We start from the raw sequence: 57,671 nt of genomic DNA, 5'->3' as shown, positions 1-57,671 counted from the left end.
TCAGCAGGGCGCCCACTTCGATGCTCAGCTCGGGGATCGGGGAGTAGGACACGCCGAAGGCCAGCATGTCAGGCAGGGTCACAGAGCCCTTCACGTCGCAGTCCTGATAGACAGCGACCACCCCGGGAATGCCGGTCAGCGCGGACCCGATGGTGAAGTTGTTGTCGCCCCGGGCTTCCTGCTCGATCTGGCTCTTGTAGCTCACGCCTGCGGCCCACTGGTCGTTGAACTGGTAGTGCAGGCCGGCGGTGAGACCCCAGCCGTAGCTATCGGCCTCAAGATTCGAATCAACCTCGGCGGCAGAAGGGGTCATGGGATTATTGACGCCAGTGGGGTCGCTCTTCTTGTCCATGTTCAGCTTCAGGGTCATGAACTCGACCCCCACGGCGGCGGAAAGCTTGTCGGTGATCTTGAACGCCAGATTGGGATTGTAGGAAACGGTCTGTATCTCGGCGTTGTAGATATTGTATCGACCAGCCCAATGTTCGTCGTCGTACTCGGTGCCCAGACCGAAGCGGGTGTAGATGCCCATGCCCAGCCACAGGTTGTCCTTGAGCTGGGTGGTCAGGTAGCCATGCGGGGGCAGCCACACGTTGTCGGCACCTTCGCCGGTGTAGGTCTGGCCGCCGTACTTCACGTCCACCTTGGCGCTGGGGATGATGGCGCTCACGCCAGCCATCACATGGGTGCCTTCCAGCTGGGTCATCAGGGCCGGGTTGTAGGCCACGGCGGATGCATCGGGCTTGCGGGCCACCATGGTGCCGGCAAGGGCGTTGCCGCGCGCACCCCATTCGTACAGGGCAAAGCCCTCTGCCTGCGCGGTGCCCGCCAGGGCGGTGCACACCAGCAGACACGACACAGCCAACGATTTCAGTCGCTTCATGGATCTCCCCTAAAAATTTGTATGCCTGCCGCCGAACGATGCGCACGCGCGAAGAGAGCCCCCGGCGCGGCTGACCGTCCAAGGGAGAACACACGGAACGTTCCGACGTTTTCAGGCAGAATGACGATTGCCGCTCCCCCGCGCGTTCCCTCTCGGCCAGTGGCCGAACGCACGTACCGGGGCACGGCACCCCTTAAGCACAATCGGATTTAGCTATCCGATTCGTCAACGATTTGCAACCATTCGGAAACACCCCGGAAACACGGAAAAAGCAACGCTCGCGCAAAACACCCCAGCGCTCTCGCGGCACCTGAAAGGCCACACGCGGTCCATTCCCGCTCCAACCTGGGGCACGCAATCTCCCCTGCCCCGCTGATGTGCACGTGCCGGGCGCCTGCCGCACCTTCGCAGCCTCGCCCCCACCACCACCCGCAACGCACCGGGGCGCGGGAATCAGACCTCATGTCCGCTCCCCGCGCCCCGGCGTACCGCGCGCACCACGCGCGGCGTCCATGTCCTGTCGCTATTCCGATTCGGCGCGGCAGTCTGCCCTGTGCACATGCCCGGCAATCGAAGTGTCCGGGGCCACGTCAAGCACCCCCCGCGCGCCCAGCACGGTCTCTATCTCGGCCACCAGACAGCCGAAATCCACGGGCTTGGAGACGTAGCCGTCCATGCCCTCGGCCAGAAAGCGCTCCCGGTCTCCGGCCATGGCATGGGCCGTCATGGCGATGACCGGCACCCGCGACGGGCCGCCCTTGCGCCCGCGTAGCGCGCGTATGGTTTCCAGGCCATCCATCTCGGGCATCTGGATGTCCATCAGCAAAAGGTCGCTGGTTTCACGCTCCAGCCCGGCCAGCACCTCGATGCCGCTGGACACGGTAATGACATCGTGCCCCATGCGTTCGAAGAAATAGACCGCCAGCTTGCGGTTGATCACGTCATCCTCGGCCACCATGATGCGCAGCCGCCGGTTCACGCCCCGGATCACCGGCAGGCTGGCGTCGCGGGGGCGCGGTGCCACCGATTCGCCCATGGCAAAGCGCATGGTCAGCACAAAGGTGCTGCCCGCCCCCACCTGGCTGCGCACCGTGATTTCTCCCCCCATCATCCGCGCTATCTCGCGCGAGATGGCAAGGCCAAGTCCGGCGCCGCCGTACTTCTTGGTCAGAAAATTCTCGGCCAGGGTGAACGGCTCGAAGATGCGTTCCCACTTTTCCGGGGCAATGCCCACCCCGGTGTCCTGCACGGTGACGCGCAGTGTCACCGGGCTTCCCGCATGCACGGGATGCACGCCCTGCCCGTCACCAGGCACCACCAGCTGACCGCCGTCCAGTTCCACCGACAGGGAAACGCCGCCCACCTCGGTGTACTTGATACCGTTGATGATCAGGTTGGTCAGTACCTGGCGCAGCCGCGCGGCGTCGCCCATGAGCCTGTCGGGCACGTCGGGCGCCACGTCGCAGGCAAGGGTCAGGTTCTTCCAGCGGGCCTGCACGTCCAGCACGCGGATCAGATCGCCCACGGTTTCGCGCAGGTTGAACGGGGCCTCGTTGAGGGCGATGCGCCCGGCCTCTATGCTGGACATGTCCAGCAGATTGTTGACGATGGACAGCAAATCCAGCCCTGCCTGGCGCACCATGCCCAGGCACTCCTCCTGCTCGCCCGCAGGGCCTGCGGCCAGCAGCAGCTCGGTCAGCCCGATGATGCCGTTGAGCGGCGTGCGCAGTTCATGGCTGATGTTGGCGAGGAACTGGGTCTTGGCGCGGTTGGCCGATTCCGCCTCCATGCGGGCCTGTTCCAGCTCGCGGGTACGCAGGGCCACCTCTTCGGCCAGATTCTCGTGGTAGCGGCGGTTCTCGACGCGCAGTCGCCCCTGTTCGATGGCCAGCCGCACCCGGTGGCCCAGCACTTCCAGGTCCATGATGGGCTTGAGGATGAAATCCCAGGCGCCCCGGCGCACCGCCTCGATGGCGTCCTGCATGACCCCGGTACCGGACACCACTATGGTGGGCATGTCCGGCCGCTCGACCGCCAGTTCGCGCAGAACGTCCAGGCCATCGATGCCGGGCATGCGCAAGTCCACCAGCACGGCATCGGGCTGCACCGCGCGCACCAGATCAAGGCCGGTGCGACCATCGGTGCCTTCGTGCACGTTGTAGCCAAGATCTTCGAGGTAGGCGGTAATGCTGCGCCGCACCATGGTGTCATCGTCGATGACGACTACCGAGGGGGCGCCAGACTGGCCGGACTGGCCAGACGGGGCGGACTGGCCAGACGACGGGCCAGACGACGGGGCAGACGGATCGGGCGGATCGGGCGGATCGGGCGGAAAGGGGAAGCTTCTGGCGGGACTCATGCCCGCTCCGGCACGGAAAGACGGCGAAAGATGCCCTGCACCAGGTCGTCCATGTTCTGCAGCGGCTTGATGTACACGTCGGCGCGTTGCACGCCGATGGTGATGAGTTCCGACGGCAGCTTGTAGTTGGTCGAGCCCGTGTGGATGAGATAGCGCAACGTGGGCAGCGCCTGATGGGCGCGTATGATGAAATCGTTGCCGCTCATTCCCGGCAGGCGCATGTCGATGATGCCCACGTCGGGTCGGTGGCGTTCCAGCAGATCCAGTGCGTCCTCGCCACTGCCTGCCGTAACGACCCGGAACCCTTCATCCTCAAGGTATGCCTCGAGGTTTTCGCGCACCATCTCTTCGTCATCCACCACAAGGATGAGGATGTCGGCATTGTTCATAGCTACCCCGTACTGCCCCGATGCTTCCCCCGCCCGGTGCGCCCCCACGTGGAATATACGGCCATCGCGGGATGACCTGCCGCCGGATACACCATATGCCAGACGCGGCACTGCCTGCAACGCCGGAATGCATATCCGTCCGCAAACGGGGCACCCGGGCGGCACCGGACGGCTAGGACGCCTCGCGCACGATGGCCTGCTCGCGCCGCAGCGGACACCATGTGGGGCGGTCCAGCGCGATATCCAGCGGGCGATACCTGGGCGTGGAAAGGTTGCAGCGGGCGGGATCGCCCTGGCTGCAGAAGGGACAGTCGCTGCACTTGCGGACGACGATGATCATGGCGGTATCCTTGGTGCCGCGCGGAGCGCGGGCTACATCATGTTGACGGGGTCAAGATCCAGCGAAATGCGCAGATGACCGATGCCCGGCGTGGCGCCCGCCGCCCCGAACAGCGAACGGATGCTCGGCCAGTCGTCGGCCTTCAGCAGGCACTGAAAGCGCTTGCGGCCACGCAGCAGCGGCAGCGGCGAAGGGGCTGGCCCCAGCACCTGCACGCCGCGCTCGCGCCCCAAGGCGCGCACCGCATTGGCAAAACGGGCCAATTCCTCCGCCCCGCCCGTGAAATCCATGGGATAGCTGATGCGCACCAGCGCCAACCGCACGAACGGAGGGTACCTGCGCTGCTGGCGCTTGGCAATCTCGTGGGCGTAGAAGCCCTCGTAATCCGCCGTGCGCACGAAATTCCAGCAATAGTGGGAAGGGTCGCGGGTCTGGATGAGCACCCGGCCCGGCTTTTCGCCGCGCCCGGCCCGCCCGGCCGACTGCACGAGCAACTGGAAGGTACGTTCCGCCGCCCTGTAGTCCGGCAGGTTCAGGCCAAGATCGCCATCGGCCACCACGGCCAGGGTCACGTCCGGAAAATGGTGTCCCTTGGACAGCATCTGGGTGCCCACCAGCACCTGCGCCTCGCGCCGGGCAAAGGCCCCCAGGATTTCCTCCATCCGCCCCGGCCTTCTGGTCGAGTCGCGGTCAAGGCGCAGCACCTTGCCCCCGGCAGGCAACAGCGCAGCCAGGGTTTCCTCCAGCTTTTCCGTGCCTTCGCCCATGGGCAGGTAATGCATGCACTTGCAGTTGGGGCAGGTGGCCGGGTACGGCACGGAATGGCCGCAGTAGTGGCACACCAGCCGTTCGCGCCCCTTGTGGTAGGTAAGGCCAATATCGCAGTGCGGGCAGCGGGCCACGGTGCCGCAGTCCAGGCAGTACATCAGCGGGGCGTAGCCGCGCCGGTTCAGCAGGATCACCGCCTGCTCGCCGCGCTCCACCGTTTCGCGCAGGGCCGCACCGCTCTGGGCGGCCAATACCGAATCGGTGGAGGCAAGGTCCTTGATGTCCACCAGTTCCACGTCGGGCAGGGTGCCGCCGCCAGCCCGCTCGGGCAGGGCCGCCATGGGCAGGCGCCCCTCGTGCATGGCATGAAAGGTCTTCACGTCCGGCGTGGCAGATCCCAGCACCAGCAGCCCGGCGCCCTGCCCCACCCGGAACCAGGCCACTTCCTTGGCCTGATAGGCCAGCCCCTCGTCCTGCTTGAACGAGGTGTCGTGCTCCTCGTCCAGCACCACCACCCCAAGGTCGGGCGCGGGCAGGAACAGGGCCGAGCGGGTGCCCACCACAAGGCACGGCTCGCGTCGGGCGGCCAGCGTGCGAAAGGTGCGTTCGCGCTGGGTCGGCCCCTGGTAGCCGTGAAAAAAGAACAGCGGCGCGCCGGGCAGGCGTTCGTTCACATCGCGCCGCAACTTGCAGGCCAGGGCAACTTCCGGCGCCAGCAACATCACCGAACGCCCCCGCGCCAGGCATTCGCGCGCAAGATCCAGGTATACCGCCGTCTTGCCGCTGCCGGTCACGCCGTACAACAGGCGATGTTCCGCGCGGGGACCGTCCAGCGCGGCCAGAAAGTCGTCCAGAGCCGCGCGCTGGGCCGCATTCAGTTCGAAGGGGGCGTCCAGGGTGGCGTCGGCCGGGCCATACAGGCAGGCCGGGCCTTCGCCCTCGGCAGGCTCGTCGCAGGCGCAGTCGCCGTCGTCGCGCCGGGTCACCGCCACAAGGCCACGCTTCAGCAACCCTTCCAGCGCGGTGGCCGATGCCGCGCCAAGGTCACGCAGCACCGCGCGGCGGCTGGCCGAGCCCTTGTCCCACAGGTATTCCAGCAACTGCACCTGACGCACGGCAGAAGGCCGCACCGGCCACGGCGGGTCCGCCGTCACCGCGCACAGCTCCGCGTCGGCGGCGTCCTCGGCCTTGTCCAGCACCTCGCCCCGACCGTCCATCCAGGCCTGGCCCAGCCGGTGCAACGCCGCGGGGTCCTTGTCCGCCAGAGGCGCAAGGTCGCGGAACTTCAGCGTGCGTGCCCGCCCGTCCTCGAAAAAGCGCAACCGCACCTGGGTGGTGCGCAGGCCCACGGGCAGGAAGTTGCCCAGTATCTGCCCCTCGTTCACTGCCTGGCGCAACGCCAACTGGCGCACCATGTCCAGATACCCTGCGCTCAGCAGCGGTTCACGCTCCAGGGGCCACAGCATGGGCCGGGGCACGACGCCTTCCGGCAGCGCGCCCACGCTTGCCGCCGCGTGCGCCTCGTCGTCCAGCAGCACGCCCACGCGCACCGCGCCGTTGCCCAGCGGCACCGCCACCCGCGTACCCCGCCGCCACGCCAGTGGCGGCAGCCACGGCGGCACGGCGTACGTCAGCGTGGCGTACGGCGGACTGAGCAGGGCGACGGCCCTGAGCGTTTGTGAGGGGTGCGTGGACATGGCGCAGGTACCAAGGAAGGGACAGGGACAAGAAGAAAACCGGGGGGCGGAAACTCCTCCCCCCGGCCATGGTTCACGACATTCCGGATTACCCAGGGACTACGTGCCGCTGTAGGGCAAAAGCGGCTTGAGCTGGCGCACCAGTTCGTCGCGCAGTTCTTCGTCCTGCAAGGCAAAGTAGATGTTGGCCGTAAGGTATTCCGCCCAGTCACCCGCGTCAAAGCGCATGCCGCGAATCTTCACGGCCAGCAGGCCCCGGTCGTCGGCCAGCATCTGCAACGCGTCGGTAAGCTGGATTTCACCGCCGTGGCCGGGCTTCATCTGTTCCAGGCAGCGGAAGATGTCGGGGGTCAGCACGTAGCGGCCCACTATGGCCAGGCGCGAAGGTGCCTCGCCCAGCTTGGGCTTTTCCACCAGCTTGTTGACCTTGAAGATGCCGGGGGCGAATTCCTCGCCGGAGATGATGCCGTAGCGGTTCACCTTGTCGGCGGGCACTTCCATCACCCCGATGACGGGCAACCGCTCGGAGGCGGCCACGTCGATGAGCTGCTTGATGCCCGGCGTCATGCCGAACATCAGGTCGTCGCCCACCATGACGGCGAAGGTTTCGTCGCGCACCACGTCGCGGGCGCACAGCACCGCGTGGCCAAGCCCCAGTTGCTGCTTCTGGCGGATGGAGATGATGTTGACCATCTCTGCCACCTCACGCACCTGGCGCAGCATCTCGGTCTTGCCGGCGCGTTCCAGCACGCTTTCCAGTTGCAGGTTGTAGTCGAAGTGGTCCTCGATGATCTTCTTGTCGCGGTTGGTGACGAAGACCACGTCGCCGATGCCCGAGCGCATGGCTTCTTCCACCACGTACTGCACCACCGGCTTGTTGTAGACCGGCAGCATTTCCTTGGGAATGTTCTTGGTGGCGGGAAGCGAACGGGTACCCCAGCCGGCGACGGGAATGACGACCTTGCGGATGTTCATGGGGTGGCTCCTTTGGAATGTGTCGGCGTGTCGGCGTGCGTCAGAAAGGCAAAGACTGAAGGGCAGTCTGCACCGTCACCGCCAGGCAACTGGGCCGACAACTGGGCGGACCCCTTCGCAAATGAGGATTTTCGTTCGTTGGCAAGGAAAACAATCCTGCCATGAGGGAGCATACTCTTCTTGTATTCGACCGTCATGGCAGGAGTGTTTGACGACGCCAACGGGCGAAAGGCCCATTTGCAAACTAGCGCAGGTGCTTCTGCACCGTCTCCGCCAGCAGCCCGGCCAACCGCTTCACCTGCTCGGGGTCCTCGCCCTCCACCATCACGCGGCAGACGGCTTCCGTGCCCGAGTAGCGTAACAGCACGCGGCCCCTGTCGCCCAGTTCCGCCTCGACCTTGGCCACTCCGTCAAGCACAGGCTGGCACTGTTCGAAGGGAATCTTCCGCTCCACATGAACATTGATAAGCTCCTGCGGGAAAAGCTGCAACTGGCCCGCCAGTTCCGACAGGGGCCGGTCGCGCTCGCGCATGATGCGCAAGATTTGCAGGGCCGCCATCAGGCCGTCGCCGGTGGTGCCGTGGTCCATGAAGATGAGATGGCCAGACTGCTCGCCGCCAAGGTTGGCGCCCTCGCGGCGCATGGCCTCGACCACGTAGCGGTCGCCCACGGGGGTGCGCAGCAGCTTGCAGCCGCGCTCCTTCATGAACACCTCGAGCGCCATGTTGCTCATGACCGTGGCCACCAGGGTGTTGTTGCGCAACGCGCCGCGCCGCAGCATGTCTTCCGCGCACAGGGCCATGATCTGGTCGCCGTCGAGCACGGTGCCCTTCTCGTCCACCACGATGAGCCGGTCGGCGTCGCCGTCCAGGGCCAGGCCGACATCGGCGCGGGTTTCCAGCACCTTGCCGGCGGCAACGCCGGGGTACAGCGAGCCGCACTGGTGGTTGATGTTCAGGCCGTTGGGTTCGGTGCCGATCTTGATGACCTCGGCCCCCAACTCCTCAAGCGCCAGCGGGGCCACCTTGTAGTTGGCGCCGTTGGCGCAGTCGAGCACGACGCGCATGCCGTCCAGGGTGAGGTGCGCGGGAAAGCTGTTCTTCAGGTAGACGATGTACCGGCCCGGAGAGTCCTCGATCTTGGCGGCGCGGCCCACGCGCTCGGGGGCGGGGTAGTCCCACTGCCAGTCGGGGTCCAGCACCATGTCGGTGATCTTGTTCTCCGTCTCGTCGGGCAGCTTGAAGCCGTCCTTGTCGAAGAACTTGATGCCGTTGTCCATGAAGGGGTTGTGCGAGGCAGAGATGACCACGCCAAGGTCCGCCCGCATGTTGCGGGTAAGGAAGGCGATGGCGGGCGTGGGCAGCGGCCCGACCAGGTAGACGTCCATGCCGGCGGCGCACAGGCCCGCCGTCAGGGCCGATTCGAACACGTAGCCGGAAAGGCGGGTGTCCTTGCCGATGACCACCCGGTGGCGACGTTGGCCATTGCGGAAATGGGTTCCCGCCGCAAGGCCCAGACGCAGGGCCACGTCGGCGGTCATGGGATAGATGTTCACCTGGCCACGCAGGCCGTCGGTGCCGAACAGGCGTTTGCCCATCTGCGAATCCTCTCTGGATTGTGCGTTGGCGGCCAGCGCCGCCGGTGCGCCTGAGTACAGTATTTGCGGGGGTTGTTCAATGGTCCGCCCGGCTCGCGGACGGTACGGATCACGGAGGTATGGCATGGGGGGCGGAAGCGACGGCAGGCGCCACGGCCCATGCACCGCGCGGGGCAGGTGCGCCGAGGCGCACGCGGGCAGCCACGCAGGCGCAGGCCGGGCTGTGCCGCCCGTGGGTCTACTTGCGAAAGGTCACACTTACGGTGTCCGGCGAAATATCCTTCAGCCGCACCCTGTCCGGCAGATCCACCCGCACGGGCAGTTTCTCCTGCCCGGCACCGGTACCCTCGGGCACTTCCGCGTACACCCGGATGGCGCGCAGCGCCTCGGCATCGGCGGCGACGGAGGCGGGCATTTCCAGCAACAGGGTAACCGTGCGAGGGGCAACCCGCGCCCTCAGTCCCTGCGGTGCCTGCACGGCCACCTCGCGCTTGAGGGTGGTTTCCTTCACGCGCAGGGCCGTGTCCAGCCGCACGGAAACGGTGGGCGGCGTCGATTCCGTGGCCTCGGGCAGGGTCGGGGTGGCCTGCACCTCCACCGTGCCCGCCTCGTCCAGCGCAGGGGCGGCCACGGCCACCTTCACCTTGTCGATGCGCGACACCAGCGATTCCGGCCCGCGCAGGTGCACCCTGGCGGGGGTAACCTCCGCCTTGTCGATGCGCACGTCCACGGGAATGGTGCCGTTGATATCCACGGTTACGGGCACGTCCTTCTCGACGATGGCATCCACCTCCAGCGTCAGCCGCGAGGGGGTTATCTCCACCACCTCGAAGGCGCGCGCCTCTGGCAGCTTCTCCGCCGTCAGCGGCACGATGTTGGTGCCGCGCTTCAGATTGCTGAGATCGATGGCGTAGCCCATGTCGCGGGCGGTCATGACGCGCACCAGCCCCTTGGGGCCGCGCACGCGCACGCTGACCTTGTTGACCAGCCCTTCACGCACCACGAGGTTCTGGGGAATACCCTTGAATTCCAGCCGCACCTCGCTCACCACTTCCACCCGTTCGCGCCCGGTGACCATGTACCACAGGGTGACGGACATGACGAAGGCCATGACGGCGTACTGCCAGTTGGAACGCACCGCTATTTCTCCAGAATGTTCTTGAGCACGCGCTTCAGGCGCGTGGCATCCAGGCTGGTGGTCAGCTTGCCGCCCACGGCCACGGTAACGGCCCCGCGTTCTTCGGAAACCACCACCGCCACCGCGTCGCTTTCCTCGGTAATGCCAAGCGCCGCGCGATGCCGGGTGCCGAAGTCCTGGCGGTCCACGGTGGCCAGGGGCAGAATGCACGCTGCCGCCGCCACCTCGCCCTTGCGGATGATCACCGCGCCGTCGTGCAGGGGGGTTTTGGGAAAGAATATGGTGATGAGCAACTCGCGCGAAAGCGCGGCCCCCAGCTTCACCCCGCGTTCGATCATGTCGCCGAGGGCCACGTTGCGCTCGATGACGATGAGCGCGCCGATCTTGCGTTGGGCAAGGTACAGCGCGGCGCCGATGATCTCGTTCAGGGTATCGTCGTCCGTGGTCTTCTTGCGGAAGAAGCTGCGCGCCCCCATGTCGGTGAGGGCCTGGCGGATGTCGCGCTGGAACAGCACGATGATCACCAGGAACAACGAGCCGAAGAAGCTTTCCAGCAGCCACCCCAGCGTGTACAGCCCGAGCTCGCGCGAGACGAAATAGGTGACCACCAGCAACAGCAGCCCGTAAATGGCCGACACGGCGCGCGTGTCCTTGACCATGACGATGATGCGGTAGAACAGCGCGGTAACCAGCGCGATGTCCAGCAGGTCGCGCCAGTTGGCGGTGACGTTCTCCAGGCCCAGCATCAGTTCTCCGTGCGTGGCACAGGGGCCATGGCTTGGGTAAGGCGCAGGGTGCGCACCGTTTCCGCCACGTCGTGCACGCGGTGGCACTGCACCCCGCGCGCGGCCAGAAGGGCCGTGGCAACCTGGGTGGCACCCGCCCGCTGCCCGTGGCCAAGATCCAGCAGCCCGCCGAACAACGACTTGTTGGAAAGCCCCAGCAACAGCGGACGCCCCAGCGCGCCGAACCGCTCTATGCGGCGCAGGATCTCGAAGTTGTGTTCCGTCAGCTTGCCGAAGCCGATGCCGGGATCGAGCAGGATGCGCGACTCCGGCAACCCGGCGCGCACGAGCACATCCATCTTTTCGTGAAAAAAGTCCAGCAACGCATCCACCACGTTTTCGTAGGCGGGGGCGTCCTGCATGGTTTCCGGCCTGCCCAGGCTGTGCATCAGCACGTAGCCGGGCTTGTAGTGGGCCACCACGTCGAGCAGGCCGGGGTCGAAGGCGCAGGCGGAAATGTCGTTGATGATGTCCACGCCCTCGTCCAGCACCGCCGCCGCCGTGCCTGCCTTGTAGGTATCCACGGAAAGCAGCGGCCCGCCGCCGGGGCGGGGGGACGGGTCCTGGCCTGCGGCATGCGCCGCGACATGGTCCGCCGCATGGTCCGCCGCATGTGCCGCGTAGCCATCGCGGATACCCCGCACCACGGGCAGCACCCGCGCCAGTTCTTCTTCCAGCGGCACCGGATCGGCATAGGGCCGCGACGATTCGCCCCCGATGTCCAGCACGTGCGCGCCCTCTCCCGCCAGGCGCAGGGCGTGGGTCACTGCCGCCTCGTGGGTGGTGTAGTGGCCGCCGTCATGGAACGAATCCGGCGTGACGTTGACGATGCCGAACACCACAAAGGGATGAGGGGGGGCGGGCGTTACCGCCCTTCCCCCCCTTACGGTCCAGATGGCCTGTTGCGCGAGGCCGCAAGCCGTCGTCATCAACGCCCCGCCCCGCCGCTGGGGTCGTCATTACCTCCGGGGCCGCCAGGGCCGCCGCGTTCGGCGGTGTCGTCGGCTTCCAGGGTGAACTCGTCGCGCCCGGCGGTCTCGGCGTCAGCGCCTGCCGGGGCCGTGCCCGCCGAAACGGGACCGGGCTGCGCGCCGGAGGTTGAAGGAGCCCCGGCGCTTCCGCCGGACGCGGGCTGCTCCCCCGCGCGGGGGGCGCCGTTGCGGTTGTTGGGCTTTTCCGGCGGCAGTTGTTCGCCGCGCATCAGCACGTCGATGTCATCGCCGCTGATGGTTTCACGCTCCAGCAGGGCACCGGCTATGGCATGCAGCGAATCGATGTTTCCTTCGAGCAGGATGCGGCAGCGCTGCCGGGCCTCCTCGATGATGCGCTTGACTTCGGCGTCCACCAGCCGGGCCGTTTCCTCGCTGAAATTGCGGGAATGAGCCCATTCGCGGCCAATGAACACCTCTTCGCCCTGCTCGCCTATGTTCATGGGGCCGATGGCCTCGCTCATGCCCCATTCGCAGACCATCTTGCGGGCCATCTTGGTGGCGCGTTCGATGTCGTTGCCCGCGCCGGTGGTGATGTCGTTGAACACCACCTCTTCGGCCACGCGGCCACCCAGCAGCAACACCAGGTTGCTCAGCAGGAACGAGCGCGAGTAGCCGTGGCGGTCGCCTTCCGGCAACTGCATGGTGATGCCGAGGGCGCGACCACGCGGAATGATGCTTACCTTGTGCACCGGGTCGGAACCGGGCAGCAGCTTGGCGGCCAGGGCGTGGCCCGCCTCGTGGTAGGCGGTGATGCGCTTTTCCTCGTCGCTCAGGATGAGGCTGCGGCGTTCCTTGCCCATCAGCACCTTGTCCTTGGCGTACTCGAAATCGCCCATGTCCACGGTGTCCTTGCCAACCTTGGCGGCCTGCAGGGCGGCCTCGTTGACGAGGTTCTCCAGGTCCGCGCCGGAAAAGCCGGGCGTGCCCTTGGCGATGATGTCCAGTTCCACGCCGGTGGCCAGGGGCGTGCGGCGGGTGTGCACTTCAAGGATGCGCTTGCGACCGCGCACGTCGGGGGTGGGCACCACCACCTGACGGTCGAAACGGCCGGGGCGCAGCAGCGCCGGGTCCAGCACGTCGGGACGGTTGGTGGCGGCGATGAGAATGACGCCCTCGTTGGATTCGAAGCCGTCCATTTCCACCAGCAACTGGTTCAGGGTCTGCTCGCGTTCGTCGTGCCCGCCGCCCAGACCCGCTCCGCGCTGACGGCCAACGGCGTCGATTTCATCGATGAAGATAAGACAGGGGGCGTTCTTCTTGCCCTGCATGAACAGGTCGCGCACGCGCGATGCGCCCACGCCCACGAACATTTCCACGAAGTCGGAGCCGGAAATGGAAAAGAACGGCACCCCGGCCTCGCCCGCCACGGCACGGGCCAGCAGGGTCTTGCCGGTGCCGGGAGGGCCGACCAGCAGCACGCCCTTGGGAATGCGACCGCCAAGGCGGGTAAACTTGCGCGGGTTGGACAGAAACTCCACCACTTCGCTCAGTTCTTCCTTGGCCTCGTCCACGCCCGCAACATCCTCGAAGGTGACGCGGGCCGATTCCGGCGTGATCATGCGGGCGCGCGAACGCCCGAAGGACATGGCCTTGCCGCCGCCGCCCTGCATCTGGCGCATGAAGAAAATCCACACGCCGATCAGCAGCAGCATGGGGAACCAGGAAACCAGCAGGGTCATGTACCAGGGGGCTTCTTCCTGCGGTTCCGCCTTCACCTCGACCTTCTGGGAGATGAGGCGGGTGACCAGTTCGGGATCGTGCGGGGCATAGGTCTGGAACGCCTTGCCCTCCGAGCTTTCGCCCGTCAGTTTCTGACCCTGGATGGTCACGCGCAGCACCTCGCCGCGCTCGACCTTCTGGAGGAATTCCGTATAGGTAAGACGCGCCTGCGTCCCCTGTGGCTGATTGAACATGTTGAACAGGACGACCATCAGCAACGAGATGATCGCCCAGAGTATCAGATTGCGCGAAAACTGGTTCAAGTCTGGCCTCCGTGCGGAAGTGAACGTCCGTCATGCGGACGATTTCTCCTTTTTAAGTCGTCGGGAACTATTTGACAATGCGCGCGGGCGCACTTTCCCCGCCTTTTCGGGCCACCGGGCAAGGTATCCCGATCCGGCTCCCCGATCCGGCCTCCGCACGCCCCCCTTCCGGCCTGCGTCACTTGGCTCACGATGTGTGCCCATGCCCCCTCCATGGTCCCCCGATCCCGCCCCCCATGCGCTGTACCTCAGCTTCCCGTAACACGGGCACGCTTCCCCGTCTTGCCGTGCCACACCGATTCTGCTAGATACGCCAAACCCTCGCGGAAGCGTTTCGTCACCGGTGTGGCGCCCGGTCTTCAAAACCGGTGGTGGGCAGAGATGTCCATGGTAGGTTCGACTCCTATACGCTTCCGCCACGACGCCAAGGCCCTGGAATACGGGGCCTTTTTTCGTTTCGCAGCCCCTGCCCAGCCCCGCATGCCACATTTTCCGTCCGGCCCGTGCCCCCCGCTCAAGTGCCAGCCCGAGCTTACAGCAAAATAATACTTCGCATATCCACGCCATGTTACTCGGGGCATTGCCAAGGCGTGGCACACAAAAGCCCGCGCATGCGGGGGGGATTGCCATTTGCGACGCATCTGCTATGACACGCCGCCAGCAGGCCATCGGTCCGCCGATACCCCAGTTTCCCCTGCGGGGTGCCCCAGCCAAGGCCCGGAGCCCGGCCCCCGAATACTCCGTACGATTCAGCAGCAGGCCCCCCATGCCCTCATCCCCACTCCCTTCCCGCCATCAATCACGGTGCCCCCGCCCCGCGTGCATCCTGCTGCTCCGGCCTGCCCGTTCCGTCCTGCCCCTCCTGACCACTCTGGCCATCCTGACAGTCCTGACCATGCTCGCCTTTCCGTGCGCCGCCCCCGCGCAGGCCCACGACAGTGCCGCGCCCCTCGCCAATGACACCCGCAACGATGCGTTCCTGCTGGTGAACACCGTGTACCCGCCGTACACCGTCGTGCTTGATGGCGGCAGCGTGAAGGGTACGGCCACCGCGCTTGCCGAGGAACTGTTCCGCAGGTTGTCCCTTCCCGTGCGGCAGCGGTTGCTGCCCTGGAACCGTGTGCTGCGCATGATGGAGGATGGCACCGCCGACGGCGTGAGCATGCTGGCCCATGCTGCGGAGCGCGAGGAGGCCATGGTTTTTTCCGTGCCGGTGGCCGAGGCGCATCAGTCCTTCTACTACGCCCGGCCCGCACACAACGGCTTTGCCTGGCAGCGCTACGAGGACCTGCGCCCCTACCGCATCGGCCTAGTGCAGGGCTATACCTATTCGCCGGAATTCCTGGCCGCCGTGGAACGCCTGCACTTGTCCGTGGAATACGCACCATCGGACGAAAGCAACTTTGCCAAGCTGCGCAGCGGGCGCGTGGACCTGTGCCTGAGCAACGACCTGGTGGCGGAAGCCTATCTGCTCAACCAGCCCGACCTGCGGGCCGCCGTGGGCAAGGCTGAGCGCCCGGTACGCAGCTATCCGCTGTACATGGCCTTTTCGCGCCGCTCGCCGCTGGCCGGGCACCTGCCCGAAATCGACGCGGAAATCGAGCGAATGCGTGTCGACGGCACCCTGCGCCGCATTCTGGCACAGGAGGCAGGGCTAGCGCGCTGAGGGCCCTCGTGCCAGTGATGTCGCGGCGTGGCTGCCGCAAGGCAGCCCCCCCCTCGCGACGGCAACCGCGCCCTGCGCCGCACCGTCTTGCAACGCAGAAAAAAAGGCCCGCCTGACCGGATTTCCGGCAGGCGGGCCTTGTGATTGCTGCGTATCCGCGTGGTCACCGGCACATGGCGCGCGGGGCGCTCACGGCTGGTGCTGCGCCGAAACTACCAGCGGGGCGGACGGGGAGCGCGGGGCTGGGCTTCGTTGACCTTCAGGGCGCGGCCACCGAAGGAGTAGCCGTTCAGCGCTTCCACGGCGCCAGTGGCGTCGGCGGCTTCCATTTCGACGAAGCCGAAGCCACGGGGGCGACCGGTTTCGCGGTCGGAGATCAGCTTCACGCTGAGCACCTGGCCGTGCTGGGAGAACAGGTCGCGGATTTCGTCTTCAGAGGCGGAGAAAGGCAGGTTGCCCACATACAGAGACTTGGACATCAGGAAAACTCCTTGCAGGGAAAATGAGGGGGTTCGCTCGTGCGAAAGATCGGGCAGAAACTCTGTAGGTGGGATGCCTATCGACTCGCCGAAACTCTTGCCACAAGCCCATGCCGATCCCGACGCACGGCACACCCGGAGCATCGACCGACATGATTGGAGAATTAGTCGGAGTTTTTCGAGCGGTCAAGTAGAATCTGTCACAATTCCGCCTGAAAACGCTTGTCCGTCGCACCGCTACCCGAATTCTATATCCGCAGCTCCATCGAAAAGCCCGCGCTACTGCCCCACGGCGGGACCAACAGTCAGCCCGGCGGCGCCGGGCGCAGCGGGCACGCTGCCGGGGGCCGCGCCATCACCGGCCTGCGGTTGCCCGCCTTTGGCCAGTTCCGCCCAGGCCTGCACGATCAGGGCATGCGCCGCGCGCCGCTGCTGAAGTTTCGACAGGTTGCGCGCCGCACGCACGGAATACTTGATGGTGGCGCGGGTTCTGGCGGCTTCCTTCACCACCGCCTGCAACACATCCTCGCGCGGCTCCGGGTGGTACATCACCTCCGCAGCGGTGATGGCCACGGCAAACCTGCCCGCCTCCAGCGCGCGCGAGGCGGCCAGGGTCAGCGACTGGTCGCGCGCGTCCTTGTAGTATCTGCCGCTGGAGGCCTGGGTGACCATGGCCATCCATTCGTTGTCCGATGCCGTCTCGTCCGCCGTGTTCAGGGCCGTCACCTCGGCCTTGAGTTCGGCGGGCAGCAGGGCCGATCCGTCGTCACCCTGTTCCATCACCGTCCCGCTGCCGGGCAGCAGGCCCGAGACGGAAAGCAGGTTGTACAGCGCCCAGCTGAACAGCACGGCAAGCAGCAATGCGGGAATGAGCTTCTTGTTGCGTTGCATCGGATTCCTTGTGCGCTCCGCCGTGGCACGGGCCAGACGGACATTTTGCGTCGGGCCGCCCCCCAGCCGGAAGGCGGCCCGCTTGTGAGCATGTTTCGGATGCGTTGCGCCGGTTCGACCAGTTACTCTTCCAGCCAGTCGGCAAGCTCCGCCAACTGCGCCGCCACGGACGCGGGGCCGGTGCCGCCGGGCATCTCGCGCCGGGACACTGCCGCCGCCGGGTCCAGCACGGCGTACACGTCGTCGCCGATGCGGTCGCAGATGGCTTGCAGGTCGGCGAGCGGCAATTCTTCCAGCGTGATGGACCGCTCTTCCGCAAGGGCCACGGCGGCCCCGGTCAGATGGTGCGCCTCGCGGAAGGGAATGCCCTTGCCGACAAGGTAGTCGGCAAGTTCGGTGGCGTTCAGGAAGCCCGCGCGCAGGGCCGTGCGCATGCGGCCTTCGTTGAAGCCCAGTTCACGCAGCATGCCCGCCATGATCTCCAGCGATGCCGACACGGTGCGGTCGCAGTCGAGGAACGGTTCCTTGTCCTCCTGCATGTCGCGGTTGTAGGTCATGGGCAGGCCCTTCACCGTGGTCAGCATGGCGGTCAGCGCGCCGTACACGCGGCCCGTCTTCCCGCGCATGATCTCGGCCACGTCGGGGTTCTTCTTCTGCGGCATGATGGACGAACCCGTGGCGTAGGCGTCGGGCAGCCGCACGAAGCCGAAGGCCGGGTTGGCCCAGATGATGATTTCTTCGCACAGGCGCGACAGGTGGGCCATGATGGTGGCCCCGCAGAACAGCGATTCGAGCACGAAGTCGCGGTCGGACACGGCGTCCATGCTGTTGCGGAAGGTACCGTACATGTCCAGTTGCTCGGCCACGTACGCCGGGTCCAGCGGATAGGTGGTGCCCGCCAGCGCCGCCGCGCCCAGCGGGCACACGCGCGTCCGGCGGTCGCAGTCGGCCAGCCGCTCGGCGTCGCGGCGCAGCATCCACGCATAGGCCAGCAGGTGGTGGCCAAGGCTTACCGGCTGGGCGGGCTGCATGTGGGTGCAGCCGGGCAGCAGCGTATCGACGTGTTCGCCCGCGCGTTCCGCCAGCACGCCCACCAGGTCGCGCGCAAGGCCGCGCCAGGCGCGGATGCGGTCGGACACGAACAGGCGGAAGTCCAGCGCCACCTGGTCGTTGCGGCTGCGTCCGGTGTGCAGCTTCTTGCCCACGTCGCCCACCAGCTCGGTGAGGCGGCTTTCGATGTTCATGTGCACGTCTTCCAGCTCGCGCCGCCAGACAAAGGTGCCGCCCTCTATCTCGGCCAGCACCATGTCCAGCCCTTCGACGATGCGCGCGGCCTCGTCCGCCGTCAGCACACCCTGCCTGGCCAGCATGCGCGCGTGCGCCTTGGAACCCGCGATGTCCTGCGCGTACAGGGCGCGGTCGAACGAAACGGACTGGGTGTATTCCTCGACCAGGGCGGCGGTGGCCTGACGGAACCGCCCCCCCCACATCTTCTTTTCGGCCATTACTGGTCCCTGCCGTTGCGGCGGCTTGGTACGCGTAAGGCCCCCCATACGGGAGGCCCCACGGAATATGCTGAACGTATTCACCGTCGAAGGGGCGCCCCTTCGTTCGGCGGACTAGACTTTCTTGACCCGCTGTGCGTACCCGCGCACGCGCAGGCCCTGCAACTTGATGAAGCCCGCGGCATCGGCGTGGTCGTAGGTGGCGCAGTCTTCGAAGGTGGCAAGATCGTGGCAGTACAGGGTGTTGGGCGAGGTGCGGCCCACCGGATAGGCATTGCCCTTGTACAGTTTCAGGCGCACGGAGCCGTTGACGGTTTCCTGCGTCTTGTCGATGAACGCCTGCATGGCCTCGCGCTCCGGCGCGAACCAGAAGCCGTTGTACACGGCCTCGGAGTAGCGCGGAATCAGCTGGTCGCGCAGGTGCATGGATTCGCGGTCCATGCAGATGCCTTCCAGGTCGCGGTGGGCGATGTGCAGCACGGTGCCGCCGGGGGTTTCGTACACCCCGCGCGACTTGATGCCCACGAAGCGGTTTTCCACCATGTCCAGGCGGCCGATGCCGTGCCTGCCCGCGATGGTGTTCAGGGTGCGGACGATGGTGGCCGGGCTCATGGCTTCGCCGTTGACGGCAACCGCATCGCCCTTCAGGAAGTCGATGGTGATGTATTCCGGCGTGTCCGGGGCCTGTTCCACGGGCACGGCCATGACGTGGCTGTTGGGACCGGGCTCGCACCACGGGTCTTCCAGCTCGCCGCCCTCGAAGCTGCAATGCAGCATGTTGCGGTCCATGCTGTACTGCTTGGACGAGGTGGACAGCGGAATGCCGTGCTGTTCGGCAAAGGCGGTCAGGTCGGTGCGCGAACGCAGGTCCCAGATACGCCACGGGGCAATCACGTCCAGGTCCGGGGCCAGGGCGTTGACGGTAAGCTCGAAGCGCACCTGGTCGTTGCCCTTGCCGGTGGCGCCGTGGGCCACGGCCTGCGCGCCTTCGGCACGGGCAATGTCCACCAGGCGCTTGGCGATGAGCGGCCGCGCGATGGAGGTGCCCAGCAGGTAGCGCCCCTCGTACACCGCGCCGGAGCGCATCATGGGAAAGATGAAGTCGCGCGCGAATTCCTCGCGCAGGTCTTCCACGTAGGCGCGGGTGGCGCCGGTGCGCAGGGCCTTGGCGTCCACGCCGTCCAGGTCCTCTTCCTGCCCCAGGTCGGCGGTAAGGGTCACCACCTCGCAGCCGTAGGTGACGGCAATCCACTTCAGGATCACCGACGTATCCAGCCCGCCGGAATAGGCGAGCACGACCTTATTGATAGCCTTGGCCATGTCGTTTCAGCCCCATTATGCGGTAGTTATGCGGTATGTTGTGCGATATGCGTCGCGCGGCGCGTGCCGTGGCGCGGTGCTATTCCGAGAATGCCCACTCCAGAATGGCCTTCTGGATGTGCAGGCGGTTTTCTGCCTGATCGAAAATGATGGAGGCCGGGCTTTCCATAACCTCGTCGGTCACTTCCTCGCCCCGGTGGGCGGGCAGGCAGTGCATGAACTTGGCGTCGGGCGCGGCAAGGGCCATCATGTCGGCATCGATGCAGTACCCCTTGAAGGCGGCCTCGCGCTTCTTCTGCTCTTCTTCCTGGCCCATGGAAGCCCACACGTCGGTGTTCACGTAGTGCGCGCCCTCGACCGCCACGCGCGGGTCGTGGGTGAGGAATATCTTGGCCCCGGCGTTCAGGGCGTAGCCCAGCAGTTCGCGGTCGGGCTCGTAGCCTTCGGGGAAGGCCATGAACAGCTCGAACGGAAAGTAGATGGCCGCTTCTATCCATGAATTGGCCATGTTGTTGCCGTCGCCCACCCAGGCCACGCGCACCTTGGACAGGTCGGGGGTGCGCTCGTACATCGTCAGCACGTCGCCCATGACCTGGCAGGGGTGCCCTTCGTCGGTCAAGGCGTTGACCACCGGGATGGAGCCGTATTCGGCCAGTTCGTCGATCTTCGACTGGCCGAAGGTGCGCACCACCATGCAATCGGCATAGCGCGAAAGCACGCGGGCGGTGTCGCGCAGGGGTTCGGAGCGGCCCAACTGGCTTTCCGCCGGGGTCATGAAAATGGTGGAGCCGCCAAGGTGGCGTACCGCCATCTCGAAGGAAATGCGCGTGCGGGTGGACGCCTTTTCGAAGATGAGGATGGCGGTCTTGCCTTCCATGATCTTGCCCCGGTGGGCGGTGTCCTTCATTTCCTTGGCGCGTTGCAACAGCTTCCAGGCGCCCTCGTAGCCGAGGTCCCTGATTCGCTTGAAATGTTTGGGCATGGCTCCATCCTTGTGTTGCGGCACTGCGAAACCTGATGCGGAAAAGGGTTTCCTAGCCTCAAAGCCCGCCGCTTGTAAAGAATGCGCGCCAGCGCGGGCCGATGGGAAGGCGGTCGGAAGTGGCTCCGCAAGGATGGCGGGGCGGCATGAATGGCGACAAGAGCGGCAGCAAGCAAGGGGGCCGACCAGGCTGGCGGTAATTGACGCCCGCCCGCCCCTGTGATGAAACCGCTCCATGAGCACCAAACGCACCGCCAGCAACCGTTCCGCGCCCGCCGCGCCGGAATCTCTCACCGTGCACACCGACCATGTGCGCGGCTATCGCAAACGCACCGCCCGCCACCCGGACGAGGTGGTCTTTCAGGTGGTGGTGGAGGAAACCGACCTGTGGGTGACCGCACGCGCGGGGCACCCCGGCCAGCCTGTACTGCCCGATCTGCCGGACCAGATCGCCGCCTACGTCACCGAGTTGCGCGGCCAGATCAAGGCGTGGATGCTGCTTGCGCCTGACTTTCGCACCAGCCTCGTGCCCGTGCCCACGCCCGCAAGCGCCCCGGAAGTGGCCCGGCGCATGGCGCACGGGGCCGACATCGCCGGGGTTGGCCCCTTTGCCGCCGTGGCGGGCACCGTGGCCCAGATGGTGGCGGAGCGCTTTGCCCCGGCGTCACCGGACATCATCGTGGAGAACGGCGGGGACATCTACATCTGCTCGCGGCGCGACCGGGTGGTGGGCCTGCTGCCCGACCCGGCCAGCGGCGAGATGATCGGCGTGGTGGTGAAGGCGGCGGACTGCCCGGTGTCGCTGTGCTCGTCGTCGGCCACCATCGGCCATTCGCTGAGCCTGGGGGTTGGCGACATCGCGGCGGTGCGGGCGCGCGATGCCAGCCTGGCCGACGCGGCGGCCACCCTGTTCGGCAACATGCTGCGAGGGCCGGACGACGTGCCCCGCGTGACGGAACGCGCCGCGGCCATGGCGCATCTGGGCATAGAGGGTGTGTACGCCCAGTGCGGCGGCCGCGTGGGCATTTGGGGGAACATGGAGCTTGCCGTGGCCTGACCTGCGGCGCACGGGGCCTGCGGGAACCATACGCACTTTGAGAACCGGGCACGCCAGACAGGAGACGGCGCGCGCCGCAGCCCGCTATCGGAATTCGTAGCTTTCCTTGATATTCCGGAACAATTCCAGCAGAAAGCGGTCCGGCACCGTATCGCCGTTGATGGCAAGGCGCGAGAGCCGGGTGACGTGGTTGCCGCTGGGCGTGGTGACCGGCTGCAAGGTCAGTTCGTGGGTGCGGCTGCCGCCCTGCCTGCCGCTGGCGGGTTCGTCGGTGGTCAGGCGCAGCACCCAGGCAGAGCTGGTTCGGGTCCACCCCATGGAGACGCGATGCCGCCGGGCGGCGTGGCGGTCCACCAGTGCCAGCAGTTCACGCAGGGTGAATGCCTTGTCGCGCCCGGATACGCCCAGGTATTCGCCGTTGCGCCGGATGACCAGCGGCCTGTCGAACAGGGTTGCGGGCGGCGTGGTGGCCGAATCCTTGCCGGAGCCAGCCCGTGCATGGCCGGATTCCGCCTGCGAGGCCGAACCGGAAGCGCCGGTGGCCGAGGGACCGTCCGCCCGCGCGTCGGCAGCGGAGGATTCCTGATCGGTTGTGTCTTGGCGGGAAGTGTCGTGGCCGGTGGTGTCTTGACCGGAAGCGTTCTGGCTGGCCCCGGCAGCATCGGCGTGCACGCCATCACCAGCCGCGCCTTCCGCCCCGCCTGCGTTGCCCCGCTCCGCTTTGGCACCGCCTGCATCGCCCCCCGCCGGCCCGGCGCCCGCAGCCCCCGACACCACCGTGTAATAGTCGTCCACAAGGCGGGTGACGGCTTCGGTGCGTTCGCGGCGCAACAGGTCCAGCGCCTCGTCCAGCCGGGCCGCGCGCTCGTCAAAGGCGGCCAGCAGCGCGTCGCGATCGGCGCGCAGATCCTCCACCTGACGGCGCAGGCTGGAAAGCTCCGCCAGCATGTGCCCCTGCACCTGAAGCAGCGTGGCCATGCGGTCGAGCATGCCGGGCAGGCCTTCCACGGCGGGGTCGGCGGGGATGCCGTCCGCCATGCGCGAGGCATCATCCGGCGAATGATCCGGCAAGTGGCCCGGCGAGGAGTTCGGACCCGACATGACATCGGATGCGCGGGGCCTGTCCCGCAGGTGCTGCTCCGCCCCGGTGCCGGACGCCCGCGCGCCCGACCTGGCGCCCGGCTGTCCATGCTGCCCCACGGGGGCGGACAACGCGGCCACAAGCTCTTCCAGCCGTTCCTCTATTTGCTCCGCCGCCACGTTGCGTGTGTACATGCTCCTGATCTCCCTGAAGATGTCCAGCACATGCACGGGATAGCGCAGCCGCCTGCCCCGCCCTTCTCCGGCGGGCAGAAAGCGCGCGAACCTGTCCTTGTAATAGGCGATACTGGAGGGGGGCACGTCGAGGCGGCGGGCGATTTCGCGGAGGGTCAGCAGTTCGCGGATCATGAGGAGGTGCTCCAGTTCTTGTTGTTGCACAGTTGCGCGACAGGGAGGATTTTGTCAAGAAATCCGCATAAAAAAATTGTCTAGAAAATTGTCCAACAACCTTGGGCAACTGGACTTTCCGGATGCTGGCGCAACGGAAGCGGACAAGGGAGAAGGCCGGGAGGGGGAAGGAAGGAAGGCACGCGCGTTGAGGACGCGAAGCGATACATAGATGAGGGATGAGGGGGATGCAGACAAACGGAGGGGCAGGCAAAAACCGTGCACGTAGGGCGGGCCGAGTCAGGAATGGATCGAGAAAACTCGTAGCGGATACGGCCTCACCAGCGAGCCAGGGAGACATGCGAATGCCCGCCATCTCCCTGCCCTGCCCGGCATGCACCACCCGCCGCCGCCCCACAACCCGCTTGACTTCAACTGCCAACTTCCATATCAAGCATTTCTCGCTTCCGGCGGAGACATCCGCCCAAGCCAGCAGGCCAACTTAGCTCAGTTGGTAGAGCAGCTGATTCGTAATCAGCAGGTCGCGAGTTCAAATCTCGCAGTTGGCTCCAGAGAACAAGGCGTTACCCCAGAAATGAGGTAACGCCTTTGTTCATTTCAAAATGGGCGTTCTAATATTCCGTTAGGTGAAAGCATCAATCTCATTCTTGCCCAATTTTCTCCTTGATCCTCCTGTGCCATTCAAACTCGTCAATCCCCACTCTGCCCAACGAGGGAACAGCCTCACTAGCAAGCTTCAAAGCATGGGACTGTCGAAGGTCGGCAAGCCAGCGATAGCGTTTTCCCTGCACATCAGTAAAATAAAAAAACTTGTCTGCTTCATTCATAACAGCCAAAACGGAGTCCTCTCCGTTAAAAGCAATAGCTTCCATGCACTTCCATGAAATCTGCTTCGGGATAGATACAAATTTATCCTCCCCGCCATAACGCACAACATATGACGCCTTATTTATACCACTTGTCATCTCTCCCTTGATGCACGGGAAAAGACGCTCTTCATTTCTAATTCGAACGGCATCGCATTGCGGCACTATGCATACGAACACCTCTGGCCTACCATCTTCGCCAGTGCGCACCATCATCGTTCCCTGGTGCAGCACAGGGACTTCTTTTCCCGTGTATGGACGTGTACCTGTTTCGCTTTCTGCACTGAGCATTGACATCCTGCAAAAAGCATAGCCACCATCCCCACCATCCCGAGCCGGTGTGCAAAATATTTCTAGCAGTTTTTCTATCTCGGGAAGATTTTTAACTTCAGCAGAAGATTCAAATACCGACAGCACCGATCTTTCTGAAATTGCCCACGACTTCTTTCCCTTACACCGCTCACACACCTTATGATATCTTCCACTCCCCCGACACACAACGCACGCCCTATCATTGCCCCTACACAGCGTGCATGCCGTGCGGACACGTCCAGTACCACTACACGTCGCGCATCGGTATGTTGATGATTCTATTGTTTTCGCTATGTACTGCTTAAGCGAATCAGGTGAAACAAGACTCTTTATCTTGCCATCCCCGCTCACAAGCTTCCCATTTTCTTCCGACACAAGCCCTACGATGAAAGAATGCGCATCCTGCTTGTTTGGTATCAATGCCGTATGTAGAAGGAACGAAGAATCAAGCCCCTTGTTGAAAGCCCCAAGAAGATCATGTGAACGCTCACGTATGGCAGATATTGCGTGGAGCGCCACGGAAGGAACCAGCCCATCAACCAGATCGGAGAAGGCATCTACAACATGCCTGGGGAGCTCGGATGGTTTCGCCGAATAATGGCGTTCTTCCGGCATCAACCCGGCTGGACCGCCAACCTCGTTCTCGCCTGTCTTCTTAAGAACCAGAATCCTTCCCCGCGCATTCTGCAAGCCGAATCCAGCACCCTCGGGCAAAGAGGAAAGTCCAAGATCTGTCAAGTACCGTGCCAGATCGTCGCGTACCCCTGCAGGTTCTTCTGCAGTGTAAATGATGATGAGCCTCACGGGCGCTCCGTGAGCGACATCAGCCATCACCAGAGCCTTGATTGCTTCCTTGCACGGGCCTGTATCGTTGCCGACTCCCAGGTGCCAGTCGATTATGGCCGCATCAGCCTGTTTCAAAAGCTGCAGACACGTCCCGACGATATCCTCACCCTGCTCGGGACGGTACACCGCGCAATTGATGCCCTGCTGCGCAAAAGCCTTCGTGACCTCGCCGACATCGAGCGGATTGACAGCATTCTGCGGCACGCCGCCCATATAGGCATCGTTATCGATGACGACGACAGACCGAATGAAACGCAAGGCAGCTTCCCTGGAGCGCTCACGACAGGCTGCGAGCGCTGCAGTTCTGAGAGCATTCGGGGCAGGAGCCTCTTCGACTGGCAGATGGGCTTCAGGCATGTCGTTCCTCTTGTCGCTTCGGGGTGGGCGCTGATGTCCAGATCTTGAACACGGGGAATGCATCCTTCCCACATGCTTCCAACGTAATTTCGTACCCGGCTTCCCGCAGGGCCTTTCTGGCGATGGCTAGCCCCATCCCCCTGCCACGCAGCTTTCGGGTATAGGAAAGTTCGAATATCTGCTCCGCATCCCGTTCAGCAACACCGGGGCCGTTGTTGCTGACAAGATAGCCGGTGGCGTCGGCATCGAAGAATATGGTGCGGCTGCCGTCATCGTCCTTGAGGTTTCCGTCGCTCGTGCGCGAAAGCCAGAAAAGGGCATTGTCGACGACATTTATGAACGGCGGAAGAAAGGTAGCGGGAAACGCGGTGACCGCATGCCGTTCGAATGCCTGAGTGCTCTCCCACCGGACATTGTGGCGCTTGAAACGTTCGGCAAATATCTGCAGCAGATACTTGCGAATGTTCGCCCCCGCGAGTTCGATGGGCTTCCGGTAGAGGCGTCGGTTGAGGGGGGCGAACATGGAAAGATACGTATCGAGATGTTCGAAGCTGGCGCGTACCAGGCTGTAGCTGTCCTGTGCGCCGGGGTCATCCGAAACGGCCCCCTTCAGCCTGTTAAGGCCATTGCGGATTGCGACGACGGACGAATTGAACTCATGCTGGATGATGCCGATGGCTGTGCCGAGATGGGCAAGCTCCGTAGAGCGGTCAAGCTCTTCCTGCAGAACCTGCCCCCTGTCCTCGAGGGCCGCCGTCGTTTCGTTGAGCAGGGTGTTTTCCCGCAAGGACTCGAGAACCGCCTGCAGCGAGTCGCGCAGACGCTCCAGTGTCTCGACCTCGCCCTGCACTGCCGAAGCAAGGTTTCTTTCGATACGGTCCTGAAGCACCATGGCTGCGGTATCATCCATGTCCGCCAAGGATTCGCGCTCCAGATCAGCGAAGGCCTGCTTGAAGGTGGCATCGAGCGTGGCCAAACCTTCCCGGGTGCGTGCAAGCACTTCCTTGCCCAGTTGGTCCGCATCCTCCCTGGCATGCTTGACGATGGCCCGCGCCCGGGTGTTTTCGCGCTTTTCCCGCTGTTCCAGAGCCTGCTGGAGGCGGCGACGGCGCGACACGAGCGCACGTGCGGCACCGATGGCCTGGGTTATCCTTTCATCCACTTCCTTCTCGAAGGGGGTGAACAAGTCCGACTCGAGGCGGAGGGTAATGGCGTTTGCCCGTTCGAGCTCGGCCTGCATCTTCTTGGTAAGCCCGACACTACGGGGGCGGACAAGACGGCATGTCTCGCGCAGACCGGCGAGGGCTTCGTTCATCTCCGCTTCAATCTGCAGCAGAATGCGTGCGGCTTCTTCGGGCGATTCTTCCGCAACATGCATGAGAACATCGTTCATGCGGCTTCGCAGGCGCTCCACGGCCTTTTCAGGCTCGTGCGCCTCTATGCGCCCGAAGAATGCGTCGATCTCCCGCGCAAGCTTCTTTCGCTTTTCAATGACACTTTTCTCACGCTTTTCAAGCAGTTCTGCCTGCCGCTGAAGCTCGTTCTTCTGCTCCCAGAACGTACCGTAGACGGAGCTTTTTTCCCTGAACCAATCCGTGGCAAGCAGCCTGAAGAGATTGATGAGCATGTTGCGGAACTGGCGATAGGCCATGTTCTCGCGAAAACCCTCGCGACCTGCCTTTTCCTTCAGCTCACTGTTGTCCTCGAAGGTAAGCTCCACGGCGCCAAAAATGCGTCTGTAGGAGAAGTACCAGTCTTTTGCGGCCTTGCTGCGACGAGTTTCTATGAACAAATAATCCTGATCGCTATTGCCGTAGGGAAGAACGCGTATCCCCTCGCGATACACATAGAGCCCACCGAAGTTGTTAAGCTTTTCCACTAGGGGCTTGTATCTGTCCGGAGGCAGCAGACTTTCTTTCGGATTCCCTTGGAGACACGCAAACTTGATTCTGAACGGACCGCACTTGGTGGGCTGATGGTGTGCCCCGTCCCATGCCACCGTGTATGGTTGGGGTGCATCGCGGTAGATCTGCACCGTTCCGCTGAACTGACCGTACTCGTCGAATGTGCCTTCGATATGCTGATCCGCCATGCGGAATTCCTCGGGAGTGAAGAATTCCGTGTCGCCAAGGACGTCTTCAACGGTGCCGTCGCGTCTGTGGTCGAAGAACGCCGCGCGGATGGGTACGTCCCCTTTGTCCGGCATCATGGTATTGGAAAAGCCGCGAAGGAACCGGAGAAGCGCCGGGGGGAAATCGTCCATCCTGTCATCGATGTCGCGCTCGAGCACGGGGTCCGTATCGCACACGATGAATGCCGTTCCTCGGGCAGCAAAAAGCGGAATATCTGCCACCAGATCGGCAATGCGCGGCAGCGCATTTTCGCATGACGCCAGTTGCGCCTCTATGCGCTTGCGAATTTCCGGCACGATGCGGGGGCGCAGGGAAAGATAATTCCGACGCGCATCCGCAAGCAGAATGCGCAGGGCATCCTCGTCAGGGAGACTATCCGTCGGGAATGCTGCAACGGCGATGTCGATCTTGTCGATCTCTATGCCGGGCGCCTCGAACATCGTCCAGTTGATGAACGCGGCCACCAACTCTTGCAAACCATCTGCACGTTCAGCCCGGGAAAGCACGAAAACCTGCGGCCCCACGGTGGCAATGGCAAGGCGGCCTATACCCTTTTCACCAAGAGAGGGGCGGCTGGGCTTGTTCGGGTCCGCATAGGGTCTGCTGAGCAGAAACTCCTCGTTTTCCCGGTCCGTCCCGAACCGTTCAGCTTCCGTGATCTTGCTTTCGGTGCCGAGGGTAAGCCAACGCTCCTCGAAGTCCCTTTCCGTCATCCCCACGCCATCGTCATGAAGAACGAGCAGCGCATCCTGCCGGTAGTAGCGGGCCGTGACGTTGTCGGCATAGGCGTCGTAGGCATTCTTGAAAAGCTCGTGCAGGGCGTTGGGTATGCTCGCCATCTGCTGACGCCCGAGCATGTCGAGCGTCCGTGCCTTCACGCGGACCCGGGCCATCATGCACTCCGTTGGTTCTGGTCGAGAAGGGAAAGCGTTCGCGCTGCCGAACAAGCCACCACCTGCGCAAGCTGCACCGGCACGGCATTGCCTATCTGCCGGGCGATGGCGGCCGGGCAGCCGACAAAGGAGTACTCATCCGGAAATGACTGCAGCCGGGCTGCTTCTCGCAGGGTTATGGCCCTGTCGTCTCGCGGATGCATGAAGCGCCCCCTGGTGACGTCGGTACACCCCGTCGTGAGCGTGGGGGCGACGTTGCCCCACCCCATTCGCCCGTACACGTCGGGATGCCCTTTATGGCCCTTGTGACAGGCAAGCTCGAGCTCGGGCGGCAGCGAAAAACGACTGCCGCCATCCTTGGGGATGTGTCGCATGCGTTGCAGGGCAATTTCCTGATGGTTCCTGGCAAAGTGGAGCGGGTCAGCCGTTGCCTGCCCCGACGCAAGCGGGGGAAGATCGCCCAATGCATCCCGTACGGTACGGCGAGCACCCTCCGGCGTGATGGGCTGCGGCAGTTGCGGCAGGGGCACGCCCGGTGCCGCTGCAAACATGATGCAGCGCATGCGGCGCTGCGGAACTGCATAGTCTGCCGCATCCACCCGAACCGGCAGTCCGAGGGTGTAGCCCTCTGCCGAAAATGCTGCTTCGAGTTGCCGGATCTGGCTGTGGTTGGCCGGTGAGGCCAGCCCCGGCACGTTTTCGAAAAAGACAAGACGGGGGCGCAGCCCAGCAACGAAGCGGGGTGCCTGCAGTATGAGATCCGCCCTTTCATCACCTACCCGGTGGCGATTCTGGCTGCTGAAAGGCTGACAGGGGGCACACACGACAAGCAGGTCGACCCCCCCCGCAGGCAAGCTGCCCTGAGGCAGGAGCGAGAGGGGTTCGACGGCACGGATATCGTCGCGCACGAGATGCACGTCTGGATGGTTGGTGGCATAGGTCTCGCAGGCAACAGGATCGCAATCGAGCGCCGAGAGCACGCGAAAGCCGGCCTGCTTGAGGCCCTGTGTCACCGCACCGCAACCGCAGAAGAGGTCAACGGCGATCGGTGGTTCGGGCTCGCGACGAAGTGCCGTGCGCCTTGCCTGGCGTGTGGTTATTGCCTTTGAACACATGAAGAATCCATAAAAGAGAAGTGGCCAGCAAGCAAGGATATCTGCAGGATGGGTACGTCTATACCGCCACCAACGCATGCCTCTTTAGAACGGTGCCGTAGCAATCGCAACCCCCTGCCGTCTGGGGCACACAAACTCCGGGACAACGAGCCCAGCCCATTAAAGTCACAAAATTAAGACTTAATACAACAAATCCGTTCACGAAAATCCATAACCCCTCCACAAAATGAATATGCAGGGAAACGGCACCAGGCAGGGCAACCCAGAGAACCGCATGAAACAGGAGAATCTTCGCTTCAGCCAAATGGACGGGGCTCGCAATTTCAAAAGGCCCGGTCCTGCCCCCCGCTACTTAATGCTTTTCTATATACATTAACATGATGCCACCACCGTCGCAAGCTCCCAGGCGTTGCGCGCCTTCTCATCGCAGACCTGCCAGCACCTCCCCCCATTCGCACCACCACGAACACCCGCCGCTCCGAACGTACATCCCCGTACACCTCGCCGCACCACCCCACTCCACACCGCTCCATCAAGCTTCGCACGCGAACGTACTTTTGTCGCGCACCGCCCTCGCATAACGTACCGCCCCGCACCATATTCGCATTTATCCCCACACATTCCGCACGTCATAGTCACTCCTGCCCCCGTTACTGGCGCACACCACATGCATGGCACACCCCATGCAACAGGTGCGGCGTACCCGATGCGCAATCCCCACGCATCGCATTCCAAAAACGGAGGCCCATCATGACCAGAAAGATCGCCATTTACGGCAAGGGCGGCATCGGCAAGTCCACCACCACGCAGAACACCGCCGCCGCCATGGCCCACTTCCACGACAAGAAGATCTTCATCCACGGCTGCGACCCCAAGGCCGACTCCACCCGCCTCATCCTGGGCGGCAAGCCGCAGGAAACCCTGATGGACGTGCTGCGCGAGCAGGGCGCTGAAAAGGTGACCATCGACAAGGTGGTGAAGAACGGCTTCAAGAACATCCGCTGCGTGGAATCGGGCGGTCCGGAACCGGGAGTGGGCTGTGCGGGGCGCGGCGTCATCACCGCCATCGACCTCATGGAAAACCTTGGCGCCTACACCGAAGAACTGGACTACGTGTTCTTCGACGTTCTGGGCGACGTTGTGTGCGGCGGCTTTGCCATGCCCATCCGCGACGGCAAGGCGCAGGAAGTCTACATTGTGGCATCCGGAGAAATGATGGCCATCTACGCCGCCAACAACATCTGCAAGGGCCTTCTGAAGTACGCCAAGCAGAGTGGCGTGCGCCTTGGCGGCGTCATCTGCAACAGCCGCAAGGTGGACCGCGAGCGCGAGTTCCTTGAAGAATTCACCGCCGCCATCGGCACCCAGATGATCCACTTCGTGCCGCGCGACAACATCGTGCAGAAGGCGGAATTCAACAAGAAGACGGTGACGGAATACGACCCCACCGAAAACCAGGCGCTGGAATACAGCCTGCTTGGCCAGAAGATCATCGAGAATACCAACTTCGTCATCCCCAAGCCCCTCACCATGGATGAACTGGAAGCCATGGTCATCAAGTACGGCATCGCCGACTAGATCGCCGCCCCCTCCAATCCGTACCGGCGCACCCCGCCCCACACAGACCGCAAGGAGCGATTCCATGGCTCTCAAGATGATCAAGGCGATCGTGCGGCCAGAGGCCGCAGACACCGTGGCCGACGGCCTCGCCGAGGCGGGTTTCGCCTCCATGACCATGATCCACGCCTTTGGGCGGGGCAAGCAGAAGGGCATCACCGTGGGCAGCATGCACTACGACGAACTGCCCCGCACCATGCTGGTCATGGTGGTGGAAGAAGCCAGCGTCGAGGAAATACTCACGCTCATCAAGTGCAAGGCGTACACGGGCAATTTCGGCGACGGCAAGGTGTTCGTCTCGCCCGTCGAGGACGCGCTTACGGTGCGCACCGGCGTGAAGGGCCTGTAGGTGGCGTCATGAAAGAGATCATCGCCATCATCCGCCCCAAGAAGATGGGCGCCACAAAAGAAGCACTGGACAAGCTGGGCTTTCCCTGCCTTACCGCCGTGCCGGTGCTGGGACGGGGCAAGCAGCAGGGCCTGGCTGGCGAAATCGGCACGGAGGTCAACCCCAAGGTGCTGGAGCAGGGCAAGTTCCGCAAGATGAAGTACGTGCCCAAGCGCATGATCTCGCTTGTGGTGCCCAGCGCCAGCGTGGACGCCGTCGTCGGGGCCATCGTGGCGGTGAACCGCACCGAGCAGATCGGCGACGGCAGGATATTCATCTGCCCGGTTGAAGACGCCATGCGCGTGCGTACCGACGAACACGGCGAAAGCGCCATCCTGTAGCGCGTCCGCGACAACTCGTCGCACTCCGGCGCGCCCCATCGCCTGACGGGACGCACCCAGTAGCGCCACATCTTGCCCATCTCACGAGAGAGGAACGAGACATGCCTTACCATCTCTTCAAATGCAGCGAATGCATACCCGAGCGTGAAAAGCACGCCGTCATCAAGGGCCCCGGCGAAACGGTGACCGATGCGCTGCCCCTCGGCTACCTGAACACCATTCCGGGCTCCATTTCCGAGCGTGGCTGCGCCTACTGCGGCGCAAAGCACGTCATCGGCACGCCCATGAAGGACGTCATTCACCTGAGCCACGGCCCCGTGGGCTGCACCTACGACACGTGGCAAACCAAGCGCTACATCAGCGACAACGACAACTTCCAGCTCAAGTACACCTTCGCCACCGACATGAAGGAAAAGCACATCGTGTTCGGGGCGGAAAAGCTGCTGAAGCAGACCATCATCGACAGCTTCAAGGCCGTGCCGCACATCAAGCACATGACCATCTACCAGACCTGCGCATCCGCCCTCATCGGCGACGACATCAACGCCATCGCGCAGGAAGTGATGGAAGAAATGCCCGACGTGGACATCTTCGTGTGCAACTCGCCGGGCTTCGGCGGCCCCAGCCAGTCGGGCGGGCACCACAAGATCAACATCGCCTGGATCAACCAGAAGGTGGGCACCTTCGAGCCGGAGATCACCAGCGACTACGTGATCAACTACGTGGGCGAATACAACATCCAGGGCGACCAGGAGGTCATGCAGGACTACTTCAGCCGCATGGGCATCCAGGTGCTGTCCACCTTCACCGGCAACGGTTCGTACGACGGCCTGCGCGGCATGCACCTGGCCCACCTGAACGTGCTGGAATGCGCCCGCTCGGCGGAATACATCTGCAACGAACTGCGCCAGCGCTACGGCACGCCGCGCCTGGACATCGACGGCTTCGGCTTCGAGCCGCTGGGCAACTCGCTGCGCAAGATCGGGCTGTTCTTCGGCATAGAAGACCGCGCCCAGGCCATCATCGAGGCAGAAACCGCCCGCTGGAAGCCGGAACTGGAATGGTACAAGGCCCGCCTTACCGGCAAGAGGGTATGCCTGTGGCCCGGCGGTTCCAAGCTGTGGCACTGGGCCCACGTCATCCACGACGAAATGGGCGTGGACGTGGTGTCGGTGTACACCAAGTTCGGCCACCAGGGGGACATGGAAAAGGGCATCGCCCGTTGCGAGGAGGGGGCGCTGGCCATCGACGACCCCAACGAACTGGAAGGGCTGGAAGCCATGGACATGTTGCAGCCGGACATCATCTTCACCGGCAAGCGGCCCGGCGAAGTGGCCAAGAAGGTGCGCGTGCCCTACCTGAACGCCCATGCCTACCACAACGGCCCGTGGAAGGGGTTTGAAGGCTGGGTGCGCTTTGCGCGCGACATCTACAACGCCATCTACTCGCCCATCCATGAGCTGGCCAAGCTGGACATCAGCAAGGACGAAATCCCCGCCGACAAGGGCTTCGTCACCCGGCGCATGCTGTCGGACGCCAACCTGCCCGACGAAGTGCGCAACGACCCGAACACGCGCCCCTACACCGGCAAGTACGACAGCCTCGTGGACCTGCGGGGCAAGACCTACCCCACCTTCGAGCCGCAAGCCGTCGCGGTGTGACGCGGTGCGACACGGAGACCACCACCATGGGCGACGCAATGAAGGATGACGTGATGAAGGACCGCATCGAGCAGTTTGTCGACTACATCATGAAGAAGTGCCTGTGGCAGTTCCACTCCCGCGCCTGGGACCGCACCCGCCAGAACGAGGGCATCCTGACCAGGACAAGGCAGCTTCTGTGCGACGAGCCGGTGGACATTTCCACCCCGGATGCCCGCTGCTACTGGGTGGACGCCGTGTGCCTGGCCGACGCCTTCCGCGCCCGCTACGCGTGGCTGGCGGACATGAGCAAGGACGAGATCGCCGCGCTCATGCAGGGGCTGCACGAACGTATCGAATTCCTGACCGTTACGGGTTCGCTGAACCTCGAACTGACCGACCAGAAGTACTAGGGCTGGATTCTGAATGGTCTTTTCGCCCGTTGGCGTCGTCAAACTTCGCCTGCCATGTCGGTCGAATACGAGAAGAGTATACTCCCTCATGGCAGGCTCGTTTTCCTTGCCAACGAACGAAAACCCTCATTCGGAATCCAGCCCTGGAAGACCGGCTGAATGCACTCCGGCGGCGCCAGCGCCGCCCGCCACGGGGCGCAACCCCCACTACTCAGTCCCAAGAGGAAGACCGCCATGGCCTGCGAAATAAAGGAAAAAGAACGGCCGGGGTGCATCAACCCCATCTTCACCTGCCAGCCGGCGGGGGCGCAGTTCGCCAGCATCGGCATCAAGGAATGCATCGGCATCGTGCATGGCGGCCAGGGCTGCGTGATGTTCGTGCGGCTGGTCTTCTCGCAACACTTCAAGGAGAGCTTCGAAATCGCCTCTTCTTCGGTGCACGAGGACGGCGCGGTGTTCGGTGCGTGCGGCCGTGTCGAAGAGGCCGTGGACGTGCTGCTGATGCGCTACCCCGACGTGAAGGTGGTGCCCATCATCTCCACCTGCTCCACCGAAGTCATCGGCGACGACATCGACGGCGTGGTCACCAAGCTGAACGCCGGGCTGCTGAAGGAAAAGTACCCCGGCCGCGAGGTACACCTTATCCCCATCCACACCCCCAGCTTTGTGGGCAGCATGGTCAGCGGCTACGACGTGGCGGTGAAGGACTTCGTCAGCCACTTCGCCACCAGGACCGAACCCAACGGCAAGCTGAACCTGCTTACCGGCTGGGTGAACCCCGGCGACGTGACCGAGCTGAAGCACCTGGTCTCTGCCATGGGCATCGACGCCACGGTGCTGTTCGAGATCGAAAGCTTCGATGCGCCGCTGATGCCCCACGGCAACCACGTGGCCCACGGCACCACCACCATGGACGACCTGCGGGGCACGGCCAACGCCATGGGCACCATCGCCCTCAACCCCTATGAGGGCGGCAGGGCGGCCAAGTACCTGCAACAGGAATTCGACATCCCGACCATCATCGGGCCAACGCCCATCGGCATCCGCAACACCGATACCTTCCTGAAGAACCTGAAGACGCTGACCGGCAAGCCCATTCCGGAATCGCTGGTGCGCGAGCGCGGCATTGCGCTGGACGCCATCACCGACCTGACGCACATGTTCTTTGCCGACAAGCGCGTGGCCATCTACGGCAACCCGGATCTGGTCATCGGCCTGGCCGAGTTCTGTCTGGACCTGGAAATGAAGCCCACCCTGCTGCTTCTGGGCGACGACAACCCCAACTACAAGACCGACCCGCGCGTCAAGGCCCTGCAGGAGAACGTGGATCACGACATGGAGATCGTGACCAACGCGGACTTCTGGGAACTGGAAGACCGCATCAAGAACAAGGGGCTGGAACTGGACCTGATCCTGGGCCACTCCAAGGGCCGCTTCATCTCCATCGACTACAACATCCCCATGTTCCGCGTGGGCTTTCCCACCTACGACCGGGCGGGCATGCACCGCCACCCCGTGGTGGGCTATGCCGGGGCCACCTGGCTGGCCGAGCAGATGGCCAACACCCTGTTCACGGACATGGAATACAAGAAGAACAAGGAATGGGTGCTCAACATGTGGTGATGCCGCCCACACGGCTCGTCCACGGAACCGCCGCCGCACCCGGACATTACGCGGGGGCGCGGCGGTTCCGCCGTTTTTACCATCGGCAACCCACGGGAGGCACCATGAGTGGCACCACGAAGTTTTCAGGCGGCACGCCCTGCCACGCCGCACGCGCCGCAGCATCGTCGCCCGCACGCGGTGGCGATGGCGATACGTCCGGGCACGCCCCCAGCCTGCCGGTTCAGACGGCTCAGTTTATCGAGACAACGCAGGCGGTCATGAGCTACGGCAGGCCGGATCGGGCCTACCTGTTTGCCTACGGTTCCAACATGAACCCGGCGCAGTTGCGCGCCCGTTGCTCCACCCTGCCCCGCGTGGTGGCGGTGGCCCGGCTGTCCGACCACCGGCTGTCCTTCCACGGGCACACCCGCATCTGGGACGGCGGGCTGGAAACGGTAGCCGCCGCGCAAGGTGAAGAGGTGTGGGGCGTGGTGCTGGAACTGACCTTCACCGATCTGGGACGGCTGGATGCCTGGCAGGACGCCCGGCTGGACGGCGCGGGCAGCTACTTCCACTACCCGGCCACGGTGACCGATGCCGAAGGCTGCCTCCACCATGTGCTGCTGTACAAGAAGGACGTGCTGGGCAAAGCAGTGCCACCCAGCCGCGAATATCTCGACTTCATCGCGCGCGGGGCCGAGGAAGGCAGCCTGCCAGCCGCCTATCTAGCCCGGCTGCGCGCCATGCCCTGCCGCCCGGCGTCGTACCCGGCGCCCCGTTATCCCCGCTTCGACCGGGGGCTGCTGGCGGATGTTTCGTGCGACACCTGCGGTGGGGGGGACGGGTAGCATTCCTGATGCGCGTATTCCTCGCATCCGCGACAGACTCACCCTCGCTGAAGAGAACACGCCGTTCACTGCTGCATGTCGTGGGGGTAATATCCGAAAGGGTCTGCCATGCTGCTTGCCTACTGTCGACGGTGCCCCTCCTGCGCTAATGTATTGATGAAAAGTCGTTCCGTGAGGTATCGATTTCAAAACGGAGGTCGGTATGCGGAAAGACATGCTATCGCTATGGGATGTTGTGAAGAGGACGTTGAAAAGAATATGCAATGTCGTTCTCGTATTATGCGCCATCTTGGCCATCGCCATCGCGTATCTTATGCTGGCTGGAGCCCCCACGGGAAAACAGGTCGGTAATGCTCTGTTTTTTCTTATCGGCTTACCCGCGTTCTGGTTGCTTGTGTGGTTCCCATTCGGAGAACTCGCTGAACTCGTCAGGGATCGGCACGAAGACCGAGAACGCATGGAGGAAATGAACGGTCTTATTTTTCGGCTTTCAACGGAAGTAAAAGAGCTACGTGGATACATTGCATTTAAGACAAATGTCACCCCTATCGACGGAAACATTGATTGGCACGTCTTCCATGAGAAATCTTGAAATTATGAATGATCTTGATTTCTGCGCTTTCTGCCGTCTCCCTGAAAACTTACAGGAGTTGTCACTATGAAAAAAGCAATCGCCATTATCTTATTCTTCATGATCTCTGGGTGCGCCAGCATGAATGAAACAATTATCAAGCAAGAGCATATCACAGAAATTTCCAACTTCCCCATGCAATGGTCTTCTCCAGCTCCGCATTACAACACAGACTTTACACTCCGCAGAGGAGAGATAATTGGAGACTATACCATATCTGGAGTTGCCAGGCCTACGGAACTCCTAAAACCAGTTTCATACTCTGAACTCACGTTTGTATTCTACTGCGTAAAAGGTCAAAACGTTGTACATTCCTTCCACATGCTTGCACGGCCCGACACAGACGGGTCTGTGCGCATTCAAAAGGATTTTCACACAGACCAAGATTTTGACGGAGTGTCATACCGTTATGCCGTGCGGTATCGACGGTATTAACACCCCCCCCAGCCGCACCCCGCTCACCGCACGCACATTCCCCCATCCCGGCGTATTGCAAAAGCCGCCCTCGGAACCATCCGGAGGCGGCTTTCAATATCCAAGCCGCATGCTGACCGCACGCATCGCGACACAGACTGGCACCCCGCATCTGTGCCGCACTGGCACCCCGTGGACTTCACGGGCAGGCCGTCCAGACTGGATCCATCCTCACCATAGACGGCGCGCAGCATGTCCAGCACCATGCCAGAGCAGGCCACGGTGTTGACCCCGTGCGAGGTCAGCACCGCGCGGGGCACGTCGCTCAGTGCCTTCACCCGCACGGCGCGCGCCTCATTCCCCGTATAACTGTTGGAATTCACCGCTGCGTTTCATTTCCCGCAGTGTTTCCGCCACGTGCCATGCCAGCCCGGCATGCCGCTTGTGCAGCCAAAGATACCCCTTGACCACTTCCATGTCGCCAACAGAATGTATCTCCGCATAATCCGCATGGCCCGTGGCGACACGGGACTGCAAGAACGCCTCAACCCGCTCGCTCACGTCGATGTAGACATCCACCCGCCCTCGCAGCAGGCGTTGCAGCCCTTGCTCCAGCGTATCGTTTTCATAAATCCGTTCAGCGGGCACGTACCGTCGCACGTTATCCAGGCATGCCACCACGCCGCGCGGACATTCCACCCGCGCGGAAACATCCTTCAGGCTCTCCCACCCGTCCAGCACAGGCCCGTGCAGGCAGTACGCCCGCAGAACCTTTTCATGATGGGGTTCCTCGACGCGCACGAGATTGCGAAAGTGGTTGCCGTACTCGTACACGCGACTGAGCTCGCCATCGGCAAGCCCACGCTCCGCAAGGTCGCTGGCTCGCCGGGCGGGCACCTCGCGGTAGCGGACCCCCAGCCCCAGCCGCCGGAACACCTCGGTGTACACCCGCAGCAGTCGCTGCACCTCGTCGTCCGAGGCAGGCCAGGGCCCCACAAGCTCCAGTTGGTCTTGCCGGTCGGAAGACGCACGGTCCCCGGCATGCGCAAGGCCACCAAACAGCACGACGGCGATCATGGCCACCCAGGCCACCCGCAGCACGCATGCCCCCAGGCCCATGCGGCGGCTTCCGGCACGTCCGCGCGTCACTGGCAAGTTCCCTGCCCGGTGGACCGGTTTCCGGTACATGCGGTCCCCCTTCCCTGTCCCAACCGCTTTCACGCCCCCGTTGGCGTACATGTTCCGCTGCCCTGTCGTCATGGGCAGGCGGGCCGGAGCGGCTGCTCCGGCCCGCCATGCCGCCGCGCACTCCGGCGCGGCCACGGCAACCATGGGGGGTTAGTTGCCGTCTGATTTCATGTCCGCGATAAGCGTCTGCAATACCTGTGACTGCCGGGCAAGCTCGGACATGGCCTGCGAGGCCTGCCCCATGGCCTGCGACGTTTCCGAGGAAATGGTGGCCACGTGCTCGACGGAACGGCTGATCTCCTCGCTGGCGGCGGACTGTTGCTCCGAGGCCGTGGCGATGGACCGTACCTGGTCCGATGCCTGCTGCACGAGTTGCACGATGCGGTGCAGTGCCGCGCCGGAACGCTCCGCAAGGGTGGTGGCTTCCTCGATGGTGCGGGCGGACCGGTCCACGTTGTCCATGTTCTTGCGCGTCCCGCCCTGGATGCCGTTAATGGCCTCGCCCACCTCCTTGGTGGCGGTCATGGTCTTTTCCGCCAGTTTGCGCACCTCGTCGGCCACCACGGCAAATCCCCGTCCGGCCTCGCCAGCGCGTGCCGCTTCAATGGCGGCGTTCAGCGCCAGCAGGTTGGTCTGGTCGGCGATGTCGGAAATCACGCCCATCACCTGGCCGATGCCTTCCGCCTGTCGGCCCAACGCCGCCATGTCGTCCTTCAGTGCCATCGATTGCTGACGCACCTCGCCAATGCCCTTGACCACGCTGTTCACCACCCCGGCACCATCCTGGGCTTCCTGGCGCGCCTTCTCCGACGTTTCGGCGGCTTGGGTGGCGTTGCGGGCCACTTCAAGCACCGTGGCGTTCATTTCCTCCATGGCGGTAGCCGTCTCACCCACGCGCTGGGCTTGCTGTTCAGCCCCGCGGCTGGACTGCTCGATCTGCGCGGAAAGCTCCTCCGACGCCGATGAAATGATTTCCACCACCCCTTCAAGCTGGCGTGCGGCCTGCATCATGCCTTCGGCCTTGGCGCGCTCTGCCTGCTTGCGAGCCTCGTCTGCCTCATGCATGGCCACCAGGGCCTCCTGTTCCTTGCGCGCGGCCATGGCGCTCTTGTCTTCGGCCTCGGCGATCTTGGCCTTCAAGGTATCGACCATATGCTGCATGGCCACGTACACCCCGGTGTACTTGCTCGGCCGAAAGGTGACCCCGAGATTTCCGGCGGCTATCTCGTTGGACAGGGCATACAGATAGCCCGGGTCCTCACCGAGTTGCGACAGTGTGGAACGAATGATGTACGCGGCGCACCCGATTCCAAGCAGCAGGGAAATTGCCATCAATGCAAGGTTCACCGAGCGGGCGTGCCCCGCCTCGCGTTCCGCGCTGTTCCCCGACACCTGGGAGCCTTGGTCGTTGTATGCAACCAGCGCCATCAGCGAGGCCATGGCCTCGTTGAACACGGGGCGGCTCTTGACCACCGTTATCTCCCTGGCATCACCTTTCTTCTGTTCTCGCGACAGGGCCAAACTGCGGGCGAGCAGATCGCGGTATTCACCCACCGTGGGCGTGAACTTCGCGTACAGCGCCTTTTCTTCCGGAGAAGAAATCAGCTTCTCGTAGCGGGCGAGACTTTCGTAGAAGTCAGTCCTGGATTTGTTAAGCAGCTTTTCTACCTCGGCCATCTGGCCCGCATCATCGGTGGCGATGTGCAGCAGCTCTGCCCGCCTGATTTCGTTGAACAATGCGCGAATATTCCCCAGTTCCTTGACGCTGGGCATCCAGTTGCTCGTGATGTCCACCATGTCACGCAGCACCTGACCGAACATGATGTTGCCGTATCCCCCCATCACGACAACCAGCAGGATGACGATGCCAAACGCGCTTGAAAGCTTGACGGAAAGTTTCATGACGATTGCCCCCTGACGTTATCTGACGTTATCTGGCGACAATGAGCTACCGATGAACGCATATCGCCTATTTGTTGAAGCGTGCACATCTTTTTGTCATTGTGCTTACCATACAGAAAATACACTTTTACTCTCAAGTATTATTTTTTTCACATTCGTCTACAGCAATATAGCCACAAGCAAGCGATTGCTCGCATTCACAAATGGCACTTAGACCTGACAACATGAAACATTGTCCCGTCATGACGTGGCCTTCGACAGGTCCGGCGGCATGCAGTCCACGCGGACCGGACATGCTCGCAACGGTACAAGCATTGCCTGCCCGTGAAAAAGAAAAGGGCGCCCCACAAACGGGACGCCCGGTCGGATCATGCCAATCTTCGCGTGATCGGCGCGTATCGGCCGCCTACGGATATTCGCAGAGACCTTCGCCGGGACGGTCCCCCCGGTGTTCCACAAGGCATGGGGATCCCGTCCCCTTGCCGTCCGCCAGGGTGCAATCCGCACCCTGGCGGTCGCCAGCGTGCGAAGGGCCGACGCGGACCCCGGCGGCGCCCGTCCCGTACACAGCGCGCAGCATGTCGAGGACCATGCCGGAGCAGGCCACGATATTGACCCCGTGCGAGGTCAGCGCCGCGCGCGGCACATCGCCCAGGGCCTCCACCAGCAGGGCGCGGCAGTCGTGCAGGCCGCACGCCAGTTGTTCCCAGCGGCCCGGACTGTCCGGCGCGGGCAGGATGCGTTCTTCCACCAGCCGGAAGCCGCCGCCTTCCAGTGGCTCCCAGATGTGCAGGGTCTGGGCCTTGCCAAGGTGCAGGTTTACCCGCAGCCCACCGCGCGAGGCCACGGCCACGTAGGGCCGTGAGTCCCCATCCAGGGCGGTTGCGCGCTGCGGTTCCGGGTGTGCCGCGCCGGTGGTGCGCCGCAGCATGCCGCCCCCACCGCACCCGCCGCCTCCGCCGCATCCCCCACCGCTGCCGTCACCGCCGCCGCAGCGCTTCTTCCGCACGGGCTCGCCCACCCTGCCCGGCCCTGCCGGGGTCAGGCCGCCGCAAGCGGCCAGCACCGGGGCCAGTTCGCCGGATCGGTCCTCGCACAGCAGGCCCACGGCGTCGGCCCGGCAGCGGCGACAGTGGGTCATTTGGGGCAGCAGGGCCGCCCCGGCCAGACGCAGGGTTTCCATGAGCGCGGGCGCGGGTTCCGCCACGTCGGCAAACGGGGTGCCGGGGTTGGGGTGCAGGGGCATCAGGTTGTGCAGGTCGGCGCCCAGCGCGCGGGCCATTTCGGCCACGGCGGTGACGTGAGTGTCGTTGACGCCGGGAATGACGATGGTGTTCACCTTCACCGCAATGCCACGCGCCTTCAGCCCGGCAATGGCCTGCTTCTGGCGGTGCAGCAGCAGTTCCGCCGCGTCCTGCCCGCGCAGGGTTGTCCGACCGTCGCGCACCCAGGCATAGATGGATGCGCCGATGGCCGGGTCCGCCGCGTTGCAGGTGACCGTGGCATGGGTCACGCCGAAGGCCGCCAGGTCGTCCAGATGGGCGGGCATGGCCAGGCCGTTGGACGACAGGCAGAACAGCAGGTGCGGGTATGCTTCGCGCAGCAAGCGCATGGTTTCCAGCGTGGCTTCCGGGTTGGCCATGGGGTCGCCCGGCCCGGCAATGCCCGCCACGGTAATGCGCGGTTCCGCCTCCAGCACCCGGTGCATGTATTCCAGGGCCTGGCGGGGCTTCAGCACCGCGCTGGTCACACCGGGGCGCGATTCGTTGGCGCAATCGTACTGCCGGTCGCAGTAGTTGCACTGGATGTTGCAGCCGGGGGCCACCGGCAGGTGTACACGGCCGCAGGTGCCGGACGCAGCCTTGTTGAAGCAGGGATGCTTCGAGGCGTCACGCGCGGTAGCGGCAGGTTCGGCGGCGTTCATGGCGGCTCCTTTCTCACGGTGCGGTGGACGGTTGGGGTGAACAACGGAAAAGGCAAGGACACTCAGGCGCCACCGGTTGGTTCCGGCTGCGGGGCTACCCCTCAGCCGCCCCCTCCCCCCTGCGGAACTGCTGATACGTCAGGTTGAAGCGCTTCATGCGCAAACCCATGATGCGCCGGGTAAGCCCCAGCGCCCGCGCCGCCTCGGTGGTGTTGCCCCGGTGGGCGCGCAGGGCCTCCACCAGCATCTCGTATTCCACACAGGCTAGGCGCGCTTCCAGCCCGCCCGGTGCGCCCGTGTCCGGCACCATGTCCGCCTGCAACGACAACGGCAGGTCATGGGCGTGGATGGTGTCGTCCTCGGTCAGGATCACCGCGCGATGGATGACGTTTTCCAGTTCGCGCACGTTGCCCGGCCAGTCGTGCTGCACCAGCATGTTCAGGGCGGAGGTGGCGATGGTGAACACGTTCTTTTCCGTCTCGCGGGCGTAGTGGGACATGAAGTGCTCGGCCAGGGTCACGATGTCGCTGCCGCGCTCGCGCAGCGGCGGCACCATGATGGGGAACACGTTGAACCGGTAGTACAGGTCCTCGCGGAAGGTGCCCTGGGCCACCATGTCCTGAAGGTTGCGGTTGGTGGCGGCGATGATGCGGATGTTCACGGCAATGCTCTGGTTGCCGCCCACCCTCTCGAAGCGCCGTTCCTGCAACACCCGCAGCAGCTTGGCCTGCATGGCCGGGGAAAGTTCGCCCACCTCGTCCAGAAAGATGGTGCCGCCGTCGGCATCCTCGAAGCGGCCCTTGCGGGTCTGCACCGCGCCGGTGAACGCGCCCTTCTCGTGGCCGAACAGTTCGCTTTCCACCAGGTTTTCCGGCAATGCCGCGCAGTTGAACTTCACCAGCGGGCCTTCTGGATTGGGGCCATCGTAGTGCAGGGCGTTGGCGATCATCTCCTTGCCCACGCCGCTTTCGCCCAGCAGCAGCACGGTGGTGCGGGTCTGGGCCACCTTGCGCATCAGCGCGTACACCTCGCGCATGGGGGCGGATGCGCCGATGATGCTGGCGGGGTGAAAGCATTCCTTCAGCCGGTCCACCAGCAGGCGGGTACGGTGTTCCCAGCGGGCCAGGTCCACCTTTTCGACCAGGTACAGTTCCACGGCGTGGGCGAGCATGTGCGACATCACCATCAGCACGTCCACGTGGCGGTCCAGAAAGCGCCGGTCCTCGTAGAGCCGTTCGGCGCTGATGGTGCCCAGCACCTTGCTGCCGCGCAGGATGGGCACGCACATGAACGAAAGTTCCAGGTCCGCGCCGTCGGAAAGGCTGCGGGTACGGTTGAGGAAGGCGGGTTCGTCCCCGATGCGGGGCACGATGATGGGCTGCGCCGTCTCCACCACCCGTCCGGTGATGCCCTCGCCCAGATGGTACACGCCGCGCTCCTGTTCCTCCGGCGTCAGGCCGATGCTGCGATGCACGAAAATGCGCCCCGATTCGCGGTGGTGCAGGCTGATCATGCCGCGCCGCACACCCATTTCGGCGTGCATGTAGCAAAGGATGCGGTCCAGTGCGGCGCAGAAGTCCTCCGGCCCGGACAGCATGCGCCCTATCTCGTGCAGCAGCGGCACTATGCCGCCCCGGCACACCCCGCCGCCGCAGGTGCGTGCCTCTTCACTATGTTTCTTTTCGCAGGTCATGGCCCCACCAGCGTGGAAATTGATGGGACAAGGGAAGGATACGGAATGTCCGCCGCCCCGGCGGGGCCGAAGGCTCTGCCGCAAGCATCGTCGCCAGCCGCGCCGGGGACATCGCGGGACACACCGCCGCCGACGGTCGCGTGACCCCGCGCCGGACCGGAACATACCGTCACGCCAGCATGGGGCTTTTCGAGCAGGGATGGCCGCACGGGCACCTCCGTCATTCCGGCAAACATTCCGATGTGCAGGCAGGGCGGGATGCGGCGAGGATGCTGCCGCAACCCGTGCCGGGCCGCACGCCGCGCGGGGTGCGGGACGCCGCGTCACCGGCATTCTCCGGTGTTTCGCCACATCGCGCCGCATCCAGAAAACGCAACAGGTCGGCCTGTTCCGGCGGGCGCTTGGTGCGCGCGGCATGGTCGCGCAGCAGGGGCAGCACGGCCCGCGCGCCCTCCTCGTCCAGCCGGATACCCAGCCGCCCGTAAGCCCAGCGCACCGCCGCCGCGCCGGAGTGCTTGCCCAGCACCAGGCGGTGGTCGCGCCCCAGTTCGCGTGGGTCGATATGCTGGTAGTTGGACGGGTCGCGCAACAGGCCGCTGACGTGGATGCCCGATTCATGGGTGAACACGTTCTCACCCACAATGGACTTGCCCGGCGGCACCGGGCGGCCCGATGCGGCGGCCACCAGCGCGGACACCCCCGGCAGCAGCGCAGGCCGCACCCCGGTGGGCTGTCCGTGCAGCAGGTGCAGGGCCATGACCACCTCTTCCAGAGGGGCGTTGCCCGCCCGTTCGCCAAGGCCGTTGACCGTGGTGTTGGCGTGGGTGGCCCCGCCGCGCACGGCGGCAAGGGTGTTGGCCGTGGCAAGCCCGAGGTCGTCGTGGGCGTGGATTTCCAGTTCCAGGTTGCTGCGGGCGCGCATGGCCAGAAACAGCGCATGGGTGGCAAAGGGGTCCAGCACGCCCATGGTGTCCGCAAAGCGGAAGCGGCGCGCCCCGCAGCGTTCCGCCACTTCCAGCACCAGGGCCAGAAAGTCCGCGTCGGCCCGGCTGCTGTCCTCGCCGCCGATGCACACGTCAAAGCCCAAGTCCAGCGCGGCGCAGGTCATGGACTCGATGCGCCGCAGCACCCAGGCCCTGTCGCGCCCGATCTTGCGGGTAATCTGCTGGTCGGAAACGGGAATGGACAGGTTCACCGTGGCAACGCCCGTGGCGCGCGCGGCGGCCAGATCGGCCTCGTGCATGCGGCACCACACGATGGGCCGGGCCACAAGACCAAGACCCGCGATGGCGCGGATCTCGTCCACCTCGCGCGGGCCCATGGCCGGAATGCCCACTTCCATTTCCGGCACTCCGGCGGCGTCCAGCGCGCGAGCCACGGCCAGGCGCTCTTCAAGCGTAAAGGCCACGCCCGCCGTCTGCTCGCCGTCGCGCAGGGTGGTGTCGTTGATGATGACCTGACGGGTCTCTGTTGCCTCCGGGTTGCCTCCGGGGGATGACACGCTGGCTGCGCGCATGCCGCCTCCTTTATGCTTGCGGAGGCATAACAGCAAAGCATGTGCCAGCAGTGGTGCGGCCAGTTGCGGTTCTGGCGCTTGGGCGCGCCACACCCGCCACGCCAGTAACGGCGCCACGTTGGGGCGAAAGGACGGTCGGCGCCCTCCCTGCTCCCCCTCGGCATGCCCCCACCCGGCGTGCCGAAGATGGTCGTTCCGTACACTTTGGGCGCGGAATGGTACCTTTCGGTACACTCTGCCTGCCCAGCCTCACAGCCCAACCAGTCTTCCCTTCCGCCCGCGCACCAGACGGAGTAAGTGAATACTTTCCGCCGTTCCTCCGGTATTGTAAGGTCATCACCACGGACGGGGTTCACGCAATGAGTCGCCAGCAGCAAGAGCAGGACTGATGATCTACATCGACCGCATCGAAACCCAGGACGTGGTGGCCACTCGCGAAATTTCGCGGGACGAGATGAGCGACTACCTGCTCACCTTTCCCGCGCTGCTGTGGCGCATCGAAATCGCCAGGTCGCGCATCGAATTCCTGAACGCGCGCAAGCTGCCCGTGCTCGAGGACAGGTCCGGCCTGTTCATGAAGAGCCCGGACTTTCGGCGCAAGGTGGTGCTGCCCGAAGACCTGCACTTCATCGAGGCCTTCATGGAGGCCATGAAGCGGGGCGACGGGGCGGAAACCATCGTGCGGGTGTGCTCGCCAGACCCGGAAGAGGAACAACTGTGCTGGCTGAAGGCGGCCGGGTGGTCCAGCCCGCGCGATCCGCGCTACTACATGGGTTACCTGATGGATGTTTCCGACCGGGCAGAGGGCATACGCGGCATCCTTGAAAAGGACGCCGAGCAGCAGATGCTGATCGACCTGGCCGAAAATCCCACCCTCATCGTGGACTTCGATACCCGCCAGGTGCTTTCGCTGAACTCCGCCGCCGCCTCGGCCTTCATGTATCCGGGCAACGGCATGGCCCAGCTCGACTTCGGCATGCTGCACCACCCCGGCATGACCAACCGGGTACACCGCCTGTTCGAGGAAATCGTGTTCGCACGCAAGTGGGAGGGCAAGCTGGAATACGTCCGGCGCAGCCATGCCACCTTTGCGGCCCGCACCGCCGTGCGCCTGCTGACCCTGAAGGGGCGCAGGCTGCTGCGCGTCTCGCTGACCGACCTGCGCTCGCCCTCCGGCGACGAGGATGGGGAAGCGCGCACCACGCCGCCGCCGGATCGGGAGTTCGCGCGGCTGCAACAGGAACTGCACGCCCGTCTGGAACCGCTGACGGACATCGCCGACATCCTCGCGGCCCTGCACGCCTTCCGCCTGCCCAGCTACCACTGTGACGGGCTGCTGTTCTCGGACATCCACCAGCGCCGCAACAAGGTATACGTGCACTGGACCGGCGAGCCGTTCACCGGCATGCCGCAGGGCGAAATGTTCCCCTTCGACGGCACCATCGCGCAGGACATCGTGAGCTACAAGCTGGACTCGCTCATCGTGGACGACACCCTGGACAGCATCAAGGCCATCGACTGGGCGCTGTTCATCCCGCGCGGCATCCGCTCGTACTTCGCCAAGCCCTTCTACCGGCGCGGCGTGCTGCGCGCGGTGCTCATCCTGTGTTCGCGGCGTCCGGCGGCGTTCCCCACCACGGGCCTGCCGGAATACTCCATCCTGTTCGATCCGTTCGACAAGGCCATTCAGGCCTGGCGGTCTCGCCTGCGCCACCAGGAATCCTGAGGCAACTCGCCCCGCCTCCCGCATGCACAGCGCCCGTCGGTCACACCCGGCGGGCGTTTTGCGTTGGCCGCGATGCCGACCTGATCCATGGCGCGCACCGGGCTGCGCCGTTCATGTGCCGCCCAAGTGGTCTTACCAATCTTGCATAAAAAAGCACATGAAAACCCGTGCGTTGCGGCGCGTATGATTTTCTGTCCGAACATTGCTTGCAAGTACTCACAGACATCACTATCGGTCATACCAATGGGGCAGCAGTACTGGTCAATGCATGATCCCCTGTCCCCCTTCCGGCAACACCCGCAGGCGGCGCCCGGCGCCCCGCCCCACGGAGGCGTGCATGGAAAAGGAATCCGCCATTCTCACGGACCTGCTGGGCAGGATACGTTGCGGCGAATGGGAAGTGGGCGGCAGGCTGCCCCCGGAACGCCAGTTGGCGGGCATGCTGGGCACCAGCCGCCCCACGGTGCGCGGGGCACTGCGCGTATTGCAGACGCGCGGCATGGTCGAGGTGCGCCGGGGCAGCGGCTGCTACCTGCGTTCCCGCCGCGAACGCGGCGGCTACGTCGATGCCCCCGGCCCCCAGGCCGGCATGGCCCGGCTGGAAGCCGCCTACATCATCCTGCCCCCGCTGGCGGCCTTGTGCGCCGTTACCGTTTCCCCCTCCGGCCTTTCCCGCCTTGAAGAAACCATGACCTCCCTCAGCCGCGCCATCCTTGGCGGCAATCCCGGTCTTGCGCGCGAGCAGACCGCAGCCTTCATGCACACCCTGGCCGAATCCACGGGCAATCCCGCGCTGGTGGCCACAGTGGAACAACTATGCCCGGTGGGCGCCTCGGCCATCGAACTGCTGTTCACCATGGAAGACTACGAGCGCGACCAGTTCTTCGCCGACCTCGTCAAGGTGCTGCAAGCGCTGAAACGGCACGACCCGGAAGATGCCCGGCTGCGCATGGAAGAACGCCTGCTGCGCATGTGCCGCTGCATGGAAAAATACGCGGGCACCGAATGCACTCCGTATCTCCGCGCACAACTGGAACAGCGGGGGATGGACGCATGACCGCCACCACCCGTGCACGATTCCTGCGGGGGCTCTTCTCGCTGGGGGCCGACCTTGCGGGCAGTGCGGCGGGCCTTCGCCCGTCGCCCCCTTGCCCCCCGGATGCCGGAAACGCTGGGGAAACACCCTCCACGGCAACGGCGGAGGCCGAACCCGCCGCACTGTTTTCCGGCGGCGTTCCCCTGTGCGGACCGGGCGGGGATTTCACCCCCGAACTGCTGCGCCTGGAGGCCGAACGCATGGGCCTGCCCGCCGATGCAGGCACCGAAGACCTGCTCAACCGCCTGCATCGGGCCATGCTGGACATGGCCCCGCCCGGGGTCCGCGACACCGAGGCTCCGGACACGGCAGCGCCTGACAGTGGGAATTCAAACACGGGAAATGGGGACACCGCAGCACCAGCGCGGCGAACACCGGGCACCACCCGCTGAGCACCCGACTGTTTCCGATACGCGTGCTGCGCAGACCAGGCCGACTACTCAGGCCACCCGGCCCACCCGAACCACATCGACCACGCGGGCTCGCCCTCGCGCAACGCATACTCGGCAGGGGATTCCAAAGGGTTGCACCCCAACAAAGGAGGAACCGTCATGTCACACGGATCCGTCAGCTTCCTTGAAGCGCGAAAGCTGGAAAAGCGGTGGAAGGGCCCCTTGCCTGCCATCGTCAACCTGCTGTTCACGCTGGTCATCTTCTACGCCACGTGGTGGATTTTCCAGGACCCGCGCGGGATGATGCGGCTGTACACCCCCTACGTGGGCTACATGTACACCCGCTGGCTGCTGATCATCCTGATCTGGGTGGCCTACATCTTCGACTTCTGGCCCTTTCGCCGGGAGTGGATGGAAAAGGCCCACCCGCTGGTGAAGGGCGTCATCCTCTCGCTGCTGTCGGTGGCGCTGATGCTGGCCCTGATCAAGGGGTTCTTCGAAGGGCTGCTGGGCAACTACGCCATGGCCTACTTCAACCCCGACCAGCTCACCAAGCTGAAGGGCATCACCGAATTCTTCGCGGCGGAATATGCAGCCACGGCCTGCCTGATGTTCGCGGCCATCGCCTCGTGGCTCAGCCCCGCCTGGGTGGTGGCCATGGAGGAAGCCCCCTGGCAGGACCTGAAGCAGCCGGTGAAGGGCATGAGCATCTGGATCGTCACCTTCTTTCTCAGTACGCTCATCTACCTGATGACCATGCACCCGCACATGGGCATCCTGTACTACCCCTGGCAGGAGTTCACCTCCATCACCCCGCCCTACTGGGAAGCCTTCGCCAACACGGTGTCGGGCAACTTCCACATCGCCTGGATCATGTGCTGCACCGTGGTGGTCTGGCTGATGGAAACCATCTGGGAACGCTACCCCTTCTCGGTCATCCGCAACCCGTGGGCGCGGCGGCTGTCCATCTTCTTCGCCATCATCGCCATTTCGCTGGCCCTGACCTTCTTCTTCTACTTCGCGCAGGAACTGGCCTGGGGTGAAGCCATCCGGGGCCACAAGCGCGACGCCGCGCCCGACTGGCGCTGGCTGCACGTGGGCGAGACGGCCATCTTCTTCCTGCTGCCCGCGCTGTTCCTGTACATGTACTGCGACAACTGGCCCCGCAAGTTCTCCACCCCGGTGAACATGCTGGTGCGCACCGCCATCGTGGTGGCGGCGGGCCTTGCGGTATATGCCGCGTACTACCGCACCTCGCACCTGTTCCTGGGCACGCAGAAGGGCTTTTCGCACCCGCAGCAGTTCCCCATGATTCCCACCATCTGGCTGATCAACATCTGGCTGATCAACTACTGGTTCATGGACAACTGGCCCGGCTGGACCATGCGCATGAAGACCGCCGACGAACTGGCGGCGGAAGCCGCCGCGCGCGAGGCGGAGCACACCTGGAGCCCGAGGATGCTGCCCGGCCTGGCCGTTGGTACCGCCGTGGGCGTGGCCCTGTACTTCGTCATCGTGCGCGCGCTGCCCGTGGTTTCCCAATCCGTCACCCTCATTCCCAAGTAGCCCAAGGAGGCCGCCATGTCGGACAACAAGACGTCACTCAGCAGGCGAGACTTCATCAAGGGTGCGGCACTGGGCGTGGGGCTGGGAACGCTGGGCGCCATGGGTGCGTACTCGTACTCGTCGCGCCGGTTCGAAGACCTGCCCAAGGTGCAGCGCAAGATGCAGTCCTTCGGCACCTGCCGCAGCGTGAAGGCAAAGGTGGTTTCGGAAACCAGCTGGTTCGACAACGGCAAGCTGATGTCGGACATCAAGAGCGCCGGGGGCCTGCTGGTGGACCAGTATACCTACAACTGGCCGCCCTTCGGCGACGGCACGGGCCTTGGCAAGGGGTCGTACCAGAAGGGCATTGCCCAAATCCGCGACCTGCTGCCCAACCGGCTGGACGAGGCGTGGGAGATCACCAGGGCCAAGAGCGTCAACCCCATGAACGCCGGGGGCTTTGCGGCCCTGGTGGAGGTGGAGGACATGGACGGCAAGGTGCGCAAGTACCTGCTGGATTCCGGCTGGTCCTTCGCCTGGATGGACGAATGCTTCAAGCGTGAAGGCATCGACAAGATGCTGGCCAACGGCGAGATCGAGGCGCTGATCATCTCGCACGAGCACTTCGACCACTTCTGGGGCCTGCCGGTCACCCTCAAGTATGCGCCGGGCATCAAGATATACATCCCCGATTCGTTCTATGCGGAAGGATTGCAGTACATCAAGGACGCCGGACACAAGGGTGAACTGGTCAAGGTGAAGAAGGGACTGCACCCCATCGAGCCGGGCATGGCCAGCTACATGTTCGATGTGCCCATCATCTGCCGGGTATTCGGCGAACAGTCGCTGTACTTCAACGTGGCGGACCTTGGGCTGGTCAGCATCACCGGATGCTGCCACCAGGGCATCATCCTGTTCGCGGACACCGCCTACCGCGAACTGGCCTATGAACACGACCGCTTCCACGGCCTGTATGGCGGGCTGCACATCTCGCCCTTCGAGGACTGGGACCCCAAGTACGACGACCTGGTCATAGGCCTGCGCAAGTGGAACCTGGAGAAGGTGGGCTGCAACCACTGCACCGGGATAGTCACCGCCAAGAAGTTCATCGACGCGGGCTACCCGGTGGTGGAGGGCACAGCCAGGTTCCGCACCAAGGACAAGGCCTATCTGGGCAATGGGGACTCCATCCGGTTCGCCAAGGTGTAGGCGAGCCCAGGAAAACGGATGACCAGGTGACCAGATGAACGGACGCCCCTGCCCGCGCAGATGCGGCGGGCAGGGGCACGCCGGGCCGTAATCACCGGCAGGCGGCGCCGAACCGGAACCACCGGACAGGCGGCACCCGACAGGACTTTCCGGACAGGCCGCGGCGGCACACCGCCGACAAGGAGGCCCGATGGACCTGCGCACGATCACCCCCGTTCCCGTGGACCAGGGCCATGGCTGCTGGACGCCGGGCATGGTGCGCGCCCTGCTGCTGCGTACCCAGTTTCACCGGCCCGAGGCCCGCGCCCTGGGGTGGCGGGGCATTCGCCCCACCATCGCCCACGGCGAAGGCTGGACCTGCAAGCTGCATGGCAGCACTGGTGTGTTCGGCATGCTGTTCGAGGGTGAACGCATGCACGGTACCGTGCTGGCGGGCACCTTTTCGCTGCACTACTTCCCCCACCCCGACGAACCGTGCGCCGAACGCTTTCCCCTGGCCGCCGGGGTGGCCACCCTGCTGGCGGACTACTGGGACAACGTCCGCGACTTTCCGTCCGGGCACGCCATGCGCACCTTGTTCCGGGTGGGCACGCTGCGGGTGGTGGCGGGCAGTCACGGCGAATCACTGCGGCTGGAACTGTCCGGCCTGTCGCGCACCCGCGTCTTTGCCGCCGACGGCATTCGCCAATCCGAAGGCATGCCGCAGGACGGCATGGGCCAGTCCGAAGGTATGCCGCAGGACGTCACGGTTCAATCCGAAGGCATGCCGCGGTCCGGCGCCAGTTCCGCCGATTTTTCCGACCCGTTCGTGGTGCGCCCCGGTGACGCGGAAAGCGACATTCCGTCCTTCGGCATGGCCCTGCGCCTGTTTCGCTGTCTGGCGGCCAGCGCCAGTTTCGTCCTGGGCGAAGCCCCCACCGCCTGCCGCTACGCAGTGCGACCCGGCTGGCAGGGGTGGTTCACCCGCGCGCAACCATACCGCAACGTGCCCGCACACGACGTGCGACGCATCTCCCTGGCCCTGGCCTACGGCACGCCGCCTCCATCGGAACGTTGCGCTCCGTGGCGGCCAGCGGACACCGGCCCGCTGCATGCCCAACCGTGGATGACCGCACACAGCCCCGGCTGGATGGGCAGCGCGGAAACAACGAAAACCGCATGCGGCGACGGGCCACGCCCGCCCCTGCTGGTGCTGACGGGATTTCTCGGCTCCGGCAAGACCACCCTGCTGCGCCATTTCATCGAATACAACCTGCAACGCGACCGCTTCGTGGCGGTCATCCAGAACGAGATCGGTGCCGTGGGGCTGGACGGCAAGCTGCTGGAGGATGGCTGCCGGGTGGTGGAGGCCGACGAGGGCTGTGTGTGTTGCTCCCTGTCCGGGCGGCTGCGCCACGGCCTGGTCCAACTGCTGGAACGGTTCACCCCGGACGTGGTGGTGCTGGAAACCAGCGGGCTGGCCAACCCCCTGAACCTGCTCGACGAGTTGCACGAGGTGTCCGACATGGTAAGCAGGGGGCCGGTGATCACCGTGGTGGACACCGTCTCCTTCGCCAGCGCCCTGCGCGAAAGCAGGGTGGCCAGGGACCAGGTGACCGCCGCGGACATCCTGGTGCTCAACAAGACCGACATCGCCGAGCCGGAACACATCACGGCCGCCCGCGCCATGGCAGCCCGCATCAACCCCGGGGCCATGCTGCACGAGGCCACGGGGGGAGCCATCCCCTTCGGCCTGCTAGCGGATACGGACACCACCCGGCGCAGACCGGGGCAACGCGGCCTGCCCCGATTCGGGGATACCGCGTTCCATGGCGGCGCAGCCACCCACGCCGATGACGGCTATACTGCCGAAACCCTGCGGGTGCATGCCCCCATGGCCCTGCCCCAACTGGAAGCCTTGCTGGAGTCGGAATCGAGACGTTATTTCCGCATCAAGGGCGTGGTGGACGTGGCGGGGTACGACACGCCCCTGCTGGTCCAATCCGTGGATGGCCGCACGAGCATGACGCCGCTGCCCGGCCATGCGGACGCGGAACGCTTTCTGACCTTCATCGGCAAGGGAGCGCGGGGGGACAAGAGCAGGGACATGGAGGCGGACGGCGGAGACACGTCCGGAGACACATCTGACACGTCCGGCAGCACGGGCGGGTCGGCCGGGGCCGCCCGGCCAGCGTGACAGACGGGGAGGGTACGACGGGCATGCCAATCAAGGGGAGCCGTGGCAGACAAGCGGCCCGGAGGCAAACAGGGCGCCCGCGTCAGAATCCCATGCCCTGCCGGACGAGGTTGGCCCCCATGAGCAGCAGCATCACGAACAGCGCGCCATGCAGATTGCCGTCGGACAGGCGCCTGGACAACGCAATACCCGCCCATCCGCCCAGCATGACCGACGGCAGCGACGCGGCGAACTGCAGCACCGTCTCTGCCGACTGCACGCCCGCCAGGGTCTGCGCAGCCACGATGATGGTGCCGCTGACGATGAAGAACACCCCCAACGCGGCCTTGGTCTCCTGCAGGGTGCCCCCCCGGAACGACAGGTAGATGGCCAGCGACGGCCCGTTGATGCCGTAGGCCGTGCCCAGGCTGGTGGAAAAGAACCCGGCCACGGCCCCCCATGCACCATGCAGCGCCCTGCGGCCGGGCTTTGCGCACAGCAGCGCCCACAGGGCATACGCCACGAGCAGCCCGCCAAGGCCAAGGCGCAGCCCGGCATCGGGAATGTGGCGCAGCATCAGTACGCCGACCAAGGCCCCCGGCAGGCCCCCCAAGATCAAGGGCCACACGCCGATACCGCCCTTCAGGTGATGCCGGTAGTTCCAGGCCATCTGCATATTGACGGCCAGCACGATAAGCGCGGAAGCCGGTACCGCCACCGCCATGTCATTGCCCAGGGCAACCACGGGCAGGGCAACCAGTGCCCCTCCGAACCCGATGGTGTTATTGACGAAGCCGCCGAGCCACCAGCCCAGCATGGCGATAAGAAGTCCTTCGGTCATGGCTTTCCACGGTGGGACGCGCCCGGACATAGGGGGCGTGCGCCGTTTGAAGGGAACGGGGCGGATGTCATGTCCAACCAAGCCCAATCATGGTCCAGCCTTACTCGCAGGTGGACGCATCCAGCAGATGGTAGCTGTTCTTGCCCGCCTGCTTGGCCATGTACATGGCCTTGTCGGCGTCTTCCAGCAGGGCGCGCAGGGGGGCGGGCGCACCGGGCAGCGCCGCGTCGATGGCGCGGGTGCCAGCGTCCGCAGGGGCAGCTGCCCCGCCAACCCCGCCTCCTGTCCCGCCCTCAGAGCCGTCGCCAACCTTGCCCCCAGTCCCGTCACTGCGCATGGCATCGGGCTCGCCGTCCGCGCCATCGCCCGGCACATCCGCAGTCGCGTCATCAGACGGTTCGGGGTATCCACCCGCCTTGCCCAGCGCGATACCCACGCTGCACCCGACGCCAAACCCGATCTGCGCCACCCCGGATACCACGCGCGCGGCCACGCCGCGGGCCACCTCGCAGGCAGTGTCGGCCTGCAAGGCCAGGCACAGCACGAATTCGTCCCCGCCCAGGCGCCCCACCACGTCCGACGAGCGCACCGCGCCCTCCAGCACCCGGGCCGTGCGGCGCAGCACCGTATCCCCTTCGGCGTGGCCGTACTGGTCGTTGAGCTGCTTGAACCCGTCAAGGTCGATGAACATGACGGCCAGCCGCAACGACTTGTCGTGGCAGCTGGTTTCCAGCAGGTGCCGGGCATGCCGCAGAAACAGCGCCCGTCCCGCCAGGCCGGTCAGACTGTCGCGCAGGGCCATTTCCTCGCGCTCGCGGGCGGCGGCCAGTTCATCCCCCACCTGGCGCAATTCGCGCACCATGGTGGGCCGGGCCGGTTCGTCGCTCGCCTCCGGCAGAAGGCACGAGCGGGCCGCCAGCTCCACCTCGGCGACGAAGCGGCGCGACAGCAGCCACGCCCCGGCAAAGCCCACGATGATGCAGGCCCCCCCGATGCCCGCCAGACGCAGCAGATACCCGCGCATGGCGGCCTGCAACGTGGAAACGGGCACCTGCACCACCGCGTGCCAGCCCCACAGCCCCACCGGTGCCACGGCGAAGCGCACGGGAACTCCCTCGCGGTTGCCTGCCTCCATGACTTCGGAAGCATCAAGCACCTCGCGCAGGCGCGGCCCCACCACCTTGCCCACGGCCTGTTCCGGCAGCAGCGTCCGGGCCAGGATGGTTCCCTGCCCGTCCACCAGCGTGGCGGCCCACCCTTCCGGCAGGTGTTCCTTTTCCAGCAGGCGGGCATACGCATCCACCCCGATGTACATGCGCAGCGCGTACCGCTGGCCCCGACCCACCTGCATCGGCACGCCCAGCGCCGTGACCGGCTGGAGTGAAATGCTGCCCCGGAACAGGGCGGAAACCACGGGGCGCTCCTCGTCCAGGGCACGTCGGACCGACGTCAGGTCACCCGTGGACGGCAACACGGTACCCAGCGGTTCCCACGTGCTGAAAACCTGACTGCCGTCATGGCCCACCAGCGCCAGCGACTGCACCTCGCGGTGCGCGCTGCCCACTCCCCTGGCCTGACGGTACAGTTGGCCGACATCAATCCGATCCGAATCCTGCGAGGCCGCCAGGGCATGCAGCATGGCCGCCTTGGCCGACAGCTCCGCATCCACGCCCTGGGCCACGGCCAGCACCTGCCGCCGCAGTTCCGCGTCGGTCTTCTCCTGCTGCGCCCGCATGTGCTCGACCATGGCGAACACGGAAAAGATGGTGGTGGGCAGGCCGGTAACCAGCGCGAGCACCAGCAGCCAGCCGCGCACCCCCATGGTCGGGGTGTTCCGATGTCGCTCAAGCGTTTCCATGCCCCCTCCATCGTGAACGCTGCATGCCGCCCCCCGCCACGTGTCCGGTATGGGCGAGCCCGGACGGGTGTGTGCCCGGACGGGTGTGTGCCCGAACTGGGGTGTGCCCGAACTGGGGTGTGCCCGAACTGGGGTGTGCCCCGTCTGCCCCCCGAGAGCTGGACGCGCAAACCGCGCGCGACTCCCCGTCACCCACGATAACCTCACCAGCCGGGGGCAGGCAATCGCCAGGCCCGGACTAACACGCACAAAACGCCCCGACGGCCACAGCCATCGGGGCGTTCATCCAACAATATCATACCGCGCCGAAAACGCGCGGGCCACGCATCCTAATCCGCCGGATCGGCCTCGTCGTCCTCTTCTTCGTCGAAGGGAAAGGCGTCCTCGATCTCGGCCACGTACATCTCGGGGTCGAAGTCGTGCTGTTCCCACGCCTCGTAGAGATGCTCGGGAACATTCCGATGAATGCGCGTCACCTCGCGTTCGTCGTCGAGGGTCATCTCGATGACCAGCGTCCCCGTCCCTTCCGTCATGCCGTCGGTCTGGATGAAGTCAACGTCATGGATTTCAAGGCCGTCGGGATCCGTCTGCGAGAGTTGTGACATGGAAGGCATACCTCCGGGCAATGCGTTGCGTTGCGACAGGTTGGCGGCGGCACATGCGGCGCACCGCATTGGGCGGCACGGTGCGAATGCGGTTCGCCATGTGCCCGTTGCCGCCGACTGTTCCTGCCGATACACCCGGCGCACCCCGGTGGCAACATGCCATGCCCGCGTTTTCGCGGAAAAGCGTCGTGCGCGGCATCTTCGCGCGCCGCAAGGCGCTGCAAGCTTTCTCATGGCGGGCAAGCGCCCCCCGCGACAGGCTGGGACAACTCCGAAACCCCAGCCCGCCCGCTGCCGCGACTACCCCGCCGGATGCGAACAGGCCCGGCGCATCGGCTGCATGGCCCTG

Annotated in this window: 44 protein-coding genes and 2 tRNA genes (1 of these 46 only partly in view); 18 read left to right on the top strand and 28 right to left on the bottom strand. The window is 64.6% G+C overall.

Translation table 11 applies throughout. The features are described from left to right. The 11 genes from ABWO17_RS03760 to ftsH all read right to left on the bottom strand — a co-directional run. Positions 1-883 carry the 5' portion of an OmpP1/FadL family transporter gene (locus ABWO17_RS03760; RefSeq protein WP_353116227.1) on the bottom strand. The gene continues 404 nt to the left of window position 1, outside the view, so only the first 883 of its 1,287 coding nucleotides appear in the window; the start codon lies at positions 881-883; the stop codon falls past the left edge of the window. 523 nt (positions 884-1,406) lie between these two features. Further along, entirely contained in the window at positions 1,407-3,242 is a 1,836-nt protein-coding gene (locus ABWO17_RS03755) for a response regulator (RefSeq protein WP_353116225.1), read from the bottom strand. Next, positions 3,239-3,631: a response regulator gene (locus tag ABWO17_RS03750; RefSeq protein WP_353116223.1), complete on the bottom strand. Its 393-nt coding sequence runs from the start codon at positions 3,629-3,631 to the stop codon at positions 3,239-3,241. Before ABWO17_RS03750 ends, ABWO17_RS03755 begins: the two co-directional genes overlap by 4 nt. Positions 3,632-3,803: 172 nt before the next feature. Continuing rightward, positions 3,804-3,971, bottom strand: coding sequence for a hypothetical protein (locus tag ABWO17_RS03745; protein ID WP_353116221.1), 168 nt, complete (start codon positions 3,969-3,971; stop codon positions 3,804-3,806). Positions 3,972-4,003: 32 nt separating this feature from the next. Next, positions 4,004-6,436 carry a replication restart helicase PriA gene (gene priA, locus ABWO17_RS03740; protein WP_353116219.1) on the bottom strand — a complete coding sequence of 811 codons (2,433 nt, stop codon included), beginning with the start codon at positions 6,434-6,436 and terminating at the stop codon, positions 4,004-4,006. Between the two features lie 99 nt (positions 6,437-6,535). Then, on the bottom strand, positions 6,536-7,411 hold the full coding sequence (gene galU, locus ABWO17_RS03735) for a UTP--glucose-1-phosphate uridylyltransferase GalU (RefSeq protein WP_353116217.1): 876 nt from the start codon (positions 7,409-7,411) through the stop codon (positions 6,536-6,538). Between the two features lie 244 nt (positions 7,412-7,655). After that, positions 7,656-9,008 carry a phosphoglucosamine mutase gene (gene glmM, locus ABWO17_RS03730; RefSeq protein ID WP_353116215.1) on the bottom strand — a complete coding sequence of 451 codons (1,353 nt, stop codon included), beginning with the start codon at positions 9,006-9,008 and terminating at the stop codon, positions 7,656-7,658. Between the two features lie 238 nt (positions 9,009-9,246). Further along, complete coding sequence (locus ABWO17_RS03725) at positions 9,247-10,146, bottom strand: CdaR family protein (protein WP_353116213.1); 900 nt, start codon at positions 10,144-10,146, stop codon at positions 9,247-9,249. Positions 10,147-10,148: 2 nt separating this feature from the next. Then, positions 10,149-10,892, bottom strand: a complete 744-nt coding sequence (cdaA, locus tag ABWO17_RS03720) for a diadenylate cyclase CdaA (RefSeq protein ID WP_353116211.1) — start codon at positions 10,890-10,892, stop codon at positions 10,149-10,151. Next, complete coding sequence (gene folP, locus ABWO17_RS03715; RefSeq protein ID WP_353116209.1) at positions 10,892-11,860, bottom strand: dihydropteroate synthase; 969 nt, start codon at positions 11,858-11,860, stop codon at positions 10,892-10,894. The genes cdaA and folP overlap by 1 nt, the downstream gene beginning before the upstream one ends. Next, on the bottom strand, positions 11,860-13,905 hold the full coding sequence (ftsH, locus tag ABWO17_RS03710; RefSeq protein ID WP_353116207.1) for an ATP-dependent zinc metalloprotease FtsH: 2,046 nt from the start codon (positions 13,903-13,905) through the stop codon (positions 11,860-11,862). The genes folP and ftsH overlap by 1 nt, the downstream gene beginning before the upstream one ends. 325 nt (positions 13,906-14,230) lie before the next feature. Between ftsH and ABWO17_RS03705 the strand changes: the two genes are divergently transcribed. Further along, a tRNA-Sec gene (locus ABWO17_RS03705) sits at positions 14,231-14,324 on the top strand. 347 nt (positions 14,325-14,671) lie between these two features. Continuing rightward, positions 14,672-15,571 carry a substrate-binding periplasmic protein gene (locus tag ABWO17_RS03700; RefSeq protein WP_353116205.1) on the top strand — a complete coding sequence of 300 codons (900 nt, stop codon included), beginning with the start codon at positions 14,672-14,674 and terminating at the stop codon, positions 15,569-15,571. A gap of 212 nt (positions 15,572-15,783) precedes the next feature. Here ABWO17_RS03700 and ABWO17_RS03695 read toward each other — a convergent pair whose 3' ends face one another. The 5 genes from ABWO17_RS03695 to argF all read right to left on the bottom strand — a co-directional run bounded on the left by ABWO17_RS03695 (position 15,784) and on the right by argF (position 20,748). Continuing rightward, positions 15,784-16,050, bottom strand: coding sequence for an RNA recognition motif domain-containing protein (locus ABWO17_RS03695; RefSeq protein WP_353116203.1), 267 nt, complete (start codon positions 16,048-16,050; stop codon positions 15,784-15,786). Positions 16,051-16,329: 279 nt separating this feature from the next. Next, positions 16,330-16,941 (bottom strand): hypothetical protein, encoded by a 612-nt coding sequence (locus ABWO17_RS03690; protein ID WP_353116201.1) that lies wholly within the window; start codon positions 16,939-16,941, stop codon positions 16,330-16,332. 122 nt (positions 16,942-17,063) lie between these two features. Continuing rightward, entirely contained in the window at positions 17,064-18,446 is a 1,383-nt protein-coding gene (argH, locus tag ABWO17_RS03685; RefSeq protein ID WP_353116199.1) for an argininosuccinate lyase, read from the bottom strand. 114 nt (positions 18,447-18,560) lie between these two features. After that, positions 18,561-19,766, bottom strand: coding sequence for an argininosuccinate synthase (locus ABWO17_RS03680; protein ID WP_353116197.1), 1,206 nt, complete (start codon positions 19,764-19,766; stop codon positions 18,561-18,563). A 79-nt stretch (positions 19,767-19,845) separates the two neighbouring features. After that, the gene (argF, locus tag ABWO17_RS03675; RefSeq protein WP_353116195.1) at positions 19,846-20,748 is read right to left on the bottom strand and encodes an ornithine carbamoyltransferase; all 903 of its coding nucleotides are present in this window, start codon (positions 20,746-20,748) and stop codon (positions 19,846-19,848) included. A 235-nt stretch (positions 20,749-20,983) separates the two neighbouring features. On the opposite strand from argF, the gene ABWO17_RS03670 reads away from it, so the two are divergent. Then, complete coding sequence (locus ABWO17_RS03670) at positions 20,984-21,805, top strand: UPF0280 family protein (protein ID WP_353116193.1); 822 nt, start codon at positions 20,984-20,986, stop codon at positions 21,803-21,805. Positions 21,806-21,889: 84 nt separating this feature from the next. Here the strand turns inward: ABWO17_RS03670 and ABWO17_RS03665 are convergent, their stop codons facing one another. Next, positions 21,890-23,254, bottom strand: coding sequence for a MerR family transcriptional regulator (locus tag ABWO17_RS03665; protein WP_353116191.1), 1,365 nt, complete (start codon positions 23,252-23,254; stop codon positions 21,890-21,892). A 475-nt stretch (positions 23,255-23,729) separates the two neighbouring features. Between ABWO17_RS03665 and ABWO17_RS03660 the strand changes: the two genes are divergently transcribed. Then, positions 23,730-23,805 (top strand) — tRNA-Thr (locus tag ABWO17_RS03660). A 90-nt stretch (positions 23,806-23,895) separates the two neighbouring features. On the opposite strand, the gene ABWO17_RS03655 is transcribed toward ABWO17_RS03660, so the two are convergent. From ABWO17_RS03655 to ABWO17_RS03645, 3 genes are read right to left on the bottom strand one after another with little or no spacing between them, the layout of a single operon-like run. Beyond that, positions 23,896-25,635, bottom strand: coding sequence for a response regulator receiver domain (locus ABWO17_RS03655; RefSeq protein WP_353116189.1), 1,740 nt, complete (start codon positions 25,633-25,635; stop codon positions 23,896-23,898). After that, positions 25,628-28,660, bottom strand: a complete 3,033-nt coding sequence (locus tag ABWO17_RS03650) for an ATP-binding protein (protein WP_353116187.1) — start codon at positions 28,658-28,660, stop codon at positions 25,628-25,630. Before ABWO17_RS03650 ends, ABWO17_RS03655 begins: the two co-directional genes overlap by 8 nt. Beyond that, a complete protein-coding gene (locus tag ABWO17_RS03645; protein ID WP_353116185.1) occupies positions 28,660-29,775 on the bottom strand; it encodes a DNA cytosine methyltransferase in 1,116 nt (371 codons plus the stop codon). The genes ABWO17_RS03650 and ABWO17_RS03645 overlap by 1 nt, the downstream gene beginning before the upstream one ends. A 750-nt stretch (positions 29,776-30,525) precedes the next feature. Here ABWO17_RS03645 and nifH point away from each other — a divergent pair. The 8 genes from nifH to ABWO17_RS03605 all read left to right on the top strand — a co-directional run bounded on the left by nifH (position 30,526) and on the right by ABWO17_RS03605 (position 37,219). Continuing rightward, the gene (nifH, locus tag ABWO17_RS03640; RefSeq protein ID WP_353116183.1) at positions 30,526-31,353 is read left to right on the top strand and encodes a nitrogenase iron protein; all 828 of its coding nucleotides are present in this window, start codon (positions 30,526-30,528) and stop codon (positions 31,351-31,353) included. Positions 31,354-31,417: 64 nt separating this feature from the next. Further along, positions 31,418-31,741: a P-II family nitrogen regulator gene (locus tag ABWO17_RS03635; protein ID WP_353116181.1), complete on the top strand. Its 324-nt coding sequence runs from the start codon at positions 31,418-31,420 to the stop codon at positions 31,739-31,741. An 8-nt stretch (positions 31,742-31,749) separates the two neighbouring features. Further along, a complete protein-coding gene (locus tag ABWO17_RS03630) occupies positions 31,750-32,121 on the top strand; it encodes a P-II family nitrogen regulator (protein WP_353116179.1) in 372 nt (123 codons plus the stop codon). A gap of 101 nt (positions 32,122-32,222) precedes the next feature. Beyond that, positions 32,223-33,782, top strand: a complete 1,560-nt coding sequence (anfD, locus tag ABWO17_RS03625; RefSeq protein WP_353116177.1) for a nitrogenase iron-iron protein, alpha chain — start codon at positions 32,223-32,225, stop codon at positions 33,780-33,782. 26 nt (positions 33,783-33,808) lie between these two features. Then, positions 33,809-34,174 carry a Fe-only nitrogenase subunit delta gene (gene anfG / locus ABWO17_RS03620; RefSeq protein WP_353116175.1) on the top strand — a complete coding sequence of 122 codons (366 nt, stop codon included), beginning with the start codon at positions 33,809-33,811 and terminating at the stop codon, positions 34,172-34,174. Positions 34,175-34,408: 234 nt separating this feature from the next. Beyond that, a complete protein-coding gene (gene anfK / locus ABWO17_RS03615) occupies positions 34,409-35,797 on the top strand; it encodes a Fe-only nitrogenase subunit beta (RefSeq protein WP_353116173.1) in 1,389 nt (462 codons plus the stop codon). A 104-nt stretch (positions 35,798-35,901) separates the two neighbouring features. After that, a complete protein-coding gene (locus tag ABWO17_RS03610; protein WP_353116171.1) occupies positions 35,902-36,627 on the top strand; it encodes a gamma-glutamylcyclotransferase family protein in 726 nt (241 codons plus the stop codon). 202 nt (positions 36,628-36,829) lie between these two features. Continuing rightward, positions 36,830-37,219, top strand: a complete 390-nt coding sequence (locus tag ABWO17_RS03605; protein WP_353116169.1) for a hypothetical protein — start codon at positions 36,830-36,832, stop codon at positions 37,217-37,219. Between the two features lie 807 nt (positions 37,220-38,026). Here the strand turns inward: ABWO17_RS03605 and ABWO17_RS03600 are convergent. The 5 genes from ABWO17_RS03600 to nifV form a co-directional block, all read right to left on the bottom strand. Continuing rightward, the gene (locus tag ABWO17_RS03600; RefSeq protein ID WP_353116167.1) at positions 38,027-38,791 is read right to left on the bottom strand and encodes a transporter substrate-binding domain-containing protein; all 765 of its coding nucleotides are present in this window, start codon (positions 38,789-38,791) and stop codon (positions 38,027-38,029) included. A 219-nt stretch (positions 38,792-39,010) separates the two neighbouring features. Further along, positions 39,011-40,762 carry a HAMP domain-containing methyl-accepting chemotaxis protein gene (locus tag ABWO17_RS03595; RefSeq protein WP_353116165.1) on the bottom strand — a complete coding sequence of 584 codons (1,752 nt, stop codon included), beginning with the start codon at positions 40,760-40,762 and terminating at the stop codon, positions 39,011-39,013. Between the two features lie 406 nt (positions 40,763-41,168). Further along, positions 41,169-42,686 carry a radical SAM protein gene (locus ABWO17_RS03590; RefSeq protein WP_353116163.1) on the bottom strand — a complete coding sequence of 506 codons (1,518 nt, stop codon included), beginning with the start codon at positions 42,684-42,686 and terminating at the stop codon, positions 41,169-41,171. A 94-nt stretch (positions 42,687-42,780) separates the two neighbouring features. Next, a complete protein-coding gene (locus ABWO17_RS03585; protein ID WP_353116161.1) occupies positions 42,781-44,379 on the bottom strand; it encodes a sigma-54-dependent Fis family transcriptional regulator in 1,599 nt (532 codons plus the stop codon). 220 nt (positions 44,380-44,599) lie between these two features. Further along, on the bottom strand, positions 44,600-45,895 hold the full coding sequence (gene nifV / locus ABWO17_RS03580) for a homocitrate synthase (RefSeq protein WP_353116159.1): 1,296 nt from the start codon (positions 45,893-45,895) through the stop codon (positions 44,600-44,602). Positions 45,896-46,283: 388 nt separating this feature from the next. On the opposite strand from nifV, the gene ABWO17_RS03575 reads away from it, so the two are divergent. From ABWO17_RS03575 to ABWO17_RS03550, 6 genes are all read left to right on the top strand, one after another. Continuing rightward, the gene (locus ABWO17_RS03575) at positions 46,284-47,621 is read left to right on the top strand and encodes a hypothetical protein (protein WP_353116157.1); all 1,338 of its coding nucleotides are present in this window, start codon (positions 46,284-46,286) and stop codon (positions 47,619-47,621) included. Between the two features lie 337 nt (positions 47,622-47,958). After that, entirely contained in the window at positions 47,959-48,678 is a 720-nt protein-coding gene (locus tag ABWO17_RS03570) for a FadR/GntR family transcriptional regulator (protein WP_353116155.1), read from the top strand. Beyond that, entirely contained in the window at positions 48,675-49,109 is a 435-nt protein-coding gene (locus ABWO17_RS03565; protein WP_353116153.1) for a hypothetical protein, read from the top strand. The genes ABWO17_RS03570 and ABWO17_RS03565 overlap by 4 nt, the downstream gene beginning before the upstream one ends. Positions 49,110-49,268: 159 nt before the next feature. After that, positions 49,269-50,675: a hypothetical protein gene (locus ABWO17_RS03560; RefSeq protein WP_353116151.1), complete on the top strand. Its 1,407-nt coding sequence runs from the start codon at positions 49,269-49,271 to the stop codon at positions 50,673-50,675. 15 nt (positions 50,676-50,690) lie between these two features. Continuing rightward, a complete protein-coding gene (locus ABWO17_RS03555) occupies positions 50,691-51,863 on the top strand; it encodes a twin-arginine translocation signal domain-containing protein (RefSeq protein WP_353116149.1) in 1,173 nt (390 codons plus the stop codon). A gap of 190 nt (positions 51,864-52,053) precedes the next feature. Continuing rightward, the gene (locus ABWO17_RS03550; protein WP_353116147.1) at positions 52,054-54,039 is read left to right on the top strand and encodes a CobW family GTP-binding protein; all 1,986 of its coding nucleotides are present in this window, start codon (positions 52,054-52,056) and stop codon (positions 54,037-54,039) included. 82 nt (positions 54,040-54,121) lie between these two features. Here ABWO17_RS03550 and ABWO17_RS03545 read toward each other — a convergent pair whose 3' ends face one another. The 3 genes from ABWO17_RS03545 to ABWO17_RS03535 all read right to left on the bottom strand — a co-directional run bounded on the left by ABWO17_RS03545 (position 54,122) and on the right by ABWO17_RS03535 (position 57,322). Continuing rightward, positions 54,122-54,859 (bottom strand): sulfite exporter TauE/SafE family protein, encoded by a 738-nt coding sequence (locus ABWO17_RS03545; protein ID WP_353116145.1) that lies wholly within the window; start codon positions 54,857-54,859, stop codon positions 54,122-54,124. A 100-nt stretch (positions 54,860-54,959) separates the two neighbouring features. Further along, entirely contained in the window at positions 54,960-56,717 is a 1,758-nt protein-coding gene (locus ABWO17_RS03540; protein WP_353116143.1) for a diguanylate cyclase, read from the bottom strand. 329 nt (positions 56,718-57,046) lie between these two features. Further along, positions 57,047-57,322 (bottom strand): hypothetical protein, encoded by a 276-nt coding sequence (locus ABWO17_RS03535; protein ID WP_353116141.1) that lies wholly within the window; start codon positions 57,320-57,322, stop codon positions 57,047-57,049. Positions 57,323-57,671: the final 349 nt, after the last annotated feature.

It is taken from the genome of Nitratidesulfovibrio sp. (assembly GCF_040373385.1).
GTDB lineage: Bacteria > Desulfobacterota > Desulfovibrionia > Desulfovibrionales > Desulfovibrionaceae > Cupidesulfovibrio.
The sequence above is the reverse complement of the archived record's forward strand: the minus strand, read 5'-3'. Positions and strand labels throughout refer to the sequence as shown.

Excerpts from the sequence above, each read along its gene's own strand:
- ABWO17_RS03755 (WP_353116225.1), bottom strand. The coding sequence starts at position 3,242 with ATGAGTCCCGCCAGAAGCTTCCCCTTTCCGCCCGATCCGCCCGATCCG.
- ABWO17_RS03750 (WP_353116223.1), bottom strand. The coding sequence starts at position 3,631 with ATGAACAATGCCGACATCCTCATCCTTGTGGTGGATGACGAAGAGATG.
- ABWO17_RS03745 (WP_353116221.1), bottom strand. The coding sequence starts at position 3,971 with ATGATCATCGTCGTCCGCAAGTGCAGCGACTGTCCCTTCTGCAGCCAG.
- priA (WP_353116219.1), bottom strand. The coding sequence starts at position 6,436 with ATGTCCACGCACCCCTCACAAACGCTCAGGGCCGTCGCCCTGCTCAGT.
- galU (WP_353116217.1), bottom strand. The coding sequence starts at position 7,411 with ATGAACATCCGCAAGGTCGTCATTCCCGTCGCCGGCTGGGGTACCCGT.
- glmM (WP_353116215.1), bottom strand. The coding sequence starts at position 9,008 with ATGGGCAAACGCCTGTTCGGCACCGACGGCCTGCGTGGCCAGGTGAAC.
- cdaA (WP_353116211.1), bottom strand. The coding sequence starts at position 10,892 with ATGCTGGGCCTGGAGAACGTCACCGCCAACTGGCGCGACCTGCTGGAC.
- folP (WP_353116209.1), bottom strand. The coding sequence starts at position 11,860 with ATGACGACGGCTTGCGGCCTCGCGCAACAGGCCATCTGGACCGTAAGG.
- ABWO17_RS03700 (WP_353116205.1), top strand. The coding sequence starts at position 14,672 with ATGCCCTCATCCCCACTCCCTTCCCGCCATCAATCACGGTGCCCCCGC.
- ABWO17_RS03695 (WP_353116203.1), bottom strand. The coding sequence starts at position 16,050 with ATGTCCAAGTCTCTGTATGTGGGCAACCTGCCTTTCTCCGCCTCTGAA.
- ABWO17_RS03690 (WP_353116201.1), bottom strand. The coding sequence starts at position 16,941 with ATGCAACGCAACAAGAAGCTCATTCCCGCATTGCTGCTTGCCGTGCTG.
- argH (WP_353116199.1), bottom strand. The coding sequence starts at position 18,446 with ATGGCCGAAAAGAAGATGTGGGGGGGGCGGTTCCGTCAGGCCACCGCC.
- ABWO17_RS03680 (WP_353116197.1), bottom strand. The coding sequence starts at position 19,766 with ATGGCCAAGGCTATCAATAAGGTCGTGCTCGCCTATTCCGGCGGGCTG.
- argF (WP_353116195.1), bottom strand. The coding sequence starts at position 20,748 with ATGCCCAAACATTTCAAGCGAATCAGGGACCTCGGCTACGAGGGCGCC.
- ABWO17_RS03670 (WP_353116193.1), top strand. The coding sequence starts at position 20,984 with ATGAGCACCAAACGCACCGCCAGCAACCGTTCCGCGCCCGCCGCGCCG.
- ABWO17_RS03665 (WP_353116191.1), bottom strand. The coding sequence starts at position 23,254 with ATGATCCGCGAACTGCTGACCCTCCGCGAAATCGCCCGCCGCCTCGAC.
- ABWO17_RS03655 (WP_353116189.1), bottom strand. The coding sequence starts at position 25,635 with ATGCCTGAAGCCCATCTGCCAGTCGAAGAGGCTCCTGCCCCGAATGCT.
- ABWO17_RS03650 (WP_353116187.1), bottom strand. The coding sequence starts at position 28,660 with ATGGCCCGGGTCCGCGTGAAGGCACGGACGCTCGACATGCTCGGGCGT.
- ABWO17_RS03645 (WP_353116185.1), bottom strand. The coding sequence starts at position 29,775 with ATGTGTTCAAAGGCAATAACCACACGCCAGGCAAGGCGCACGGCACTT.
- nifH (WP_353116183.1), top strand. The coding sequence starts at position 30,526 with ATGACCAGAAAGATCGCCATTTACGGCAAGGGCGGCATCGGCAAGTCC.
- ABWO17_RS03635 (WP_353116181.1), top strand. The coding sequence starts at position 31,418 with ATGGCTCTCAAGATGATCAAGGCGATCGTGCGGCCAGAGGCCGCAGAC.
- ABWO17_RS03630 (WP_353116179.1), top strand. The coding sequence starts at position 31,750 with ATGAAAGAGATCATCGCCATCATCCGCCCCAAGAAGATGGGCGCCACA.
- anfD (WP_353116177.1), top strand. The coding sequence starts at position 32,223 with ATGCCTTACCATCTCTTCAAATGCAGCGAATGCATACCCGAGCGTGAA.
- anfG (WP_353116175.1), top strand. The coding sequence starts at position 33,809 with ATGGGCGACGCAATGAAGGATGACGTGATGAAGGACCGCATCGAGCAG.
- anfK (WP_353116173.1), top strand. The coding sequence starts at position 34,409 with ATGGCCTGCGAAATAAAGGAAAAAGAACGGCCGGGGTGCATCAACCCC.
- ABWO17_RS03610 (WP_353116171.1), top strand. The coding sequence starts at position 35,902 with ATGAGTGGCACCACGAAGTTTTCAGGCGGCACGCCCTGCCACGCCGCA.
- ABWO17_RS03605 (WP_353116169.1), top strand. The coding sequence starts at position 36,830 with ATGCGGAAAGACATGCTATCGCTATGGGATGTTGTGAAGAGGACGTTG.
- ABWO17_RS03600 (WP_353116167.1), bottom strand. The coding sequence starts at position 38,791 with ATGGGCCTGGGGGCATGCGTGCTGCGGGTGGCCTGGGTGGCCATGATC.
- ABWO17_RS03595 (WP_353116165.1), bottom strand. The coding sequence starts at position 40,762 with ATGAAACTTTCCGTCAAGCTTTCAAGCGCGTTTGGCATCGTCATCCTG.
- ABWO17_RS03590 (WP_353116163.1), bottom strand. The coding sequence starts at position 42,686 with ATGAACGCCGCCGAACCTGCCGCTACCGCGCGTGACGCCTCGAAGCAT.
- ABWO17_RS03585 (WP_353116161.1), bottom strand. The coding sequence starts at position 44,379 with ATGACCTGCGAAAAGAAACATAGTGAAGAGGCACGCACCTGCGGCGGC.
- nifV (WP_353116159.1), bottom strand. The coding sequence starts at position 45,895 with ATGCGCGCAGCCAGCGTGTCATCCCCCGGAGGCAACCCGGAGGCAACA.
- ABWO17_RS03575 (WP_353116157.1), top strand. The coding sequence starts at position 46,284 with ATGATCTACATCGACCGCATCGAAACCCAGGACGTGGTGGCCACTCGC.
- ABWO17_RS03570 (WP_353116155.1), top strand. The coding sequence starts at position 47,959 with ATGGAAAAGGAATCCGCCATTCTCACGGACCTGCTGGGCAGGATACGT.
- ABWO17_RS03565 (WP_353116153.1), top strand. The coding sequence starts at position 48,675 with ATGACCGCCACCACCCGTGCACGATTCCTGCGGGGGCTCTTCTCGCTG.
- ABWO17_RS03560 (WP_353116151.1), top strand. The coding sequence starts at position 49,269 with ATGTCACACGGATCCGTCAGCTTCCTTGAAGCGCGAAAGCTGGAAAAG.
- ABWO17_RS03555 (WP_353116149.1), top strand. The coding sequence starts at position 50,691 with ATGTCGGACAACAAGACGTCACTCAGCAGGCGAGACTTCATCAAGGGT.
- ABWO17_RS03550 (WP_353116147.1), top strand. The coding sequence starts at position 52,054 with ATGGACCTGCGCACGATCACCCCCGTTCCCGTGGACCAGGGCCATGGC.
- ABWO17_RS03545 (WP_353116145.1), bottom strand. The coding sequence starts at position 54,859 with ATGACCGAAGGACTTCTTATCGCCATGCTGGGCTGGTGGCTCGGCGGC.
- ABWO17_RS03540 (WP_353116143.1), bottom strand. The coding sequence starts at position 56,717 with ATGGAAACGCTTGAGCGACATCGGAACACCCCGACCATGGGGGTGCGC.
- ABWO17_RS03535 (WP_353116141.1), bottom strand. The coding sequence starts at position 57,322 with ATGTCACAACTCTCGCAGACGGATCCCGACGGCCTTGAAATCCATGAC.